Below are 56,222 nucleotides of genomic sequence, written 5' to 3'. Positions count from 1 at the left end.
GGAAGGCCAGCGAACTCGACCAGGTGGTGGACGCGATCAACGCGACGGGCTTCGGCCTGACGCTCGGCATCCACTCGCGCATCGACCAGACGGTCGAGCGCATCGTCGCGCGGGCGAAGGTCGGCAACATCTACGTCAACCGCAACCAGATCGGCGCGGTGGTCGGCGTGCAGCCCTTCGGCGGCCAGGGCCTGTCCGGCACCGGCCCCAAGGCCGGCGGCCCGCACTACCTGCCGCGCTTCGCCACCGAGAAGACGGTGACCATCAACACCACCGCCGCCGGCGGCAACGCTTCGCTGCTGACGCTGGGCGACTGAGCAGGCCGCCTTGGCCGCCCTGGCCGCACTGCAGTGCGAAGCTGCGGTGCCCGCCGCGGCTGCAGGGGGGATGACCAGCCGGAATTTGCGCTGTCCTGCTCCCAGTTCCGGCCGCCGGCCATCCATGGCCGGCTCTGGCCATCCCCCCTGCAGCCGCGGCGGGCCCGACTCCTGTCGCGATCCTGTTGCGGGACAAGCCAAAGCGGCGCGGCGAGCCGTTGCGTTTTCGTTGGTGAGGCCCCGGTCCGCTCCTGTTGATCCGGGCTGTTCCAGCCGTGACCGATTTTGCTATCGGGCCCGAAGCCGATAGAGGCCGGAGCCCGTCCCGCGCACAGGGGGTGTGCGGAGAGCCGGCCATGGATGGCCGGCGCCCGGCCGCTGGCAGCAGGACGCGGAGACGGCCGGCGGAGCACACCCCCTGTGCGCGGGACGGGCAGCGTGGACTTACCCAAAGCAAGCTTCTTCTCTTACGTCCGGGAATCACTTGAAAAATCCCTCCTCCAAGACTGAGAGCATCGTTTCGTCGTATCGAGGAACACTATCCGGCGGGACCCTTGGCGGTGCTGCGGCACGATGCCTGCTGCCGCTCATGTCCCCCGGCTCCGGCCTTGCGGCCGAAGCCTCCTCCTTGACTTCCCGTCAGCAGGCATCGCACCGCAGTCCGCAACTCTATCGGCCGCTGCAGGCAGAGCAGAGCAGAGCGGCAGTACACGGGCGCAGGCATGGCAAAGCGAAAGCCGGCGAGCAGCCGCCGTTGCCTATTGGCGCGCGCCGCGACTCTGCACCGCTTCGGCGCGTGGCCTGCTGACGGGAAGTCAAGGAGGAGATGCCGGCCCTGTGGGCCGGCATCGGGGGACATGAGCGGCAGCAGGCCATGCGTCGAAGCGCTGCGACCGAGCAACAACGCGCCGGCTTTCCCCCGCCAAGCAGCGCAACAACAAAAAAAGCCCCGCGAATGCGGGGCCTTTTGTTTCAACCCAGGCGGGCGGCCCACGAAGGGCCGCCCCGGGTTGGATCAGAAGCGGTACTGCGCCGACACGCCGAACAGGTTGGCGTCGCCGTCGTAGGGACCGGAGATGGTGCTGCCGCCGCTGGTGAAGTCGACCTCGGGATCCTTCGGCTTCAGGTGGGTGAAGGCCAGGTCCACCGAGAGCGCATCGCTGACCGCCCAGGTGGCGCCGATCGAGTACCACATGCGGTCGGCGTCGGGCAGGCGCGGCGTGCGGTGCTCGATGCTGGTCGGGGTCTCGTCGAGCGCGACACCGCCGCGCAGGGTCCACGCGTCGTTGAGCTTGTACTCGGCGCCGAGCGAAGCGAACTGCGTGTCCTCCCACTCGAAGGGCTCGACCGAGTCGGCGTCCGGGCCGTCGAACTCGACGCGCACTTCCTGCAGCGAGGACCAGCCGGTCTCGGCCCACTTGGCCATCATCGCGAAGCGTTCGGTGAAGTCGTAGCGGGCCGCGACCGAGAAGGTCGCAGGCGTGGTCAGCTTGGCGCCGGCACCACCGTCCTGGAACAGCTGGGCGGTGACCGGGCTGCTGTTGAACACCGTGCGTACGTCACCCGGAACGGTCCAGTCGGCCGTGCCGCGCAGCTCGTAGTCGATCTCGGACTGGTAGCTCACGCCCACCGAGAAGCGGTCGGTCGGGCGCACGCTGAAGCCGGCGACCCAGCCGAAGCCGGTGTCGTCGCCCTGGATTTCCGCGTGGCCGTCACGCGCCTGCGGCACGGCGAAGGGCAGCGGGCGGGTGGCCGGGTTGGAGTACAGCAGGGTGCCGAAATCGACGGCCTTGGACAGGGTCACGTCGGCCTTGGAGTAGATCGCGCCCAGGCCCACGGAGAAGCGGTCGGTGACGTCGAGGGCGGCCGAGAAGGTCAGGTTGATGATCTTCACGTCGGAGGTGTCGGCGAAGTAGCGGCCCTGCCAGTCGGGCTCGTACTCGGTCTTCAGGCCGAACGGCGCGCTGACCATGGCGCCGAGCGCCAGGCCGTTGTCGAGCTTGTGGATCACCGAGAACGCCGGGATCGGGGTCACGTCGCCGGCGTCGCCGCCGTTGCCGCCGGTGAGCGGACGGCGGAAGGCATCGGTGCCTTCGCCCTGGAACTCGTAGCTCAGGTCGATGACCGACAGGTCGGCCTGGACCGTCGTGCCTTCGAAGCGGGTCATCGCGGCCGGGTTGTTGAGCACGACCGAGGCGTCGCCTTCGTTGATGCCGGAACCGGCAAACGCGGCGCCGAGGCCCTTGACGCTGTTCTCCTTCAGCTGGAAGCCGGAGGCGTGGGCCGGGGCCAGGGCCAGCGCGCCGAGGATGCCGAGCGCGAGGGCCGAAGCCTGGAAGAGGGGGGAGATGCGCATTGCTTGAAAGCTCCTGACGTGGCGTGTTGGTTTGGAAGCGGCGGAAGACTATACCGTGGCGGATGGTGTTGCACAGGTGTCCCGCGTCACGCCTCCGGGCGGGTATCTTGGCCGGCCACGCCTGCCGACCGGCTTCCTTCCGCAGTCATGTTCGTCTCCATACCCACCCATGCGCGTCCGGCGTTCCGCTGGGCGACGCCGCTGCTGTGCGCGGCGCTGTGGTGCGTCTACCTGTGGGCGAGCACGCGTCCCGACAGCGTCGAGCAGGCGCTGATGGCGCGCTGGGGAGCCCTGACCGGCGGCCTGGCGCCCGACGCGCTGGCCGACTGGTGGGGCGACGGCGAGCGCGGACTGCGCCTGCTGACCGCGCTGTTCGTGCACGCCGACTGGGCGCACCTGCTCGGCAACCTGGTGTTCCTGCTGATCTTCGGCCTGCCCGCCGAGCGCATGCTCGGCTCGTGGCGGATCCTGGCACTGTTCCTGGCCGGCGGCGCGGTCGCCAACCTGGTCACCGTGCTGGTGGTCGACGCGCCCGACCGCTTCGTGATCGGTGCCAGCGGCGCGGTCTCGGCGCTGATCGGCACCTACCTCGCGCTGTTCCCGCGCGCCCACCTCGGCGTGGTGCTGCCGCTGGGGCTGTTCCTGGAGTTCGTGCGCGCGCCGGCGTCGCTGCTGATCGGCATCTGGGCCCTGCTGCAGGTGGTGTTCGCCTACATCGGGCCGGCCTTCGGCGCCGTGGCCTGGTCGGCGCATATCGCCGGCTTCGCCTTCGGCGTCGCGTTCGCGCTGTTCTCGCGCGGCGCGATCGCGCGTCGGCTGCGCCGCCAGAAGGGTTACTGAGCGGCGTTCGCGGCCGGGGCCGGCGGGGCCGCGGGCGGTTCGCAGGGTCCGCCCTGGGCCAGGCGACGCAGCGCACCGATGGCGGCCTTGACCGGCTCCTCGCCGTCCAGCACCTGCCCGGGGCGACGGTCCTCCTCGCCGTCGGCGGCGAGATGGCCCGGCAGCGTCGATTCGGCGTAGCCCGCGGTCGGCGCACCCTTGGCGTCGATCACCAGGTCGGGCTCGATCCCGAGCGCCTGGATCGAGGTGCCGCCCGGCGTGTAGTAGCGCGCGGTGGTGAGCTTGACCGCGTCGCCGTTGTCGAGCGGCAGCAGGGTCTGCACCGAGCCCTTGCCGAAGGTCCGGCTGCCGACGATGCACGCACGCGCGTTGTCGCGCAGCGCGCCGGCCACCACCTCGGACGCGCTGGCCGAACCGGCGTCGACCAGCACCACCACCGGCCGGCCGCGCATGCGGTCGCCGGGCGTCGCGTTGAACGCGGTGTCGCCGACCTGGATGCGCCCGCGGGTGCTGACGATCCCGCCGCTTTCCAGCAGGTCGTCGGCGATCTGCACCGCCGAGGTCAACAGGCCGCCGGGATTGCTGCGCAGGTCGACCACCAGGCCGCGCAGGCCCTCGCCGCCGGCTTCGCCGTTGAGCCGGTCGAGGGTTGCGGCGAAGTCGGTGGCGGTGTCGGCCTGGAAGCTGGCGATGCGCACGTAGCCGAAGCCGGGCTCGCGGATGCTGCCGCGCACGCTGGGCGTGCGGATGACCTCGCGCGCCACGCGCAGCTCGAGCGGCTCGGCCTCGCCTTCGCGCAGCACGGTCACGCCGACCTCGGTTCCGGGCGGTCCGCGCAGCGGACCGCGGCCCTCGTGGCTGGCGGGGGTCAGCGCCTGGCCGTCGACGGCGGTGATCACGTCGCCCGAGCGGATGCCGGCACGCTGCGCCGGGCTGCCATCCATCGGCGACACCACGCGCATGCTGCCGTCGGGCAGCTGCATCACTTCCACGCCGATGCCCTCGTAGGCACCGGTGGTGCCCTCCTCGAACGCCTCGGCGTCGCTGCGCTGCAGGTAGGCGCTGTGCGGGTCGAGGTCGAGCAGCAGCCCGCGGATCGCGGCCTGCATCAGGTCGCGGTCGCTGACCTCGTCGACGTGGCCGGCGCGCACGGCGTTGAAGACCAGGACGAAGCGGGTGATCTCGTCGAGCGGGATCGCGCTGTTGGCCTCGTCGGCGGCGGCAGCGGCGCCCTGCTCGCCGACGACGTCCGCCGCAGCAGGCTCGACATCCTGTCCCCGCGCCTCGTCTGCAGGGTCGAGCTGCTCCGGCGCCTCGTCCGCAGGGTCGACCTGCTCCGGCGCTTCCGGGGTCGGCGCCGCGGGCGGCGGCTCCTGGGCGGCAACGGGCAGGGCCAGCAGGCTGGCGAGGGCGAGCGTCAACAGGCTGGCACGCATTCGGGACTCCAGGGGTACGCAGGTGTGGGCCCTGCGCCAACGGGCGCGGGTTCCCCGATTATGCCGCCCCGGCGCAGCGCGGCCGCGTCGCGGTTCAGCGCTTCTGCAGCCAGGCGTTGGGATCGACCGGCTTGCCGTCGCGCCGCAGCTCGAAATACAGGGCCGCGGTGCCCTGTCCGCCCGAGGTGCCGACGGTCGACACCGCGTCGCCGCGGGCGACCCGGTCGCCGGGCCCCTTGAGCAGGCTGTCGTTGTGGGCGTACAGGCTCATGTAGCCGTTGCCGTGGTCGATGATCAGGATCAGGCCGTAGCCGGTCATCCACTCGGCGAACACCACCGTGCCCTCCGCCACCGCCCTGACCGGCGTGCCGGCGCTGGCGGCGACCAGCACGCCGGAACTGCTGCGGCCGTCGGGCATGCGCCCGCCGTAGCCCGCCAGCAGGCTGCCGGTCAGCGGCCAGGACAGGCCGCCCACCTGCACCGGGGCGCTGCGCGCCACCGCCACGCGCGGCGCGTCGGGCACCGGGCTGCGCCCGGTCCCGGTGGCGGCCGCGGGCGGCGCGCTGTCGCGGCGGGCCGCGGCGGCGCGGCGCGCGGCCTCGGCCTTGCGCTCCGCCTCGGCGCGGCGGGCGGCGGCGCGCAGCCGTGCAAGCAGGCCTTCCAGCGACTTTGCATCGGCACCCAGCGCCTTCTCGCGCGAACTGCGGTCGCGATAGCGGCCGTCGAGTTCGGCCACCGCCTTGGCCCGTTCGGCGCGCTCCCGCACCAGTGCCGCGGCCTGCGTGCGCTGGCGCTCGCTGGTGGCCGCCAGCGCCTCGCGCTCGGCGGCGATCCTGCGCTCCATGTCGTCCAGCCCGGACAGCTCCGCCGACAGCGCGGCGATGCGCGCGCTGCGGCTGCGCTGCAGGTAGCCGTGGTAGGCCAGGCTGCGGTTGGCGCCGGCGGCATCGTCCTGCGACAGCATGAGCTTCAACGGCGCCTGGCCGCCGACGGTGTAGGCCGCGCGCAGCAGCGCGGCAAGCTCGGCGCGCTGCGCCGACAGGCCCCGGGCGGCGGCATCGCGGCGCGCTTCGAGCTCCGACAGCGCCTGCTGCTGGCGCGCCAGCGCGGCCGCGGTGTCGGCCAGTTCGCGGGCATTGCGGTTGACCCGCTCGTCGGCCTCGCGCAGCTCCCGGCTGGCGGTGCCGCGCTGGCCTTCCAGCTGGCGGCGTTCGCGCCCGACCTCGTTGAGTTCGCGCTTCACGCGCTCGAGCCGGCGCTGCGCCTCGCGGCTGTCCTGTGCGGCGAGCGGCCCGGCGGGCAGCACCAGCGCCGCGACCAGCAGCGCCAGCGCCGCCGCGCCCGGAGCACGCACGGCGCGGCGCGGATGGGCCGCCGCGCCGGTCACGCCAGCAGGCTGCGGCCGGTCATCTCCGCCGGCTTCGGAACGCCCAGCAGGTCGAGCATGGTCGGCGCCAGGTCGCGCAGCGCGCCGCCGGTGCGCAGCGTGGCGCCTTCGCGGCTGCCGACGTAGATCAGGTCGACCGGGCCGACGGTGTGCGAGGTGTGCGGCTGGCCGGTCTCGGGGTCGCGCATCATCTCCACGTTGCCGTGGTCGGCGGTGACCAGCAGTTCGCCGCCCTTCGCGGCAACCGCCGCGGCCACCTCGCCCAGGGCGCGGTCCACCGCTTCCACGGCCTTGATCGCCGCCTGCAGGTCGCCGGTGTGGCCGACCATGTCCGGATTGGCGAAGTTGCAGACCACTGCGTCGAAGCGCTCCGACGCGATCGCCGCCACCAGCTTCGCGGTCACTTCCGGGCAGCTCATCTCCGGCTGCAGGTCGTAGGTCGCGACCTGCGGGCTGGGTACCAGGATGCGCTCCTCGCCGGGGAACGGCGCCTCGCGGCCGCCGTTGAAGAAGAAGGTGACGTGGGCGTACTTCTCGGTCTCGGCGATGCGCAGCTGGGTCATGCCGTTCGCGCCGAGCACTTCGCCCAGGGTGTTGCGCAGGTCGTCCGGCGCGAAGGCCAGCGGCGCCGGCAGCATGGCGTCGTATTCCGTGAGGCAGGTGAAGCGCGCCAGCACAGGGCGCCGCGCCTGGAAGCCGTCGAAGCCCGACGCGACGAAGGCCGCGGTGAGCTGGCGCGCGCGGTCGGCGCGGAAGTTCATGAACACCACCACGTCGGCATCGGCGATCGGTGTGGCGCCATCGATCACCGTGGGCGCGACGAATTCGTCGTTCTCGCCCCGGGCATAGGCGGCATCGAGGGCGGCCAGCGCGTCGTGCGCACGGTGCGGGGACTGCGCGTCGACGATCGCGTCCCAGGCACGGCGCACGCGGTCCCAGCGGCCGTCGCGGTCCATCGCGTAATAGCGGCCGCTGACGCTGGCGACGCGCGCGTTGCCGGCGGCGGCGCAGGCCTCCTGCAGCGCGCGCAGGCTCGGCGCCGCGGAGCGCGGCGGCATGTCGCGGCCGTCGGTGAAGGCGTGCACGGCGACGCGCGCCACGCCTTCGCGCCGCGCCAGCTGCAGCATCGCGAACAGGTGCGCCTCGTGGCTGTGCACGCCGCCCGGCGACAGCAGGCCCATCAGGTGCAGGGTGCCGCCGCTGGCGTTCGCGGTGCGGCAGGCCGCCAGCAGCTCGGCGTTGGCGAAGAAGCTGGCATCGGCGATCGCGGCGTCGATCCGGGTCAGGTCCTGGTAGACCACCCGTCCGGCGCCGATGTTCATGTGCCCGACCTCGGAATTGCCCATCTGTCCGTCGGGCAGCCCGACATGGGTACCTTCGGTGTGCACCAGGGTGGACGGACGGGCGGCGAACAGGCGGCGCCAGTTCGGGATGTCGGCCAGCGCCAGGGCGTTGTCGCGCGGATCGTCGCGGTGGCCCCAGCCGTCGAGGATCAGCAGCACCACCGGCTTCGGGCGGCGGACGGAAGCGGCTTCAGGCACGACGTTCGACCCTGTGACGTTGGACAGGTGCATTGTAGCGCCCGGCAGGCGCAGACTCCCCGCATGGCCGCCATCCACGCCACCCTGCTCTTCCTCCTCCTGGTCCTGGCCGCGCTGTTTCCCGCCAGTGCCCGCGCCTCCGAGGACATCGTCCGCACCAATGGTGCGGTCAACACCACCGCCGGCGCGGACTACGGCCGCCTGGCCACCACCAACGGCAGCGTGCGACTGGCCGACACGGTCACCGCGGGTCCGGCCTCGACCACCAACGGCAGCATCAGCGCCGGCGACGACGTCACCGCCGAGCGCCTGTCGACGGTCAACGGCAGCATCCGGGTGGGCGAACGCGTGAACGTCGCCGGCGACGTGCGCACCGTCAACGGCAGCATCCTCATCGAACGCGGCGGACGCGTCGGCGCGGTCGAGACCACCAACGGCGCCATCGGCCTGGTCGCGACCGAGGTCGCGGGCGACGTCCGCCTGGCCAACGGCGACCTCACCGTCGGGATCGGGTCGCACGTGCGCGGCGGCATCGAGGTCCGCAAGCCGGGCAGCAGCTGGATGCCGGTGCGCGTGGGTCCGCGCCTGCCGCGCGTGGTCATCGGCCCGGGGGCCGTGGTCGACGGCCCGCTGGTGTTCGAGCGCGAAGTGACCCTTTACGTGCACGACACCGCGCGCATCGGCCCGGTGACCGGCGCGCAGCCGGTGCGCTATTCCACGCCCACCGCCCCGCGCCGCGGCGAGGACTGACCCGGGCCCCTTCGCGGCGCCGACCGCATAGAATCGGGCCTTCCATCCACGCAGGACCCGACGAATGCGACCGACCCACCTCGTGCCCAGCCTCGCCGTTGCCATGGCGCTGGCCGCATGCAGCGGCGAGCCCGCCAGCGCCCCCGCCACCGCCGACACCGCGGCCGCGGCTCCCGCCACCGCCTCCGCCCACAGCTTCAGCCCGGAGCTGAGCAAGGACGACTTCGCCGAGATGGTGAAGACCCTGTCCTCCGACGAATTCGAGGGCCGCGCGCCCGGCGCACCCGGCGGCGAGAAGACCGTCGAGTACATCAAGGCCCAGTACGAGCGCATCGGCCTCGAGCCGGGCGGCGAGAACGGCACCTTCTTCCAGACCGTGCCCATGGTCGAGACCACCGCCGACGAATCCACCGTGCTGCGCCTGGACGTGGCCGGCAAGCAGAGCGAGCTGGCGTTCGGCACCGACATGGTGATCGGCACGCGCACCGGCGAGGCCGAGATCAAGGTCGCCGACAGCGACCTGGTGTTCGTCGGCTACGGCGTCGATGCGCCCGAGCTCGGCTGGAACGACTACGCCGGCCTCGACGTCAAGGGCAAGACCGTGGTCATGCTGGTCAACGACCCGGGCTTCCATGCCAAGGACGCCTCGCTGTTCGAGGGCGAGCGCATGACCTATTACGGCCGCTGGACCTACAAGTTCGAGGAAGCCGCGCGCAAGGGTGCCGCCGCCGCGCTGATCATCCACGACACCGCCGGTGCCGCCTATGGCTGGGACGTGGTGAAGAACTCCTGGTCGGGCCCGCAGTTCGACCTGCGCGCATCCGACGATCCGGAACCGCGCCTGCCCGCGCAGGGCTGGCTGACCGGCGAGGCCGCGAAGCAGCTGTTCGCCGACGCCGGACAGGATCTGGACGCGCTCTACGTCGCCGCCAACCAGCGCGGCTTCAAGGCCGTGCCGCTCGATGCGCGCGTGTCCTTCGACCTCGACAGCACCAGCCGCGAGAGCTCCTCGCGCAACGTGGTCGGCATCCTGCGCGGCAGCGAGGCGCCGGACGAGGCCGTGGTCTACATGGGCCACTGGGACCACCTCGGCAAGCACGAGGGCGAGGGCGACACGATCTACAACGGCGCGGTCGACAACGCCACCGGCATCGCCGGCATCATCGAGATCGCCGAGAAGTTCAAGGCCGACGGCCCGCCGAAGCGCTCGGTGGCCTTCATCGCCGTGACCCTGGAGGAGTCGGGCCTGCTTGGCTCGAAGTACCAGGTCGCGCACCCGGCCTTCCCGCTGGAGAAGACGGTGGGCGTGGTCAACCTGGATGCCATGAGCGTGGCCGGCCCGGCGCGCGACATGGTCGTGACCGGCCTGGGCAACTCCCAGCTGGAGGACATCCTCAAGACCTATACCGACGCCCAGGGCCGCACCCTGGTGATGGAAGGCAACCCGGCCGGCGGCTTCTACTTCCGCTCCGACCACTTCAACTACGCCAAGGCCGGCGTGCCCGCGCTGTACGCCAAGGGCGGCGACGACCTGGTGGAAGGCGGCAAGGAGGCGGGCGCGGCCTACGCCAAGCGCTATACCGACGTGGCGTACCACAAGCCGGCCGACGAGTTCGATCCGGCCTGGAACCTCGACGGCGTGATCCAGGACCTCGAGGCCCTGTACGGCGTCGGCCGCACCCTGGCCGACGACGGCGGCTGGCCGAACTGGTACGAAGGCAATGCCTTCAAGGCCGCGCGCGACGGGATGCGGGCCGCGAAGTAAGGCTGCGCCAGGGCGGCCGGCACTGGCCGCCAGGGTGGAACCGGACGGCGCCGAAAGGCGCCGTTCTTCATGCAGGAGCAGCCATGGCCCAACTGTAGGAGCGGCCATGGCCGCGATCGCCGGCCGCAGCCGCTGCAAGTCGTGCAAGCCGGCTGCAACGGCACCCCCGATCGCGGCCATGGCCGCTCCTACAGTTGGGGTCAGTGGGCGGGCGGGCAGTGGCGGGCGCGGCGGCAAACCTGATCTACTCCGGCCACTCCATCCGCGGCACTCCTCCATGACCCTTGCCACCGCCTACGGCTGCATCCTGATCGCCGCGCTGCTGCCCTACATCTGGGTGGCCGTCGCCAAGACCGGCGCACCCGGCTACAACAACCGCAACCCGCGCGCCTGGATCGCCAAGCAGGCCGGGAACTACCGGGTGCAGCGGGCGAACGCCGCGCACCTCAATGCCTTCGAGGCGTTCGCGCCGTTTGCCGCCGGCGTGCTGATGGCGCAGGCGGCCGGCGTCGACCACGCGCGCATCGCGATGCTGGCGGTCGCATTCGTGGTCGTGCGCGTGGCGCACGGCGCGCTCTACCTGGCCGACGTGCAGCTCGCGCGGAGCCTGGCGTGGATGGCGGGCTATGCCTGCGTGGTCGCGCTGATGGTGCTGGCGGCGCTCGCGGCCAGCTGAGGCTGGATCGCCGGGGTGAGCTCGCCCAGGCCGGCTCGCCGAGGCCCGGTCAGCCGGCGACCAGCCGCACGCGCGCGAAGTTGCGCTTGCCGACCTGCAGCACGCCCTCGAAGCCGGGCTGCAACAGCAGGCCGGCGTCCTCGACCACGGCACCATCGACCTTCACCGCGCGCTCCTTGAGCTTGCGGTTGGCCTCGGAGTTCGACGGGGTGATCCCGGCCGCGGTGAGCAGCGCAGCAATGCGCAGGCCTTCCGCCGGCACCGCCACGTCCTGCAGCGGCAGCAGCGAGGTGTCGCCCTGCCCGGTCACCGCCGCGTGCCAGCCGGCGATCGCGGTGTCGGCGGCGGCGGCGTCATGGAAGCGCGTGGCCAGCTCGCGCGCCAGGCGCAGCTTCACTTCGCGCGGGTTGAGCGTGCCCTCGGCGACTTCGGCCTTGAGCCCCGCCGCCTCCGCGATGCCGATCTCGAAGCTGAGCAGTTCGATCCAGTCCCACATCAGCGCGTCGCCGATCTTCATCGCCTTGTTGACGATGTCGATCGCCGGATCGGTCACCCCGATGTAGTTGCCCAGCGACTTCGACATCTTGTTGACGCCGTCCAGGCCCACCAGCAGCGGCATGGTCAGCACCACCTGCGGCTTCTGCCCGTGGTGCTCCTGCAGCCCACGCCCCATCAGCAGGTTGAATTTCTGGTCGGTGCCGCCGCATTCGACGTCGGCCTCGAGCGCGACCGAGTCGTAGCCCTGCACCAGCGGATACAGGAACTCGTGGATCGCGATCGACTGCTGCGCCGCGTAGCGCTTGGCGAAGTCGTCACGCTCGAGCATGCGCGCCACGGTGAGCTGGCCGGCCAGGCGGACCATGTCGGCCGCGCCCATCTTCCCGAACCATTCCGAGTTGAAGCGGACCTCGGTGCGCTCGCGGTCCAGCACCTTGAACACCTGGTCCTCGTAGGTCTTCGCGTTCGCGAGCACGTCGTCCCGGGTCAGCGGCTTGCGGGTGGCGCTCTTGCCCGAGGGGTCGCCGATCATCCCGGTGAAGTCGCCGATCAGGAACACCACCGTGTGACCCAGCTCCTGGAACTGCCGCAGCTTGTTGAGCAGCACCGTGTGCCCGAGATGCAGGTCCGGCGCGGTGGGATCGAAGCCGGCCTTGATCCGCAGCGGTCGGCCGGAGGCCAGGCGGGCCTCCAGTTCATCGGCCTTGAGGATCTCGTCGGTGCCGCGCGCGATCTGCTGGAAGGCCTGGTTGGGGGTGGTCTGGGACACTGGATTTCCTGGATTGGCGTCAAGGCGCCGTGAAAAATGTGACGCAGTTTATGTGGGGTGTTAACAGCAGGTTAAATTGTTGCCGCCCGGAAATGCCAACGGCATCAGGGGTTTGACGCGTGATCTTCGCGTGATTATGGTGGCCCGGTGACGCGCCCGTCACGCCAGGGCCACGAGTCCGACCCATATGACCACGCCCGAAACGTCCGGCCCGTCCGACGCGCACCGCAGCGCGCGCATCCGCCTCCGCAACCTCCGCGAGCTTGCCCGCCAGGCCGCATCCCGCCAGAAGGAACCTGCCACCGAACTCATCGGTGGTCGTCGCTGGGCGCGCAGGCAGTGGGGGCACGCCAGCCTGATGGCGACCGCAGGCGCGCTGCTGCTGGCCATCGTGCCCGGTTTCAATACGGCCGTCGACGTGCCGCAGAGCGCGCGCCTGACCACCCTGTCGCTGGCGCTGCCGGCGCCGGAGCTGCCCGCGCGCAGCGAGGCGCGGGGCGACGACTGGATGCTGGTCCAGGTCGAGAAGGGCCAGACCCTGGGCTCGATCTTCGACGAGCTGGGAGTCCCGGCGACGACCATGCATGCGCTGCTGGCGCAGCCCGGCGCGCGCCAGGCGCTCACCCGCCTGCGTCCCGGCACCGAAATCGGCTTCGCGTTCGGCGCACCGACCGCCGACGGCCGCCCCGCGGCACTGAAGGCGCTGCGCTATGACCGCGGCGAGACCGAGCGCGTGCTGCTGGCGCTCGCGGGCGACACGGTCACCGAGACCGTCGTCGAGCGCCCGCTCGAGGTCCGCACCACCGTGGTCAGCGGCCAGGTCGGCCGCTCGCTGTTCCACACCGCGCGCAAGCACGGCCTGTCGGGCTCGACCATCAACACGTTGACCGACGAGATCTTCAAGTACGACATCGACTTCAACACCGACGTCACCCAGAACGACCGCTTCAGCGTGGTCGTCGAGCAGGTGTACCGCGAAGGCGAACTGCTGCGCACCGGCGAGGTGCTGGCGGCGGTGTTCACCGCCAAGGGCAAGCCGTATGCCGCGTTCCGCTTCGAGCGCGACGGCAAGGCCGAGTACTTCAACGCCGACGGCCGGCCACTGAAGAAGAGCTTCATCCGCATGCCGATCCAGTACGCGCGGCTGAGCTCGAAGTTCGGCTCGCGCCGGCATCCGGTGCGCGGCACGATGCGCATGCACAAGGGCGTCGACTACGCCGCCGGCACCGGCACGCCGATCATGGCCGCCGGCGACGCGCGCGTGGCGTTCAAGGGCTGGAAGGGCGGCTACGGGAACACCGTGATCCTCGACCACGGCCGCGGCTACACCACCCTGTACGCGCACATGTCCGGCTTCGGCAACATCCGCCAGGGCCAGCGCATCGGCCAGGGCACGGTGATCGGCCGCGTCGGCAGCACGGGACTTTCCACCGGCCCGCACCTGCACTACGAATTCCGCATCAACGGCGTGCACCGCAATCCGCTGCAGCACACCATGCCCGAGCCGGAGCCGCTGAAGGGCACCGCGCTGGCCGCCTTCCGCGCCCAGACCGGGCCGGCGCTGGCGCGCATCCGCACGGTTGAAGACCTCATCTATGCCCAGGTGCCGGCCGAGCGCGGCGACGACACGCGCGTGGCCGACGTGCGCCGCGACGCCACCGCGGGCCGCGGCCGGGGCTGATCCCGGCACGACCCGGTGGCCACGCCGGAACACCACGCGCCGCCGCCCGCGCAGGCGGCCCGTCCACGCCGCTTCCTGGGGCTGATGTCGGGCACCAGCGCCGACGGCATCGACGCCGCCCTGGTCGACTTCGAACACCACGCCGCCGATGCGCGCCCGGTGCTGCGCTTCGCACGCACCTATGCCTGGGATCCGGCGCTGCGCGGGCGCCTGGTGGCGCTGGGCCAGCAGGACGCCACGCTGGCGCTGGACGAGGTCGGCCGGCTCGACGTCGCCATCGGGCGGGCCTTCGCCGATGCCGCGCTGCGCGCGCTGGACGACAGCGGCACCGCTGCCGGCGACGTCGTCGCCATCGGCTCGCACGGGCAGACCCTGCGCCACGATCCGCATGGCGCCCTGCCCTTCACCCTGCAGCTGGGCTGCGCCGCGACCATCGCCGAGCGCACCGGCATCACCACGGTGGCCGGGTTCCGCGCGCGCGACGTGGCCGCCGGCGGCCAGGGCGCGCCACTGGTCCCGGCGCTGCATGCAGCCCTCCTGCACGATGCGTCCGAGCCGCGCGCCGTGCTCAACCTGGGCGGCATCGCCAACCTGACCCTGCTGCCCGCCAGCGGGCCCGTGCGCGGCTTCGACACCGGGCCGGCCAACGGCCTGATGGATGCGTGGTGCCTGCAGCACCGCGGCGAGGCCTATGACCGCGGCGGTGCCTTCGCCGCCTCCGGCCGCGTGGACGCGCCGCTCTTGGCCCGGCTGCTGGCCGAACCCTGGTTCGCCGAGCCGCCGCCGAAGTCGACCGGCCGCGACCGCTTCCATCTCGACTGGGTCGCGTCACGCCTGGACGGGCACGAGGCTCCCGCCGACGTCCAGGCCACCCTCCTCGCGCTGACCGCGCGCAGCGTGGCCGACGCGCTGCGCGCCACCCAGCCCGACACCGCGCGGGTCATCGCCTGCGGCGGCGGCGTGCACAACCCGGCGCTGATGGCGGCGCTGGCCGTCGCGCTCCCGGGCGTGGTGGTGGAATCGACCTCGGCCCACGGCCTGGACCCCGACGCGATCGAGGCCATGGCCTTCGCCTGGCTGGCGCGCGAGACGCTGGCCGGCCGCCCCGGCAACCTCGCCGCGGTCACCGGCGCCGCCGGCCCGCGCATCCTCGGTGCCATCCACCAGGCCTGAGCTCCGCCTGGTTTTGTAGGAGCGGCTACAGCCGCGATTGCAGTTCCGGCAAGCCGATCGCGGCCATAGCCGCTCCTACAGCGGCTCGCCCTGGCGGGGTGTGGCATCGGGCACCTGCCCGATCAGCGAGAACACGTCGTCGGGCACACCCTCCAGCGCCGCGATCGCGGCCTGCAGGACATCGGCCTCGGAGGTGTCGAAGCCCATCGGGCCCTCGCCCTCCACCGCGTAGAGCCCCTGCTCCAGCAGATGGTGCAGCGCGTGCGCCAGCGTCCAGGCGCGCCGGTCGGCCACGCGCCGGATGCGGTCCAGCAGCAGCTCGTCGATGTCCCTGAGCACGATTTCGGTCATGGCCGGCGTTCCTTCGTCCTGATGTCCACGGCGGCGGTCGCGCCGTCCTCGCCACCCACCCGCACCCGCGGCTTGAGCCAGAAGAACAGCAGCACCGCCGGCACCGCGACCACCGCGGTGATCACGAAATAGGTCGCGTAGCCGCCCGGGCTCGATTCGACGATCGCCCCGGAGAAGAAGCCCAGCACCTTGCCCGGCAGCATGATCAGCGAGGAGAACAGCGCGTACTGGGTGGCCGTGTAGCGCTGGTTCACCAGCGCCGACAGGTAGGCCACCGCGGCCGTGCCGAGGAAGCCCTGGGCGAGGTTCTCGCCGGAGATCACCAGGGTCAGCAGGCCGATGTCGCCGTTGGCGCCGACCAGGACCAGGTACAGCAGGTTGCTGGCCGCGCCGAGGACGATCGCGATCAGCAGCGGCCAGTGGATGCCCCAGCGCGCCACCGCCACGCCGCCGAGGAAGGCCCCGGCGATGCCGACCCAGATGCCGTAGACCTTGGTCACGGCCGCGATCTGGGTCTTGCTGAAGCCCTGGTCGAGGTAGAAGGGTCCGATGATGCCGCCGACGATCGCCTGGTCGGAAATCTTGATCGACAGGATGAACAGCAGTACGACCAGGCCGATGCCGCTGCCGAAGCGGCGGAAGAAGTCGGCGAACGGCTCGACCACGCCTTCGCGCAGCCCCGCCGCGAAGCCTTCCGTGCGCACGCGGATGACCTCGGGCTCCTTCGCCAGCAGGCAGGCCACGATCGGCACCAGCATCAGGGCCGCCATCACCCGGTACACCACCGGCCAGGCGGCGTGGTCGGCCAGCACCAGCGCGAGCGCACCGGACGCGATCAGGGCGATGCGGTAGCCGAGCGAGTACGTCGCCACCAGTGCGCCCTGCTCGGAGGCCGGGGCGATCTCGACGCGGTACGCATCCACCGCGATGTCGAGCGTCGCACCGGCGAACGCCACGCACAGGGTCAGCGCGACGAAGGTGCCCAGGCGCTCGGGCGTCAGCGCCGCCATCGCCAGCAGGCCGAGCATCACCGCGCCCATCGCCAGCAGCAGCCAGCCACGGCGCTGGCCGAAGCGGCCCAGGAGCGGCAGGCGCCAGCGGTCGACCAGCGGCGCCCAGATGAACTTGAAGGAATACGCCATGCCCGCGCTGGCGATCATGGTGATCTCCTTCAGCTCGATGCCGCCCTCGCGCAGCCAGTAGGCGAGCGTTCCAGCCACCAGCAGGAAGGGCAGGCCCGAGGCGAAGCCGAAGAAGAACATCGTCCACGCCGACGGCTGGGCGAACGCGCGCCAGGCCGAGGGCTTCGCGCTCATTCGCGGTAATCCACGACCAGCGGCGCATGGTCGGAGAAGCGCGGCTCGCCGTGGACGGCGCAGGCCTCCACGCGGTCGGCCAGCCCAGGCGTCACGAACTGGTAGTCGATCCGCCATCCCACGTTGTTCGCGCGCGCGGCGCCGCGGTTGCTCCACCAGGTGTATTCGTCGGCGGCGTCGGCGCGCAGCACGCGCAGCGCGTCGCGCCAGCCGTGGGTCGGCGCCTCGCACAGGCCGTCGCCGCAGGCGTCGGCGATCATGCCGTTGAGCCAGGCGCGCTCGGGCGGCAGGCAGCCGGAGTTCTTCTGGTTGCCGGTCCAGTTGCGGATGTCGTTGCGCGACCGGACGATGTTCCAGTCGCCGCACAGCACGTAGTCGCGGCCGCTCGCCAGCCACTGGTCGAGGATCGGCTTCAGCCAGTCCATGACCTCGAACTTGAAGCCCTGGCGCAGCTCGCCCGACGAACCCGAGGGGATGTAGAACGAGACCACGCTCAGGTTGCCGAAGCGGGCCTCGATGTAGCGGCCCTCGTCGTCGAACGGCGCCCAGCCGAGCGCGGTGCGCACCTCGTCGGGCTCGCGGCGGCTGTAGATCGCCACGCCGCTGTAGCCCTTCTTCGTGATCGCATCCTTGAACCAGGCGCGGTAGCCGTCGGGCAGGTAGTCCGGATGCAGGCCGTCGCCGGACGCCGCGGCCAGCTGGTGTTCCTGGGCCTTGGTCTCCTGGACGCAGAGGATGTCGGCGTCCTGGGCCCGGAACCAGTCGAAGAAGCCCTTGCTGGCGGCCGAACGGATGCCGTTGGCGTTGAAACTGACGATGCGCATGGGGCGGAAGGTTAGCGCACCACCGCCGGCCATGCGCCGGCGGTGGTGGTCCGGCAGCGCGCTACTGCGCGGGCTTCGGGGTCGAGGCGGTACTCGGCGGCAGGATCGGGTACTCGACCGTCGGCTGGCGCCCGGTCAGGGTGCGCAGGAAGGCGGCGATCGCGCTGGCCTCGTCCCCGTCCAGCTCGCGGCCCAGCTGCGCCGTGCCCATGATCGCGACCGCCTGTTCGAGGTCCCAGACCTGGCCCGAATGGAAGTACGGCGCGGTCAGCTCGACGTTGCGCAGCGGCGCGGCGCGGAACACGTATTCGTCGCTGGCGGTCGCGGTGACCTCGAAGCGGCCCTTGTCGCCGGCCGGCAGGATGTCGGCGCCGGGTCGTTCGATCACGCCGAAGGGGAAATAGGTCTGGCCGCCGAAGTTGCGCCCGTTGTGGCACGAGGCGCAGCCGCTGGAGACGAACAGCTCCAGGCCACGGCGCTCGGTGTCGTCCATCGCGCTGTCGTCGCCCAGCACCCAGCGGTCGAAGCGCGAGTCCGGCGTCACCAGGGTGGCTTCGAAGGCTTCCAGCGCCAAGGCCATGTTGTCGAAGCTGACCGGCTTGGCCTGGCCGGGGAAGGCCGTGCCGAAGCGGTCGACGTAGCCGGGGATGCTCTCCAGCGTCCGCACCACCAGCTCCGGCGTGCTGTTCATCTCGACGCTGGCCTGCACCGGGCCCTTGGCCTGCTCGGCGAGGTCGGCGGCGCGGCCGTCCCAGAACTGCGCGGCGTTGAACACCGCGTTGAGCACCGTCGGCGAGTTGCGCGGGCCGCGCTGCCAGCCGTGGCCGATCGAGGCCGGCACGTTGTCCGCGCCGCCGGTGCCGATGCTGTGGCAGGTGTTGCAGGTGATCAGGTGGCTGCTGGAGAGCCTCGGATCGAAGAACAGCATGTGGCCGAGCTCGACCTGCGCCTCCGACAGCGCCTTGCCGCGCAGCTCCTCCACGCGGGCGGGAATGGTGCCGAACATCGCGGCGGCGGTCGTGCGCAGCGTGTCGCCGGCGCCCGCGGCGGCGGCATCGGCGGGATCGGCCGCCGCGGCGGTCGGCGCGGTGCCGGGCACGCCGTCCATCGTCACCGGGTCGCCCGCCGGCGGTGTCGCGGTCGCGGTCGCGTCGATGGCGGATGCGCCGTCGGCGGCCGGGGTGGCCACGTCGCCGTCGGTCTTCCCGCAGGCCACGGCCACCAGCAGCGTCGCTGCGATCGCCAGTCCAGGCCGGATCAGATTGCTCATGCCGCTCCTCCTCGTCGATTCCGTCCGGGCCACCATAGGCCAGCCGGCGGGGCCCGGGCGTTGATCCCGGTCAATGCCGCGCGGGTTGCTACCATGGCCACCCCGCGGCCGCCTGCCCCTGCCATGCCCGACCATCGCACCCGCTTCCTGCGCCTGGCCCTGCAGGCCGACGCCCTGGGCTTCGGCGAATTCACCCTGAAGTCGGGCCGCACCAGTCCGTATTTCTTCAATGCCGGGCGCTTCGACTCGGGCACGGCGCTGGCCGGCCTCGCGGCCTGCTATGCCGACGCCATCGACGCCGCCGGCCTCGGATTCGACCTGCTGTTCGGCCCGGCCTACAAGGGCATTCCGCTGGCGACCGCGCTGGCCTGCGAATACGCGCGCCGCGGCCGCGACCTGCCGCTGGCCTACAACCGCAAGGAAGCCAAGGCCCATGGCGAAGGCGGCACGCTGGTGGGCGCCGCGCTCGACGGAAAGCGCGTGCTGGTGGTCGACGACGTGCTGACCGCGGGCACCGCCGTGCGCGAGGCCCTCGACCTGATCCGCGCCGGCGGCGGCATCCCCGCGGGCGTGGCCATCGCCCTCGATCGCCAGGAAGTGCTGGACGAGGCGTCCGCTGACCGCCGCTCGGCGGCGGAGCGGGTGGCGGCGCAGGCGGGCGTGCCGGTGGTGGCGATCGCCAGCCTCGCCGACCTGCTTGCGTTCACCGGCGAAACCGCGACACTGTCGGGCGAACGCGAGCGCCTGCTTGCCTACCGCGTGCGTTACGGCAGCGCGGCCGCCTGATTCGGCCGACCGGGGGGACGGACACGATGAAGACCAGACACTGGATCACCGGCGCGCTGCTGGCCACGCTGCCGATGGCGATGTTGCCGCTGGCAGCCGCGGCGCAGGCGCCCAATGCCGACAAGAAGCTCTACTGCTGGGACGAGAACGGCGTGCAGGTCTGCGGCGACACGCTGCCGGCCAGCGCGCTGGACCGCGCCCGCACCGAGATCAACGCCGCCAGCGGCAACCGCACCGGCCAGGTGCCGCGCGCGCTGACCGGCGACGAGCGCGCCGCCGCGGCGGTCGCGGCCCGCGTGGCCGCCGAGGCCGAGCAGGCGGAGGCCGATCGCCATCGCCGCGACCTCGCGATGATCGAGTCCTACGCCACCGAGAACGACCTGCGCCGCGCCTACGGCGAGCGCATCACCCTGGTCGAGGAGTCGCTGAAGACCTCGGAGCTCAGCATCGCGAACCTGCGCCAGAGCCTGCTGTCGCTGCTGCGCCAGGCCGCCGAGCTCGAGCTGCTCGGGCAGCCGGTGGGCAAGGCGCTGGTCGACGGCATCCACGCCCAGCACGGCGACCTCGCCCGCCAGCAGGCGATCATGGAGCGCCAGCTGGCCGACCGCGCGTCGCTGGGCAGCGACCTGGATGGTGCCCTCGAGCGCTATCGGAGCATGAAGGGCGGCTAGGAGCCGGCCAGCCTGCACCTGTGGGAGCCGCTTCCGCGGTCCGCGCTAGAACGGCAGCGGCAGGTCCGGGTCCAGCGCCAGCAGCTGCGTGCGGAATTCGCCGCGGATGCGGTCCAGCGCCTCCTGGCTGTCGGCGTCGAAGCGCAGCACCAGCACCGGCGTGGTGTTGGAGGCGCGCACCAGTCCCCAGCCGTCCGGGAAGTCGACGCGCAGGCCGTCGATCGTCGACGGGCGCGCGCCGCCCTCGAACTTCGCCTGCGCGACGAAGCGCTCGACGAAGGCGTGCGGATTGCCGCCGGGTGCATCGACCTTGATCTCGGGCGTGGAGATGCCGGCCGGCAGCGCCGCCAGCACGTCCGAGGGCTCCTCCGGGCGCGAGGCCAGGATCTCCAGCAGGCGCGCGGCGGCGTAGATGCCGTCGTCGAAGCCGTACCAGCGCTCGCCGAAGAAGAAATGGCCGCTCATCTCGCCGGCGAGTTCCGCCTCGGTCTCGCGCATCTTGGCCTTGATCAGCGAATGCCCGGTCTTCCACATCAGCGGGCTGCCGCCATGGCGCAGGATGTGGCCCTGCAGGCGGCCGGTGCACTTCACGTCGTACACGATCACCGCGCCCGGGTTGCGCTCCAGCACGTCGGCGGCGAACAGCATCAGCAGGCGGTCGGGGAAGATGTTCTCGCCGGTCTTCGTCACCACGCCCAGGCGGTCGCCGTCGCCGTCGAAGGCGATGCCGAGGTCCGCGTCGAAGCGCTTCACCATCTCGACCAGGTCGGTGAGGTTGTGCGGCTCGCTCGGGTCCGGGTGGTGGTTGGGGAACGTGCCGTCGATCTCGCAGAACAGCGGCTCGACGTGGGCGCCGATCGCTTCCAGCACGCGCGGACCGATCTCGCCGGCCACGCCGTTGCCGGCATCGACCACCACCTTCAGCGGACGGTCGACCTGGACGTCGGAGGCGATGCGGTCGACGTAGTCCGACGCGATGTCGCGCTCGGTCACGCCGCCCGGCGACGGCGCGGTGTACAGCCGGTCCTCGGCGATGCGCGCGTAGAGGTCGGTGACCGCGTCGCCCGACAGCGTCTCGCCGCCGACCACGATCTTGAAGCCGTTGTAGTCCGGCGGGTTGTGGCTGCCGGTCACCGAGACGCAGCAGCCGGTGCGCAGCTGGTAGGCGCCGAAGTACACCACCGGCGTCGGCACCATGCCGATGTCGATCACGTCGCGGCCGGCCTTGCGCAGGCCCGCGGTGAGCCCGGCCACCATGTCGGGGCCGGAGAGGCGGCCGTCGCGGCCGACCACGATGTCCTTCAGGCCCTGCTCGTGCATCAGCGACCCGATCGCATGGCCGATCAGCTCGGCCACGCCGATGTCGAGCGACTGCCCGACGATGCCGCGGATGTCGTAGGCGCGGAAGATGCCGGGGTCGATCGCGACCGCGGCCGGGCGGGTTTCGCGCACGGGCGTGGCGCTTTGCTCAGTGTCCATCACGGGTTCCATTTCGAGGGCCTGCTCCAGGGTGGGGGCCGCGGCGGCCTCCTCGCTCTCCGGCCGGCCCACCAGGCTCGGCAGGCGCGACAGCACGTAGGCCAGCAGCAGCAGGATCGCCGCGACCACGATCGAAGGCAGCGCGGCCAGGCCGAACAGCGCGGCCGGCCGCGGCGGCAGGCCCGCGGCCACGCGCAGGCCGGTGCCGTCCACCGGCACGGCCATGCGTTCCGCGGATGCCGCGTAATCAGGGTCGCCGCGATCGGCCAGGGTGAAGCCGCCCTGGCGCAGCGCGAGATAGGTGGAGCCGGGCACGTCGACGGCATCGAGGCCGGCCACCGCGCGCGCCAGCGGCAGGCGCACGTAGGCCACGCCGACCAGGGTCTCGCCGACCCGCGCGGGCATCGCCAGCGCCAGGCGCGGCGCATCGCCGTCGCGGACCACCCACATCACCGGCCGGCCTTCGGTCATCGCGGCCTCGGCCACGGCGATGCGGCCGTAGCCCGCCTGCGCGGCCGTGGCATAGGCCTCGGCCAGCCCGGTGTCGTGGATCGTCGCGGACTCCAGGTTCGGCCAGTCGCGGCCGAGCGCGGCGGAGGCCGCGGCGAGGTCCCCGTCCGCGAGCGCGGCGCGCACCGGCGTCGAGGCCATGCGCTCCTCGAGCCGCGCGAGCTCGGCCTGCAGCGCGCGTCCGGTGGACTGCGCCAGCGCGTCGCGGGTGGTCGCCAGCTGGCTGCGGCGCGTGCCGTCCTGCATCTGCTGCCAGCCGGTCCAGGCCAGCCACGCCGCCAGCAGCACCAGCAGTGCCGCCAGCAGCTGCAGCGCCCGCCGCGACTGGACCACGGCCTGGCGCGTCTTGTTCGATAGCTTCACGTTCGATGCTCCCCGGGTCAGCGCACGCCGGTATGGCCGAAGCCACCCGCGCCCCGCGCGCTCTGGTCGAAAGTATCCACCACCCGCAGCCCTGCGCGCACGACCGGCACCAGCACCAGCTGGGCGATGCGGTCGCCGGGCTGTACGGTGTAGGCCTCGCGCGAGCGGTTCCACAGGCTGACCATCAGCGGTCCCTGGTAATCGGCGTCGATCAGGCCGGTGCCGTTGCCCAGCACCAGCCCGTGGCGATGTCCAAGGCCCGAGCGCGGCAGCACCATCGCGCACAGGCCGGGATCGGCGATGTGGATCGCGATGCCCGACGGCACCAGCGCGGTGTCGCCGCCGGCGAGCTCCAGCGGTGCGTCGATGGCCGCGCGCAGGTCGAGCCCTGCGCTGCCCGCGGTGGCGTGCTCCGGCAGCGGCCACTCGCCGCCGATGCGCGGGTCGAGGATCTTCAGGTCGAGCGTGTGCGGCATGGGGCGGGGCGGTCCTTGTCGGTCGGTCACGGCAGGCGCGCGGCCACGAGGTCGAGCAGCGCGTCGGCCAGCGCGGTCTTCGCCGCGGGGCCGAGCACGCGCACGCCCGTGGCATCGAAGACGTGCAGGGTGTTGTCGTCGGCCTCGAAGCCGCTGCCGGCCATGCCGACGAGGTTGCCGGCGATCATGTCCACGCGCTTGCAGCGCAGCTTGTCGCGGGCATTGTCGGCGAGGTCGCCGGTCTCGGCGGCGAAGCCGACCACCAGGCGCGGGCGCTGCGGGTGCGCGGCGACGTCGGCGAGGATGTCGGCGGTGCGCACCAGCTCCAGCACCAGGCCGTCCGTGCCGGGCTGCTTCTTGAGCTTGCCGCCTGCGACCGTGGCCGGGGTGAAGTCGGCGACGGCGGCGGCGCCGACGTAGACATCGGCCGGCAGCGCGGACAGCACCGCGTCGTGCATCTGCGCGGCCGAGCGCACGTCGCGGCGTTCGACGCCGGCCGGCGTGTCCAGCGCCACCGGTCCGGCGACCAGCACGGTGTCGGCGCCGCGCCGCGCGGCCGCGGCGGCGATGGCGAATCCGGTCTTGCCGCTGCTGCGGTTGCCGACGAAGCGCACCGGATCGATGTCCTCGAACGTCGGCCCGGCGCTGACCACCACGCGCAGGCCGGCGAGGTCTCCGACGGTCATGCCGCCGGGGCCGCCAGCGCGGCGACGATGTCCAGCGGTTCGGCCATGCGGCCCGGGCCCGACTCGCCCTCGGCCAGCGGCCCGTCCACCGGCCCGACCACCCGTGCGCCGCGTTCGCGCAGGCGCGCCATGTTGGCCTGCGTCGCCGGGTGCAGCCACATGCGGTGGTTCATCGCCGGGGCCAGCGCCAGCGGCGCCGTCGTGGCCAGGCACAGCGTGGTCACCAGGTTGTCGGCGAACCCGTTGGCGAGCTTGGCCAGCGTGTTGGCGGTGGCCGGCGCGACCAGCACCCGGGTCGCCCAGCGGGCCAGTTCGATGTGGCCCATCGCGGCCTCGGCCGCCGGATCCCACAGCGACGTGCGCACGGTTTCGCCCGACAGCGCCTGGAAGGTGGTGGCACCGACGAAATGCGTCGCGCCCTCGGTCATCGCGACGCGCACCTGCGCGCCGGCGTCGCGCAGCCGGCGCACGAGGTCGGCGGACTTGTATGCGGCGATGCCGCCGCACACGCAGAGGAGGATGCGTTCGCCATCGAGTGGGCTGTGGGCACTGGCCATGCGCGCTCGGAGTGTCCTGACCCGGGAAGGGTTCGACAGCTTACCCGAACGGCCTTGGCCGGCCGGCGGCGGCGCTGGCGCCAATCGCGTGCAATGGCGCCACGTCGGCTGCCGGCGCAGGCGCCCCCCGACACCTGCCACGCGGTGCCCTTCCCCTGCCGCGACGCGCCGGCGGCCGACGACCACTTTGGAGACCCCGTGATGCATATCCGCGACTGGCCCAGCGGCGAACGTCCGCGCGAGAAGCTGCTCGCCCGCGGTGCCGCGGTGCTGTCGGACGCCGAACTGCTGGCGTTGTTCCTCGGCTCGGGCGTGCGCGGGCTGGACGCGGTGGCCACCGCGCGCCGGCTGCTGGCCGACCATGGCCCGCTGCGGCGGCTGCTGGAGCTCCCGGCTGCCGACCTGCTCAAGCTGCCCGGGCTGGGGCCGGCGAGCGCCTGCCAGCTGGCCGCGGCGCTGGAGCTGGCCAGCCGCCACATGGCCTCGCGCCTGGAGCGCGGCGAGGCGCTGACCGATCCGCAGGCCGCGGGCCGCTATTTCGCCCAGCGCCTGCGCGGCCATCCCAGCGAGGTGTTCGCGGCTCTGTTCCTCGACACCCGCCACCGCGCGCTGGCCTTCGAGGAGCTGTTCCGCGGCACGGTGGACGGCGCCGAGGTGCACCCGCGCGAGGTCGTGCGGCGGGCCCTGGCGCACAACGCCGCCGCGGTCATCGTCGGCCACAACCATCCGAGCGGCAGCAGCGAACCCAGCGCCGCCGACCGCGCGGTGACCGCGCGGCTCAAGCAGGCCCTGCACCTGGTCGATGTCCGCCTGCTGGACCATTTCGTCATCGGCGACGGCGCGCCGGTCTCGCTGGCGGCGCGCGGCTGGGTCTAGGCGGGGATGCCGGGGCTGCGGTCGCGGCTGCGCCGGGCCGCCGTGGCCGCCTCGCGTACAATGTGCAGCCGTACGCCGCAGTCCCAGACCCAGTGAAATCAACGCTCAAGGCCCTGGTCGAACAGGGCATCGCCGCCCTCCGCGAACAGGGCACCCTGCCCCCCGACCTGGCCGCGCCCGATTTCGTCATCGAGCGTCCCAAGGACCGCGCGCACGGCGACTTTTCCAGCAACGCCGCGATGCTGCTGGCGAAGCCCGCGCGCAGCAACCCGCGCGCGATCGCCCAGGCGCTGGTGGACGCGATCCCGGCCGGCGGCGACATCGCCGCGGTGGAGATCGCCGGCCCCGGCTTCCTCAACTTCCGCCTTTCGGCCGACGCCTGGCAGCGCCAACTGCGCGACGTGCACGCGCAGGGCCCGGCCTACGGCCGCAATGCCAGCGGCGCGGGGCGCGTGGCCGGCGTCGAATACGTCTCGGCCAATCCCACCGGCCCGCTCCACGTCGGCCACGGCCGCGCGGCGGTGATCGGCGACTGCATCGCGCGCGTGCTCGATGCCAACGGCTGGGACGTGAAGCGCGAGTTCTACTACAACGACGCCGGCGTGCAGATCGAGAACCTGACCCGCTCGGTGCAGGCGCGCGCGCGCGGCATCCGCCCGGACGACGCCGGCTGGCCCGAGGACGGCTACCGTGGCGACTACATCGCCGACGTGGCCCGCGCCTTCCTCGATCGCGAGAGCGTCGAGGTCGAAGGCCAGGTCGTGCACGGCACCGGCGACGCCGACGACACCGACGCCGTCCGGCGCTTCGCCGTCGCCTGGCTGCGCAACGAGCAGAACGGCGACCTGGCGGCCTTCGGCGTGTCCTTCGACGTCTACTTCCTCGAGTCCTCGCTGTATGCCGGGGGCAAGGTCGAGGACACCGTGCGCCAGCTGGTCGAACGTGGCCATGCCTACGAAGAGGGCGGCGCGCTGTGGCTGCGCACGACCGCCTTCGGCGACGACAAGGACCGCGTGATGCGCAAGTCCGACGGCACCTACACCTATTTCGTGCCCGACGTCGCCTACCACCTGTCCAAGTGGCAGCGCGGCTACGAACGCGCGATCACCGAGCTCGGCGCCGACCACCATGGCTCGCTGGCGCGGGTGAAGGCCGGCCTGCAGGCGCTCGACGCCGGCATCCCGCAGGGCTATCCCGAATACGTGCTGCACCAGATGGTCACGGTGATGCGCGGCGGGGAGGAAGTGAAGCTCTCGAAGCGCGCGGGCAGCTACCTCACCCTGCGCGACCTGATCGACGAGGCCGGGCGCGACGCCACGCGCTGGTTCCTGGTCGCGCGCAAGCCCGACTCGCAGCTGGTGTTCGACATCGACCTGGCGCGCAGCCAGTCGCTCGACAACCCGGTCTACTACGTGCAGCTCTCGCACGCGCGCATCTGCGGCCTGATGCGCCAGGTGGACGAGCGCGGCCTGGCCTTCGACCTGGACAACGGCCTGGCGCAGGCGCTGGACCTGGACAGCGCCGCCACCCTGGAACTGGTGACCTCGATCAGCCGCTGGCCGGAGCTGCTCGCGGCCGCCGGACAGCTGCTCGAACCGCACCTGGTGGCGCAATACCTGCTGGAGCTGGCACAGGCCTTCCAGTCGTATTACAACGACCACCAGTTCCTGGTGGATGAGGCCGACGTCCGCGACGGACGCCTGGCCCTGGCCCTGGCCACCCGCCAGGTGCTCGCGAACGGATTGGGCGTGCTGGGCGTGCAGGCCCCGGAGGCGATGTAAGTGGCAGTCAAGCGTGGCAAGTCCCAGGCACGGCGCAACAGCGGCAGCAGCGCGTCGCTGCCGGGATGGGCCTGGATGATCATCGGCGTGCTGCTGACCATCGTGGTGGTGATGGCGGCGCCGAAGCTGCTGAAGTCCGGCAGCGACCAGGGCTTCTTCCGGCCGACGCCGAACCCGGACGCGACGCCTGCCGTCGCCAGCCCCGAGGCCGGCGAGAGCGTCGCCGATGACGCGCCGGCACCGACGCGCCCGTCGCAGTCGGGACGCCCGCAGGACGATGCCGCGGCCGGCACGCAGTACGACTTCTACACCCTGCTGCCGGGCCAGGAAGTGGCCATGACCGACGCCGAACTGGCCGCGAGCGCGCGCGCCGAGCAGGAGCGCCAGGCCGAGCTGCTGGCCCGCGAGCGCGCCGCGCAGCAGCGCGAGCTGGATGCCGATGCCGCGGAGCTGGCGGCGGATGCCCCGGCCCCTGCGGCGACGCCGACGCGGCCGGCCACGCCGGCACCGGCGGCCACCGCGACGCCCGCGGCGGCGCCCGCGGCCACCGCGTCGGCGCCGGCCGCCGACGGCGTGCGCTACATCCTCCAGGCCGGCTCGTTCGCCAGCAACACCGACGCCGAGGCGCTGAAGGCGCGCATCGCCATGCTCGGCCTGGTCGCCCGCGTCGAACAGGCCGACATCGACGGCCGCGCCATGTATCGGGTGCGGATGGGGCCCTATGGCACCGCCTCGGAGCTGGCCGAAGCCAAGCAGAAGCTCGGCAACGGCGGGCTCGAAGCGCTGGCGATCCGCGCCCGCTGACGGCATGAAGACCCTGCTCGTCACCGGCGCCACGGCCGGATTCGGCGCCGCGATCGTCGAGCGTTTCGTCTCCGGCGGCTGGCGCGCCATCGCCACCGGGCGCCGGCAGGACCGCTTGGATGCGCTCGCCGACCGCCTCGGCCGCGAGCGCGTGCACACCGCCTGCTTCGACATCCGCGACGCCGACGCCATGGGTGCCGCGATCGATGCGATTCCGGCACCGTTCCGCGACGTCGACCTGCTGGTCAACAACGCCGGACTGGCGCTGGGCACCGCGCCGGCACAGGCCTGCGACCTCGCCCAGTGGCGGCAGATGATCGACACCAACGTCACCGCGCTGGTCACGATGACACACCGGCTGCTGCCGGTGCTCATCGAACGCCGCGGCGCGATCGTCAACATCGGCTCGGTCGCGGGCGTCTATCCGTACCCCGGTGGCAACGTCTATGGCGCCACCAAGGCCTTCGTCGACCAGTTCTCGCTGAACCTGCGCTCGGACCTGCACGGCACCGGCGTGCGCGTGAGCGTGATCGAGCCCGGGCTGGCGGAAACCGAGTTCACCCTCGTGCGCACCGGCGGCGACCAGGGCGCTTCCGACGCGCTGTACGCGGGAACGCAGCCGATCACGGCCGCCGACGTGGCCGAATCCACCTGGTGGATCGCCACCCTGCCGCCGCACCTCAACATCAACCGCCTGGAAGTCATGCCGGTGAGCCAGTCGCTGGCCGGACTGCAGGTCCACCGGGCGCCGTGAATCCCTGGCTGGCGATGCTCGCGATCGTCGCCATCGGCGCGGTGCTGCCGCTGCAGGGGCTGGTCAATGCGCGCCTGGCGGGCGCGCTGCACGGGCCGGTGATGGCGGCCTTCGTCTCGTTCCTGGTCGGCAGCGTGGTGCTGGGCGCCTGGCTGCTGGCGATGCGCACGCCCTGGGGCGCGGCGCCCGACGCGCGCTTCCCGGCGTGGATCTGGATCGGCGGCGTGCTCGGCGCGGTCTATGTCGCGGTGTTCACCCTGCTGATCCCGCGCGTGGGCGCGGCTTCGGCGATCTGCCTGGCGGTGCTGGGCCAGGTGGTGGCGTCACTCGCGCTCGACCACTTCGGCGTCCTGCAGGCGCAGCGCCCCGCCGACTGGACGCGGATCGCGGGCGCGACCCTGGTGCTCCTCGGCGTCCTGCTCGTCGCCGCGCCCTGGCGCGCCACGCCGCCGCCACCCCTGTAGGAGCGGCTACAGCCGCGATCAGATCCAGCACGCAGGCCCGATCAGCCCCGCGCACTGTAGGAGCGGCTACAGCCGCGATCAGCCGTGACGCCGAAGCGATCGCGGCTGTAGCCGCTCCTACAGTGCATGCGTGGGCGTTCAGTCGAGGGGTGTGTCGTCCAGGTAGGTATAGCCGGTGAGGCCGGCTTCCAGCGCGGCGCGCAGGTTGGTCGCCTCGTCGGCGGGCAGCGCGGCGGCGGCGACCTTGGCGTCGTACTCGGCGCGCAGGTCGTCCAGCGCGTAGCCGACGTAGTCGAGCATCACGTCGGTGGTGTCGCCGCGGCGCTGCTGGGCGATGGCATAGCCCTCGCCATCCACCTTCACTGCGATCACGTCGGTGTCGCCGAACAGGTTGTGGATGTCGCCCAGGATTTCCTGGTAGGCACCCACCAGGAAGAAGCCCAGGCGGTAGCTTTCACCGGCGCGCAGTTCGTGCAGCGGCAGCGAGCTGTCCAGGTCCTCGTTCTCGACGTAGGTGTCGATCTTGCCGTCGGAGTCGCAGGTCAGGTCGGCGATGGTGCCGCGACGCGTGGGCGCCTCGTCCAGGCGCTCGATCGGCACGATCGGGAACACCTGGTCGATCGCCCAGACGTCGGGCATCGATTCGAACACGCTGAAGTTGACGAAGTACTTGTCGACCAGGCGCTCGTTGAGCTCGTCGAGCACGGCACGGTGGCTCTTCTCGTCGTAGGTCAGCCGCGCCTTCACGGCGTGGGCGATGGCATAGAACAGGTCGTCGATGCGCGCGCGGTGCACCAGGTCGAGCTGGCCGAGCGCGTACAGGCTCAGGCCCTCGGCGTGGTGGTGCTGGGCTTCCTGGAACAGCTCGACCGCCGGACGCTCCTCCAGCTCCGAGTGGATGTCGCGCAGGTGGCGGATCACCGCCGGCTCGTCGTCGTGCGCGTCCGGCACGCGGCCCTCGGGCGCGGCTTCGACCTCGGACACGTTGGCCACCAGCACCGCGTGGTGCGCGGTCATCGCGCGCCCGCACTCCGTCACCAGCCGCGGCTGGCGCAGGCCGGCCTCGGCGCAGGCGTCGGCCAGCGGCTGCACGATATTGGACGCGTACTGCGCCATGCCGTAGTTGACCGAGTTGTAGCTGCGCGAGCGCGTGCCCTCGTAGTCGATACCGAGGCCGCCGCCGACGTCGACGTAATCGATCGACGCGCCGAGCTGCGACAGTTCGACGAAATAGCGCGTCGCCTCGCGCATGCCGCGCGCGATATCGCGCACGTTGGAGATCTGCGAACCCATGTGGAAATGCAGCAGCTTCAGCGCGTCGCCCATGCCGGCATCGCGCAGCGACTTCCACAGGTCCAGCAGCTGACGCGGGCTGAGGCCGAATTTGGCCTTGTCGCCGCCGGAGTTCTGCCACTTGCCCGCGCCCAGCGAGGCCAGGCGCATGCGAACGCCAAGCACCGGCGCCACGCCCAGCGCCTTCGACTCCTCCATGACCAACTTCAGCTCGGAGGGCTTCTCCACCACGATGAAGACGTTCATGCCCAGCTTGCGGCCGATCAGCGCCAGGCGGATGTACTCGCGGTCCTTGTAGCCGTTGCAGATCACCAGGCCGCCCGGGCGCGAGAGCGCCAGCACTGCCATCAGCTCCGGCTTGCTGCCCGCTTCCAGTCCGAAGCCTTCGCCGGCGTGCGAGGCCAGCGTTCCGGCCACGCCGCGATGCTGGTTGACCTTGATCGGATAGACCGCCGTGTAGCCGCCGGTGTAGTCCCAGTCGGCCTGCGCCTGCGCGAATGCCGACTGCAGCGCGCCCAGGCGGTCGCCCAGCACGTCGGGGAAGCGCACCAGCATCGGCAGGTTCGCGCCCTGGTCCAGCGCACGATCCACGACCTCGGGCAGCGGGATCGACGGTCCGCCCGCGCCGCGCGGCCGGACCACCACGCGGCCGGCGCCGTCGACGTCGAAATAACCCGAGGACCAGTGCGGGATCGAATAGGTCTTGCGGGCTTGGTCGATGGACCAGGCGGTCATGGGCGGAGATCCGGGGCACGTGAAGGGATCCGCATTCTAGCCTTCGGGGCGGCAACTCCCCGTGCAAACGTCGCCAGCGAACGCCGTTCCGCCGCTGGCCGCTCGCGCCAGCCACGCGGTCCCTGTCGGGGAAGCGCAACGACATGCAGGACCGTTGCGATTCCCGCTGTGCAAGGCGTGGCGACATGCCCGACCGGGGCCGTCCGCTACAATCCGCGGCCTTCGCTCCCGCTTCCGGACGCCCGCAATGACCGCCCCGACCTGGCTTTACGAGAACTTCGATCCCGCCGGCTCCGCCATCGGCTACCGCGTCACGCGCAAGCTCGACGAGGTGCAGTCGCCGTTCCAGAAGATCGAGATCTTCGAATCGACCGACTGGGGCAACGTCATGCTCATCGACGGCGCGATGATGGTCACCACGCGCGACAACTTCCTCTACCACGAGATGATGACGCACCCGGCATTGTTTACCCATGCCGACCCGAAGCAGGTGGTGATCATCGGCGGCGGCGACTGCGGCACGCTGCGCGAGGTGCTGAAGCATCCGGGCGTCGAGAAGGCCGTGCAGTGCGACATCGACGAGCAGGTCACGCGCATGGCGGAGAAGTATTTCCCCGAGCTGTGCGAATCCAACACTGATCCGCGCGCCGACGTGATGTTCGACGACGGCATCGCCTACATGGCGAACTGCGCGCCGGGAAGCCTGGACGTGGTGATCGTGGATTCGACCGACCCGGTGGGCCCGGCCGAAGGACTGTTCAACAAGAGCTTCTTCGAGAGCTGCTTCCGCGCGCTCAAGGACGACGGCATCCTGGTGCAGCAGTCGGAGTCGCCGCTGGTGCTGCTGGAGCTGATCCAGGCCATGCGCGCCGAGATGGGCAAGGCCGGCTTCGACAGCTTCCAGACGCTGCCCTTCCCGCAGCCCTGCTACCCCACCGGCTGGTGGAGCTGCACGCTGGCGCGCAAGGGCGGTCGTGGGTTCGGCTTCCGCGAGGACGACGCGCGCGAGAAGGACTTCGACACGAAGTACTACAGCGCCGACATCCACAAGGCCGCACAGGTGCTGCCGCCGTTCGTGGCCGAAGCGCTGGGCTGAAGCGCGCGCGCCGCGCCCTGCAGGAGCGGCTACAGCCGCGATCCCGGCCTGCCGGGACCGCCGCCGCCAGGACCGAACGCCGATCGCGGCTGTAGCCGCTCCTACAGACGCTCTTACAGGCGCTCCTACAGGGCGTCGGAGTCCAGCTCGCCGGTGCGGATGCGCACCACGCGCTCGAGTTCGTACACGAAGACCTTGCCGTCGCCGATCTTGCCGGTCGAGGCCGCCTTGAGGATGGCCTCGGTGACCAGCTCGGCCTGGTCGTCGGTGACCGCGACCTCGAGCTTGATCTTGGGCAGGAAATCGATCACGTACTCGGCGCCGCGGTAGAGCTCGGTGTGGCCCTTCTGCCGGCCGAAGCCCTTGACCTCGGTGACGGTGATCCCGGCCACGCCGGCTTCCGACAGCGCCTCGCGCACGTCGTCGAGCTTGAACGGCTTGATGATCGCCATGATCATCTTCATCACGCGGTCTCCGCTTTCGGTGCGCGCAGGATACCGCGGCCCGGGCGGCGGACGGGCCTTTTCCCACATCCCCGCGCGCCTGCACCCGATGGCGCGCGACCCCCGCCGCGGCCAGGCTGCAGGCAACACCGGAGGACACCCCACATGATCGACCTCGGACACATCGACGACCTTGCCCGCCGCCTCAGTGGCCTGGTTCCCCCGGGCCTGCGCGAGAGCCGCGAAGAGCTGCAGGAGAACTTCAAGTCGGTCCTGCAGGCCGGCCTGGCGCGGCTCGACCTGGTGACGCGCGAGGAATTCGACGTGCAGCAGGCGGTGCTCCTGCGCACCCGCGAGAAGCTCGAGGCCCTGCAGGCGCAGGTCTCGCAGCTCGAATCCCAGCTCGGCGCAGGCGGCAGCGCCGCGCCGATGGCGCCGCCGCCGCAGTCCCAGCAACCCCACTGAGGCCACCGCCATGGCGGGGCTCGCGATCGTGCACGGCCGTGCACGCGCCGGCGTGCGCGCGCCGGAAGTGACGGTCGAGGTCTACATGAGCGGCGGACTGCCGCGCATGTCGATGGTCGGGCTGCCGCAGGCCGCGGTGCGCGAGTCCAAGGACCGGGTGCGCGCCGCGATCCGCTGCGCCCAGTACGAATTCCCGCCGCGCGTGACCACGGTGAACCTGGCGCCGGCCGACCTGCCCAAGGGCGGCGGCCGTTTCGACCTGCCGATCGCGCTGGGCATCCTCGCGGCCAGTGACCAGCTGCCGCAGGCGGCGCTTGCCGGCCACGAGTTCATGGGCGAGCTCGGCCTGGCCGGGGAGCTGCGCGCGGTCGACGGTGTGCTGCCGGCTGCGCTGGCCTGCGGCGAGGCCGGTCGCGTACTGGTGGTGCCTGTCGGCAACGGGGCCGAGGCGGCACTGGCACGCGGCGTCGACGTGCGCGTGGCCCGTACGCTGTCGGAGGTGTGCGCGCATCTCACCGGACAGCGCGTCCTGCCGCGGGCCGCGGCCGATCCGGGAGGCAGGACGGGCGCGACCGGCAGCCCGGACCTCGCCGACGTGCGCGGCCAGCTGCGCGCGCGACGGGCACTGGAGATCGCCGCCAGCGGCGGACACCACCTGCTGCTGAGCGGCAGCCCGGGCTGCGGCAAGACCCTGCTGGCCTCGCGCCTGCCCGGGATCCTGCCCGAGGCCAGCGAGGCCGAAGCACTGGAGACCGCCGCGATCGCCTCGATCAGCGGCCGCGGCATCGACCCGGCTCGCTGGCGGCAGCGGCCGTTCCGCGCCCCGCACCACACGGCCAGCGCCATCGCCCTGGTGGGCGGCAGCGGCGAGCCGCGTCCGGGCGAGATCTCGCTGGCGCACAACGGCGTGCTGTTCCTCGACGAGCTGCCCGAGTGGAGCAGGAGCGTCCTCGAAGTGCTGCGCGAGCCGCTGGAGTCGGGCACGGTCACGGTCTCGCGCGCCGCGCGGCAGAGCGAGTTCCCGGCGCGCTTCCAGCTCGTCGCGGCGATGAATCCGTGTCCCTGCGGCTGGGCGGGCGATCCCTCGGGCCGCTGCCAATGCAGCCTCGACGCCGTGCAGCGCTACCGCATGCGCGTGTCCGGCCCGCTGCTCGACCGCATCGACCTGCACGTCGACGTTCCGCGCATGTCGCCCGCGGAGCTGCGGCCGGATGCGCCGGCCGGCGAGGCCAGCGCGGCCGTGCGGGCCCGAGTCGAGGCCGCGCGCGGACGACAGCTCGCGCGTGCAGGCGTGCTCAATGCGCACCTCGACCAGGCCGGTACCGCCGCGCATTGCCGCCTGGCGGACGGCGACCAGGCGTTGCTGGAGCGCGCGATCGACAGCCTGCAGCTGTCGGCCCGCGCCATGCATCGGATCCTGCGCGTCGCGCGCACGATCGCCGACCTCGATGGCCGCGACGCCATCGGCAGCGCGCACCTGGCCGAGGCCCTCGGCTATCGCGGCTTCGTCGCGCAGTAGCGCCGGCCGGCCCCGCGGATCGGGAGCCGCCGGCGGCCCGCAGCGCGATCAGGCGACCGCGGCCTGGAACTGCTCTTCCTCGGTCGAACCGGCGAGCGCCGTGGTCGACGACTGCCCCTGCTGGATCGCCTGGGTCACCGCGTCGAAATAGCCGGTGCCGACCTCGCGCTGGTGCTTGACCGCGGTGAAGCCCTTGTCGGCCGCCGCGAACTCCGACTCCTGCAGCTCCACGAAGGCGCTCATCTGGCGGCGCGCATAGCCGTGCGCGAGGTTGAACATCGAGTAGTTCAGCGCATGGAAGCCGGCGAGCGTGATGAACTGGAACTTGTAGCCGTAGGTCGCGATCTCGTCCTGGAATCGGGCGATCGTGGCGTCGTCCAGGTTCTTCTTCCAGTTGAAGCTCGGCGAGCAGTTGTAGGCCAGCATCTTGCCCGGGTACTTCTCGTGGATGGCCTCGGCGAAGGCGCGGGCGAAGCCGAGGTCGGGCTTGCCGGTCTCGCACCACACCAGGTCCGCGTAGGGCGCATAGGCCAGGCCGCGACTGATCGCCTGGTCGAGGCCGTTGCGGGTCTTGTAGAAGCCCTCGACGGTGCGCTCGCCGGTGGTGAACGGGCGATCGTTGTCGTCGACGTCGCTGGTCAGCAGATCCGCCGCCTCGGCGTCGGTACGCGCGACCAGCATCGTCGGCACGCCGCAGACATCGGCCGCCAGGCGTGCGGCATTGAGCTTCTCCACGGCCTCGCGCGTGGGCACCAGCACCTTGCCGCCCATGTGGCCGCACTTCTTGACGCTGGCCAGCTGGTCCTCGAAGTGCACGCCGGCCGCACCCGCCTCGATCATCGCCTTCATCAGCTCGAAGGCGTTGAGCACGCCGCCGAAGCCGGCCTCGGCGTCGGCCACGATCGGCTGCAGGAAGTCGATCGAGTCGTCGCCCTCGGCGTGGTGCAGCTGGTCGGCGCGCAGCAGCGCGTTGTTGATGCGCTTGACCACCGCCGGCACCGAGTCGGCGGGATACAGCGACTGGTCGGGATACATCTGGCCCGCGAGGTTGGCGTCGGCCGCCACCTGCCAGCCGGACAGGTAGATCGCCTTCAGCCCGGCCTTGACCTGCTGCATGGCCTGGTTGCCGGTCAGCGCGCCCAGCGCGTTGACGTAGGGGCGCTGGTGCAGCGAACCCCAGAGCTTCTCCGCGCCCAGGCGCGCCAGCGAATGTTCGACGTGCACGGTGCCACGCAGGCGCACCACGTCGTCCGCGGAGTAGTTGCGGGTGATCCCGGCCCAGCGCGGGTTGGTGGTCCAGTCGGTGCGGATGGCGTCGGCGTTGGGAAGCTTCGTGCTCATGTCGGGATCTCCAGTGGGTTCAGCTGCCCGCTCCCGCAGGAGCGGCTTTGTTGTAGGAGCGGCCATGGCCGCGATCCGCGGGAAGGGCGCATGCGGGTGCGGATTCTTATGAAAACGGGGTCTTGCAGGAGCGGCTGCAGCCGCGATTCGGGTTTGCGGGGATCGCGGCTGTAGCCGCTCCTACAGGAGGAGGAGGGGGCAGAGGCCGCGGGGCACGGGGTCATGAGCGCTCAAGCCAGTCGTTCGTAGGCCGGCAGGGTCAGGAACTCCTCCAGCGTCGTGCTGCGGGTCAGTTCTTCCAGCATCCCGATGGCTTCGGCAACGCGTCCCGCGCCCGGGATCGGCCCCTGCGCGGCCAGGCGCGAAGGCAGGTTCAGCAGCGCCTGTTCGAAGAGGACCTCGTCGATCACGCTGCCGTCGGCGAGATGCAGCGGCGCGTGGCCGCCATCCGCGGCGTGCAGCCACTGCCACAGCTGGGTGCGGGCGATCTCGGCGGTGGCGGCATCCTCCATCAGCCAGTGGATCGGCACGCAGCCGCTGCCGTCGAGCCAGGCGGCCAGGTAACGCACGCAGACCTCGACGTTGCCCTCGAAGCCGGCGCGGGTGATCGTGCCCAGCGGCGGCGCGATCAGCGCTTCACGGTCGACGTCGACGTCCTCGCGCGCGACCGCGTGCTGGTGGGGGCCGGGCATCGCGGCATCGAAGATCTCCCGTGCCACCGGCACCAGCGCCGGGTGCGCGACCCAGGTTCCGTCATGGCCGGCGCGTGCTTCGCGCTTCTTGTCGGCGCGCACCCGCGCCAGCGCGGCTTCGTTCGCGTCCGGGTCGCCCGAAATCGGGATCTGCGCCGCCATGCCGCCCATCGCGTGCGCGCCACGGCGGTGGCAGGTGCGCACCAGCAGCTCCGAATAGGCCTTGAGGAACGGCTGGGTCATCGTCACCTGGCCGCGCTCGGGCAGCACGCGGTCGCGATGCGCGCGGAAGGTCTTGATGTAGGAAAAGATGTAGTCCCAGCGCCCGCAGTTGAGCCCCGCGATCCGGCCGCGCAGCGCGTGCAGGATCTCGTCCATCTCGAACACCGCGGGCAGCGTCTCGACCAGCACGGTGACCTTGATGCAGTCCGCGGGCAGGCCCAGCGCCTGCTCGAGGTGCGCCAGCACGTCGTTCCAGAGCGCGGCCTCCTCCATCGACTGCAGTTTGGGCAGGTAGAGGTAGGGGCCGCGGTCCCGGGCCGCGAGCGCGGCGCCGTTGAGGACGCAGAACAGGCCGGCATCGAACAGGCTGGCCGAGATCCGCGCGCCGTCGACAAGCAGGTGCTTCTCGTCGAGGTGCCAGCCGCGCGGACGCACGATCAGCACGGCGCGTTCGGCCTCGGGCTTGAGCCGGTAGGCCTTGCCGGTGTCGCCGTCGAAGGCCAGGGTGCCGGCCACCGCCTCCCGCAGCGCGCGATGGCCGGTCAGCAGCGCGTCCCAGGTCGGTGCGGTCGAATCCTCGAAGTCGGCCATGTAGCAGCTGGCGCCGGAGTTCAGCGCGTTGATGACCATCTTCGGATCGACCGGGCCGGTGATCTCGACCCGGCGGTCGAGCAGCGCCTGCGGAAGCGCCGCCACGCGCCAGTCGCCGTCGCGGATCGCACGGGTGTCGGCGCGGAAGTCGGGAAGCTCCCCGCGGTCGAAGGCCGCCTGGCGGTCGCGGCGCGCAGCGAGCAGGGCCTGGCGTCGCGACTCGAAGCGCTGCTGCAGGCCGCCGAGGACGGCCAGGGCCGCCGCGTCCAGCAGGTCCGGGGCGGCCGTGCACCCGGCCACAATGCGGACATCGCTGACGGCATGTTGGGGCGCTGCAGACATTCCGGACTCCGGCGTGGCGTGGTTGGCCACCATCCCTGCGCCGGCTTTATTTGACAAAACAGATATAACAATGCGATTGATAAGTTGTACTTATACCTGAGGCAGGTCGCGGTCTTGAGCCCCGAACGCACGCCCCGATTCGCCTACAAGGGGGACCGCCTGAAGCCGCTGCGCGCCTTCTGCCAGGTGGCCCGGCTGGGCTCGGTCTCGCGCGCCGCCGAGGCGCTGTACGTCAGCCAGCCGGCGGTGAGCCAGCAGCTGCAGGCCCTCGAGCGCGAGCTGGGTGCGCGGCTGTTCGAGCGCAACGGCCGTCGCCTTCTGCCCACCCGCGAAGGCGAGGCCCTGTATGAACTTGCCCGCCCCCTGGTCGAGGGCATCGACGCCCTCCCGGCGGCCTTCCGACGCCAGCTGGCCGGCATGGACGCGGGCGAACTGGAGATCGCCGCCAACAGTTCGACCATCCTGTACCTGCTGCCGCGCATCGTCGGCGCCTTCCGCGAGCAGCACCCCGAGGTGCGCCTGCGCCTGCACAACACCATCAGCGCCGACGGCACCGACCTGCTGCGCGCGGACACCGTGGAGCTGGTGGTCGGCTCGATGCTCGACGTGCCCGCCGACCTCAGCTACGTGCCGGTGTATTCGTTCCAGCCCATGCTGATCACCCCGCTCGACCATCCGCTGGCGACCACGCCGCGGCTGACGCTGCAGGACATCTCCAGGCACGGGCTGATCCTGCCGCCGCAGCGACAGGTGACCTGGCGCCTGGTCGACCTGGTGTTCCAGCAGGCGCGCGTGCCCTACACGGTCTCGCTGGAGGTCGGCGGCTGGGAGGTGATCAAGCAGTACGTGGCGATGGGTCTGGGCATTTCGATCGTGAGTTCAATCTGCCTGGACGACACCGACAGCGAACGCCTCGCCATCCGCCCGCTCGACGCCTGGTTCCCGGCGCGCAGCTACGGCGTGGTGGTGCGCAAGGGCAAGGTGCTGTCACCGCAGGCGCGGGCTTTCATCGACCTGATCAAGCCCGACCTGTTCGTGCGCCGCGGCCACGAGGACAGCGGGCACTCGGAGCGCTAGCGCGCCGGGCGGGCTGTTCTTTGTGGGAGCGGCCATGGCCGCGATTGCCGCCCGCCTGGATCGCGGCCATGGCCGCTCCCACAGAAAACCTCAGTACTGCGGCAGCGGCAGCGCTTCACCCGAGAACACCGCCACGTGCGGCACGCCGTCGGCGCCGATCCAGCCGCGGTACATGCCCTCGGTGTTGAAGGGGAAGGCGACGTTGCCGTCGGCGTCCAGGGCGATCGCGCCGCCATCCCCGCCGGCACGCACGACCTCGCCGTTGATCACCGCCCCGGCCGCGACCGCGACAGGCTCGCCGCGATGGTGGACCCGCGCGCAGATCTCGTGCGCCGCCGCGGTGCGGATGTAGAACTCGCCCCAGCCCGTGCCCGAGACCGCACAGCCGGCATCGGCCCAGGTCCCGGCGCCGATGATCGGCGCGTCGCCGATCCGGCCCCCAGCGCTTGTTGGTCATGCCGCCGGTCGAGGTTCCGGCCGCGAGATGGCCGGCGGCATCGAGGGCCACCGCACCGACGGTGCCGAAGTACGCCGGCTCGTCGCCCGACGCCTCCTGCGCTCCGGCTTCGGCGCCTTCCGCCGCCTCCCTGCGCAGCGCGCGCTGCAGCTGCTCCCAGCGCCGCTCGGTCCTAAAGTACGCGGGGTCCACGCGCTCGATCCCCTGCGCCTCGGCAAAGGCCTCCGCGCCCGCGCCGGCCAGCATCACGTGCGGCGAGTGCTCCATCACCGCGCGCGCCAGCAGGATCGGGTTGCGCACGCGCTGCACCCCGGCGACCGCGCCGGCGCGACCGTCCCGCCCGTCCATCAGCGAGGCGTCGAGCTCGTTGCGTCCATCGTGGGTGAACACCGCGCCGCGACCCGCGTTGAAGGCCGGATCGTCCTCGAGCACGGTGATCGCCGCGGTCACCGCATCGAGTGCCGGCGCGCCATCGGCCAGCCGTGCGTGGCCGGCACGCAGCGCGCGTTCGAGCGCCGCGCGTGCCGCGGCCTGGTCGGCTTCGCCCAGGCCCGCGCGCACCACCCCGGCACCGCCGTGGATGGCGAGCACCGGCCGGACCGCAGCAGCGGTCGAGGCGCCGCTGGCGTCCGCGCCCTCGCCCGGCCTTGACGGGGCACCGGCGCCCGTTGCGCAGCCACCGAGCCCCAATCCGAACAGGGCGGCGATAAGCCCACCCGCAAGCCTTCGCATGTCCATTCCCTCTCCTCCCGCATCGCCGCCGCGCGGCGCCTGCGTGCATGGTCCATCAGTCGACGCCGTGGTTGCGTCCGCGCCACGGCCGGTACCACGCGCGGATGCGGCGCATGTCGGCCCCGGTGTCGTCACCGACGTGGAACAGCGGGCCGATCCCGATGACCCGGCCGGGATAGTGGAAGTACACCGGCAGCACCGGCACGTCGGCCGCGCGCGCGATCTTGAGGAAGCCGCTCTTCCAGTGTTCCACCGGCTTGCGCGTGCCCTCGGGCGCCAGCCCGAACCAGAGGCGCTCGCGGCCGCGGATCATCTCCGCCACCTGTTCCACCACGCCGGCCGAGCGGCTGCGGTCGACCGCGATCACCCCCAGCGCATGCAGCAGCCGCGACAGCGGCCACCAGAACAGTTCGCGCTTGCCCAGGATCCTGATGTCGAGGCCCAGGCCCAGCTTCACCGCAAGGCCCCAGACGCCGTCCCAGTTCGACGAATGCGGCGCCGCGATCAGCACCACGCGCGGCACGTCGGGGAATTCACCGACCACGCGCCAGCCTCCGAGAAGGAGGATCCCGCGGCCGAACCAGCGCGCGAACCGGTTTGGCCGCAGGCGCGGCACGTTCGGCGGCAGCACCGGAAGGATGTCATCGCCGGGTTCCCTCATGTGTCCTGCCGTCTCAGTCCCAGTCGCGCACGTTGCGCCCGCGCTTGATCGTACTGCGCTCGCGCTTGGCATCCATGCGCCGGGCCTTGGCGGCGCGACTGGGCCTGGTCGCCACGCGCTTCTTCGGCGCCGTGCGGCCGGACTCGATGAAGGCCGCCAGCCGCTCGCGCGCATCCTGGCGGTTGCGGTCCTGGGTGCGGAAGCGCTGCGCGTTCAGCACCAGCACACCGTCGTCGGTGAGGCGACGATCGCGTTTGGCGAGCAGGCGCTCACGCACCGCCTCGGGCAGCGAGGGCGAGTTGGCGATGTCGAAGCGCAGCTCGACCGCGGTCGCGACCTTGTTGACGTTCTGCCCGCCCGGTCCCGACGCGCGCACGAAGCGCTCGACGAGTTCGTCCTCGGGAATGGCGATGGCAGGCGGCGTGGTGGTCATGGCGTTCGGGTGTGGCAGCCGTCAGGCGTCCTGCTTAGGCGCGAAGAATGCCAGCGCACGCGCGAATTCCGCGTCGGGCGGCGCGGTGACGTGCACGCGGCGCGCCGGGTCCTGCGGATGCGGAAACGCCAGTTGCTCCGCATGCAGCAGCATGCGGTGGATGCCGAGCATGCGGAAGCTGCGGTTGTGGCGGCCGTCGCCGTGGCTGGTGTCGCCGACCAGGTGGTGCGACAGGTGCTTGAGGTGGCGGCGGATCTGGCGGAAGCGTCCGGTCTGCGGCCAGGCGCGCAGCAGCGCGTAACGCGAGGTCTCGAAGCCGGCCGAGGGGATCGGCAGCTCGGCGGTCGCCAGGCGCTCGAAGCGGGTGACCGCGGGCTTCTTCTGCGGCTTGCCCGGGCCACCGTCGAGCGGATGGTCGACGGTGAACGCCGCCTCCGCCGGCCAGCCGCGGCAGATCGCGAGATAGGCCTTGTCGACCTCGCCCGCCATCAGCGACTTGCCCAGCGTCGACGCCGTCTCGCGGTCGAAGGCCAGCAGCAGGCAGCCGCTGGTGGCGCGGTCCAGGCGGTGCACGAGGTGGATCGGGCGGCCGAACTGCGCGCGCAGGCGGTCGGCGGCGAAGTCGTCCTCGCCGCGCGCGAGCTTGCTGTCGTGGACCATGAGGCGGGCGGGCTTGTTGACCACCGCGAAACCGCCTTCGAGGTGGAGGACCGGAAGAGCCGCCGCCTCTGTAGGAGCGGCTACAGCCGCGATCGCACCAGCCGGCGGCTCGCCATCGCGGCTGTAGCCGCTCCTACAGACGGGCGACTCGGCATCGCGGCTGTTGTCGCTGTTGCAGGCCGGGGTGCTCATCGCCGGGGGAGGGCGGCGAGGACCGCCCAGAGGCCGCCGGCGGCGGCGACCCAGGCGGCCACGGGCACCGACCACAGGCGCGGGCCGCCGGCATCAAGTCCATGCAGCACGGCCGCAACCACCAAGAGCCCCACGCCCAGGATCGCCGACACCGTGCGGCGCTGCATGGCGCGCATCACCTCCACCAGTTCGCCAAGCTCCGGGGAACGCATGCCGAGCTGGTGCCGGCCCTGGACCTGCTGGGTCAGCCAGGCGTGCAGCAGCCCGGGCATCTCCGGCGCGCGCGTGGCCAGCTCGGGCAGGCGGCGGCGGAACTCGCCGGCCAGCCGCTTGGGGCTGTAACGCTCGGCCAGGATGCGTTCGAGCACCGGCCGCGCCACCGCCCAGATGTCGATCTGCGGATCCAGGTGCCGGCTGACGCCCTCGACGTTGAGCAGGGTCTTCTGCAGCAGGATCAGCTGCGGCTGCAGCGTCAGCTGGTAGCGCTGCGCGGTGCGGAACAGCTTCAGCAGCACCTCGCCCAGCGAGAACTCGGCCAGCGGCCGGGTGAAATACGGCTCACACACGCCGCGCACTGCCGCTTCCAGTTCATCCAGGCGCACGTGCGAGGGCATCCAGCCGGCCTGCACGTGCAGCTCGGCGATGCGCCGGTAGTCCTTGTTGAAGATCGCCATGAAGTTTTCGGCGAGGTAGTACTGGTCGTCGCCGGAGAGCTGGCCGACGATGCCGAAATCGAGCGCGATGAAGCGCGGGTTCATCCGCCGCGCCGGATCGTCGTCCACCCAGATGTTGCCGGCGTGGGCATCGGCGTGGAAGAAGTTGTCGCGGAAGACCTGGGTGTAGAACACCCGCACAGCCTTGGCGGCCAGCAGCTTGCGGTCCAGGCCCGCGGCCTCGATCGCCGCCAGGTCGTCGCTCGGGAAACCGCTGACGCGCTCCAGCGTGAGGATGCGCTCGGTGCTGTGCGACCACACCGGCGCCGGCACGTAGAGGTCGGTCGAGCCCTCCCAGTTGCGGCGCAGCACCGAGGCGTTGGCGCCCTCGCGCTGCAGGTCGAGTTCGGCGGCGAGCGTGGTCGCCACCTCGTCCACCACTTCGCGCGGCCGGATCCTGTCGGCGTTGGGATGCGTGCGCTCGACGAACGCGGCGATGCTGGTCAGCAGCCGGATGTCGGAGGCGATGCGCCCGGCAATGCCGGGACGCAGCACCTTCACCACCACCGCGCGCGCTGCGCCGCCGGTCGCGTCGGGCAGCAGGGCGGCATGCACCTGGGCCACCGACGCCGAGGCCAGCGGCACGGTGTCGAAGCCGGCAAAGGCCTCGGTCACGGGGCGGCCCAGCTCACGCTCGACGATGGCGCGCGCGACCTCGCCGTCGAACGGCGCGACCTGGTCCTGCAGCCGCACCAGCTCGTCGGCGATGTCCGGCGGCACCAGGTCGCGGCGCGTCGACAGCACCTGGCCGAACTTGACGAAGATCGGACCCAGCTCCTGCAGGGCGAGGCGCACGCGCGCCCCGCGCGGCAGGTCCGTCACCTCGGGCGTGGCGCGCGGCACGAACGGCCTCAGCAGCCACAGCCAGCGGCCCGCCGGCGTGCCTTCGGCGAGGGTGTGCAGGCGGTAGCGGAGGAGGACGCGCCCGATCTTCAGGGCATGCAGTCCCGACCTCACCGCGCGCCCCCGGCGACTGCGGCCAGCCGCGCGACGCGCGCGGCCATGCGTTCGACGTCGTCGCGCAACACGTCGACGTCGTCGTGGAAGGCCTCGAGCTCGAGGCGCCCGACCACGTCACGCGACTCCTCCACCACGTATTCGGCGGCGGTGGCGGCCAGTCCGCTGCCCGCGCGCCGCGCACCCTTCAGCGCGGAGGCCAGGGCGCTGGCGACCTGCACGCCCACGATGTCGCCGAAGGCGGCGACGAATGGCCGCTGCCAGTCGGGATCGAAGCGCTGCGCCAGGCGCTGCAGCGCGCGCGCGAGCTCCGCGTCGCCTTCGATGCGCAGGCGTCCGCTGGGCGTCGCGTGCGAGTCGTCGCCGGCCGCGAGCATCCCGCGCAGCTGGCCCAGCAGGCCGCCCAGCGTGGTGCGCACCGACAGGTCGGGCTCGGCGGCATCGTCGGCCGGTCCGACGCGGAGGGCCTCGCCGTCCACGCGGATCGACATCGCCAGCGGCGGCGCGGCCAGGTGCAGCGCGACACGCCGTCCGTCCAGCCGCGACAGCGCCTGGCGGGTGTCGTCATCCAGGGCGAGCGCGCGGTTGAGCGCCATCTCCAGCGCGCGGCCGGCCAGCGGCTTCAAGCCGGACAGGGGAAAGGGGGAAGAGGCCATGGCCGCATTGTAGCGGCCCGCCCGGGGCGCCCAGCGCGATGGCTGTCTGGTCCTCAGGCCGTGCCGGCACCGGCCCGTGACGCCGCCAGGCGCTGCAACCCCTCGGCGATCGACACCCGCGGCACATAGCCGAAATCGCGCGTCGCCGGCCCCATGTCGTACCAGTGCGTGGTGCTGAGCTGTTCGGCCAGGAAGCGGGTCAGCGGCGGCTCCGAGCGCAGCCGCAGCAGCGGCCAGGCCGTCTCGCAGGCCGCGCCGATCGCATAGGCCACCGGGAACGGCACCGTGGCGGTGACCTCGGGCGCACCCACCGCCCGCAGCAGGCCGTTGACGATGTCGCGAACCGCCATCGGCTCGCCGTTGCTGATGAAGTAGGCGCGGCCGGCGCAGGCGGCGCCGATGTCCAGATGTTGCAGCGCATCGAAGTGCGCCTGCGCCGCGTTGTCGATGTAGGTGGTGTCGATGCGGTTGAGCCCGTCGCCGACGAAGCGCAGGCGCCCGGCACGCGCGCGCTCGGCCAGGCGCGGCACCAGCTGGTTGTCGCCCGGTCCCCAGATCAGCCGCGGGCGCAGGGCGATCGTCGCCAGGGTGGCGTCGTTGGCCGCCAGCACGATCTTCTCGGCGATCAGCTTGGTCGCCGCGTACGGCGCCTTGAGATCCTCGCCGTAGGGCACGGCGTCGGCCGTGCCGCCCTCGACCGGATGGGTGGCGCGATGCGTCACGCTGGGCGTGGAGGTGTACACCAGCTTCGGCACGAAGTGCTCGCGGCAGCCGGCCAGCACGTTGCCGGTGCCCATGACGTTGGCGCGGTGGTAGCTGTCGTAGCTGCCCCAGGCGCCGGCCTTGGCGGCGTTGTGCAGCACCGCGTCCATGCCGGCGCAGGCGGCGATCACCGCGTCGCGGTCGGCCAGGTCGCCGCGCAGCTGGCGCACGCCGATCGCGTCGAGCTGCGGATAGTGCCCACGGTTGAAGCTCGAGACCGCGTGGCCGCGTTCGACCAGGCCGCGGCACAGCGCCTGCCCCAGGAACCCGCCGCCACCGGTGACCAGTACCCGCACTTCGCCCCTCGCTGCGTCAGACCGGCACCCGGGCCGGTTCGAATGCCCTGCCGGCGCGCCGTTCGCGCGCGGCCCAGACGGCCAGCTTCTCGCGGCCGATCTTCGCATTGTGGCGGATGTCGACCGGAAACGCGGGATGGAAGGCGAAGCTGTCGACGGCTGCGGTATGCACGAAGCCTTCGCCGATGTGGCGCAGTTCGTCGGCGATCCGCGCCCGTTCGGCCTTGGCGATCCCGGGCTTCAGCTCGACGCAGAGCAATGGCCGTTGCGCGCCACGCTCGCCGATGCCGACCAGGGCGGTGCGGCGGACGTCGGGGTGGGTGTCGAACACCGGCTCCACCTGCTCGGTGCACAGCGTGCCCGCCGCGGTCACCACGCGGTGCGACTTGCGGCCGCAGAACCACAGCCGGCCTTCCGCGTCGAACCAGCCGAGGTCGCCCATGCGGTGGACGATGCGCTCGCCCGCACCACTCCCGCCACCCGGATCCACCGCGACCCGCTCGCGGATCTTGGCCAGCCGCGTCTGCGCGTCGCGGCGGAAGTAGCTGTCGGTCGCGCTGGGACCGGCCACGGTGATCTCGCCCACCTGCCCCGGCTTCACCAGGAGCGCGTCCAACCACTCCGTGATCGCCTCGTCGGTGATGCGGATGATCCGGACCTCGTTGGGCGGCACCGGCCGGCCGACGCAGGTGCCGGCCCCGGCTTCGGTGCGCGCGCGCAGGGTGACCAGCTCGCGGCCTTCGATCACCGCCACCGGCAGGCATTCGGTGGCGCCATACGGCGTCCAGAGCTGCGCGTCGTCGGGCAGCAGCGTGCGCATCTTCGCGACCACCGCGGCGGGCACCGGTGCACCGGCCGAGGTCACGCGCGTCACCGTCGGCAGCGGCTGCCCGTGGTCGGCCAGCACGCGCATCAGCGCCGGCGAGCCGAACAGCTGGGTCACGCCGAAGCGCTCGATCGCGGCGTGCAGCTTCCGCGGATCGGCCTGTGCCGGACGCGTGGGGTCCATGTCCGGGATGATCGAGGTCAGGCCAAGCGCCGGATCGAACAGCGCGAACGGCGGGAAGGTCGGCAGGTCGACGCCGCCGGCGGCGATGCCGAAGGCCGCGCGCAGCATGTCCACCTGGGCGACGAAATGGCGATGGCGATAGACCACGCCCTTGGGTACGCCGGTGGAGCCGCTGGTGAACAGGATCCCGGCGACGTCGTCGGCCGCGGTCGCGGTGAGCTGCGGCCCGGCGCCGTGGCCCGCGCGTTCCACCTGCTCCAGCGTGCCGTCGGCGAACAGCGCGCGGCGCCCGGTGGTGATGCGCAGCCTGGCCGCCTTCGCCCAACCCAGCAGCGTGCGCGCGAACATCGCCAGCGGCACGCCGATGAAGGCCTGGGGCTCGGCCTCGTCCAGGCATTGCTTCAGCGCGCGCCGGTCGATGCCCGGATCGACCAGCACCGGCACCGCGCCGGCCTTGAACAGCGCGAACATCAGCAGGAAGAACGCCGGCGTCGGCCGCACCATCACCACCACGCGGCTGCCGCGCGCGATGCCGCGACCGGCCAGGCCGGCGGCGATGGCATCGCTGCGGCGGTCGAGTTCGCCATAGCTCAGCGCCACGTCGTAGCGTCCGTCGCGCCCGGGGCAGCGCATGGCGATCCGGTCGGGCGCCTCGGCGGCCATGCGCGGCAGGGCCGCGGCGATGTTGCAGGCATCGGTCATGCCGGGATTATCGCCGCTGGGCGTCGCGGGTTCATGCGCCTGCCGTGGCGCCTGCCGTGGCCCCGGCCGCCGCGATGGCCGACAATCCCCGGCCCCTGCGGCGCCGCCGCGTCCACCGAGTGCCGCCATGTCGCTGTTCGAGCGCCTGAAATCCGCCGCCGCCGACGACTGGAACGCCTACGTCGACCACGCCTTCGTCCGCGGCCTGGGCGACGGCCGCCTGCCGCAGGCGGCGTTCCGCAACTACCTGGTGCAGGACTACCTGTTCCTGATCCAGTTCGCGCGTGCGCATGCGCTGGCCGCGTACAAGAGCCGCACCCTGGCCGACATGCAGGCCGCCCGCGGCGGGCTGGCGGCGATCCTCGACGAGATGGGCCTGCACCTGCGCGTATGCGAACGCTGGGGCCTGTCGGCCGCCGACGTCGAGGCGACCGCGGAGCAGCAGGCCACGGTGGCCTACACCCGCTACGTGCTGGACGTGGGCATGTCGGGCGACCTGCTCGACCTGCAGGTGGCGCTGATCCCCTGCACCCTGGGCTATGCCGAGATCGGCCGCCGGCTGGTGCCCGACGGCATCGAGGCGATCCCGGCCGACCATCCCTACCGCGACTGGATCGCCGAATACGCGGGCGACGCCTTCCAGCAGGCCGGCGCGGCCGGCCAGGCCTGGCTGGACGACCTGGCCCGCCGCTATGCCAGCGAAGCGCGCTTCCCGGAGCTGGTCGGCATCTTCCGCACGGCGTCGCGGCTGGAGGCGGACTTCTGGCAGCAGGGGCTGGACGCCGCGGGCTGACAGCGCCGCACCCCTTGCGCGCGGGGGCCGCTGGCGGAAAACTTCCGCCCTGTTCCCACCGGCCCCGCCGATGCCCCACCCCTGCCTGAGCTGCGGTGCCTGCTGCGCCCACTTCCGCGTGAGCTTCCACTGGTCCGAGGCCGATCCTGCGCTGGGCGGGCAGGTGCCGCCGGCGCTGACCGTTCCGCTGCGCAGCCACGAGATCGCCATGCGCGGCACCGCGGGCGGCTCGAGCCCGCGCTGCGTCGCGCTGGATGCCGACATCGGCCGCCGCTCCCGCTGCAGCATCCACCCGGTGCGCCCGCAGGCCTGCCGCGACGTGCCGGCCTCGTGGGAGTTCGGCGCGCCGAGCCGCCAGTGCGACACCGCCCGCGCGGCCCACGGCCTGCCGGCGCTGGGCCCGGCGGACTGGATCTGGCGCGACGCCGCGGCCAACGACCGCGACGGCCACAGCGCCCCGAACGACGACGACACCCCACCCATTGCCGCCTAGCGGCCGGCCGGAACCTGTAGGAGCCGCTGCAGCTGCGATCCGCGGCACGCCACCCTGTAGGAGCAGCTACAGCTGCGATCCGCGGCGTCTCAATCGCAGCTATAGCTGCTCCTGCAGGGGCGGGAGCGGATGGCGGTCCAGGAACGCGCGGATCGCCGGCACCAGCACCTCGTGTTTGTCTTCGAGCACGTAGTGCCCGGCGTCGTCGAAGGCCATTACCTCCGCGCGCGGCAGCTCCGCCTGGAAGCGTTCCAGGAAATGGCGGTCGAAGACGAAATCCTTCAGCCCCCAGCCGATGAACACCGGCAGGCCGGCGTACTCGTGCAGCCGCCGGCCGGATTCCTCCAGCAGCGGCCAGGCGCGGTCCCTGGGCGACAGCGGGATGTCCTGCATGAAGCGGATGGTCGAGATGCGGTTCTTCCAGCTGTCGTAGGGCGCGACGTAGGCGCGGCGCACTTCTGCCGGCATCCGTCGCTGTACGCCCAGCCACGAGGCGCCGGACGAGAAGGCGTTGAAACCGCGGATCACCAGCTCGCCCACGGTGTAGTCGCGGCCCAGCGCGATCTGCCAGGGCATGTCCTTGGCCCCGGGCATCGGGAAGGCGGCGGTGTTGAGGATCACCAGCCGCTGCACCTGCGTCTGGTGCGACAGCGCCCAGCCAAAGCCGATCATTCCGCCCCAGTCGTGCACGGCCAAGGTGACCGGGCCGTCGATGCCGAGGTGTTCCAGCAGCGCCGAGAGATCCTCGACCCGCGACTGCAGGGTGTAGTCGTAGCGCGGGAGTGCATCGGCGCCGTCATCCGGCTTGTCCGACAGCCCCATGCCGACGTGGTCGGGCACGATGCAGCGGTAGCCCTTGCCGGATGCCGGATCCGACAGCCCCGCGACCAGGGTGCGCCAGTAATAGCTCCACGACGGGTTGCCGTGGAGCATCACCACGACCTCGCCGTCGCGCGGGCCCTCGTCGAGGTAGCTCATCGAGATGCCGGGGCGGACCTGGAAACGCTGGGGATTGGCGGGATAGCCCGGAAACTGCATCACGGAGGCCTGGCGGACGGACGGCCGCCATTGTAGGCCGCCCGCCCGCGCGAACCCGCCACGCCCCGGCGCCGCGCCGCGCGACTACCATGCACCCACCTCCCCCCGCCCCCGCAGGACCCATGTCCCGACAGCCCGCCCCGCCCTACCTCGACGAAGCCGACATCGAACGCCTGGCCGACCTGCTCGACCGCCGCGCGGTGCCGTTCAAGGGCTTCAACCTGGAGGCGCTGGACGGCTTCCTGACCGCGCTGGCGGTTTCGCCGTCGCCCGTGCCGCCCGAGGAGTGGCAGCCGGTGGTCTGGGGCGGCAAGCCGCCGCGCTGGGACGGCGCGGACGAGGCCGGTGACGTCGAGCGCCTGCTGCAGGGTCACCTGAACATGTGCACCGCGCGCGTGCGCCACGACGACAGCGACCTGCCGGACCACCTCGCGCCACTGATGTGGCTGCCGGAAGATCCCGAGCTGACCGGCGAGGAGGCGCTGCACGAGGACGAGCTCGACGTCGGCGCGGACTGGGCCCAGGGCTTCTTCTCCGCGGTGATGCTGCGCGAGGCCGAGTGGGATGCGTGGCTGGACGCGCACGACTGGATCGAGGAGATCTTCGACGCCCTCGACCGGCTCGCCAGCGGCGAGGTGATCGACCCCGAGGACCCCACCGCCGAAGCGGCCCCGGTCGATTACCGCGAGCGGCTGGGCATCGTGATCGGGATCCCCGCAATGATGGCCGACCTCAACCACCACCGCGTGGAGGCGCTGACCCCGCGCACGCCGATCCGCCGCGACGCGTCGCCGGCGCGCAACGACGCATGTCCCTGCGGCAGCGGGAAGAAATACAAGAAGTGCTGCGGATTGAACTGAGCGCACGCGGCGACCACCAGCAGGAGCACACCATGCACACGCGCATCCGCGTCGGCATCATCGGCCTCAACCCCGGCATCCACTGGGCGGCGATGGCCCACATGCCGGCCCTGGCGGCGCTGGCCGACGACTACGAGGTGATCGGCGTCGCCAACACCAGCCTTGCCAGCGCGCAACGTGCCGCGGAAGCGTTTGGCCTGCCGCATGCCTTCGAGAACGCGCAGGCGCTGGTGGACTCGCCCGAGGTCGACCTGGTGGTCGTCACCGTCAAGGTGCCGCACCACCACGCCCTGGTCACCGCGGCCTTGAACGCCGGCAAGCACGTCTACTGCGAATGGCCGCTGGGCAATGGGCTGGCAGAGGCGCGCGAACTGGCCGCGCTGGCCGAGGCGCGCGGCGTCGTCGCCGCGGTCGGCACCCAGATGCGCGTCGCACCCGAGATCGAGCACCTGCGCCGGCTGATCGCCGACGGCTACGTCGGCGAGGTGCTGTCGACAACACTGGTCGGCAGCGGCGGCCAGTGGGGCGGACAGACCGATGCCGCGCACGCCTATCTCGACGACGTGCGCAACGGCGCGACCCTGCTCAGCATTCCGCTCGGCCATACGCTGGCCGGTTTCTTCGACGTGCTGGGTGGCTTCGCGAGCCTGTCGGCGCGGCTGATCAACCGTCGCACCCGGACGCACATCACCGATACCGGCGAGACCATCAACAGGACCACGCCCGACCAGGTGCTCGTGCACGGCGCGCTGGAGAGCGGCGCCGCGTTCTCGATCCATTACCGCGGCGGCATGTCGCGCGCCGCCGACACCAACCTGCTGTGGGAGATCAACGGCACGGAAGGCGACATCCAGGTGACCGGTGCGTCCGGGCATGCACAGCTGGTGCAGCTGGCGATCCGCGGCGGCCGGGGTGATTCGACGGAATTCGGCGAACTCATGCCGCCCGCAGAGGCCTACGCAGACTGGCCGGACGCGCCGATGGCGCGCAACGTCGCACGCATGTATGCCCTGGTGGCGCGCGACATCCGGGAGGGCACGCGCCTTGCGCCGGGGTTCGGCGATGCGGTCGGTCTGCATGAAGTGCTGGAGGCGATCGAGCGCTCGGCCGCGTCTTGTCCGCGAGACCCGCAGTGAAGCGGCGCGTCCGCATCACCGCCGGCGCTGGTGCCCGTCCTCGAGCTGGCCGTGCCCGTGCGTCCCGGTTGGGCTGTGCTGCCATCCTGTTCGCCGGCCTGCTCGGCATGGCCGGCATGGCGGCCGCATCGGAGGACGGTGGCGTCGTCTACGGCCCGCGACTCGAAGGCTTCGAGTATCCGCACCCGATCCGCACGCACGCGTTCGATTCGCAGCGCCGGCAGGTCGAGATGAGCTACCTCGATGTGCCGGCAACCGGCGTGGCGAACGGCCGTACAGCGCTGCTGCTGCACGGCAAGAACTTCTGTGCCGCCACATGGGAGCGCACCATCACCGCGCTTTCCGACGCCGGCTACCGCGTGATCGCGCCCGACCAGGTGGGCTTCTGCAAGTCCAGCAAGCCCGAGGGCTACCAGTACGCGCTCGCCGGCCTTGCACACAACACGCACGGCCTACTGGCCTCCCTCGGGATCGAGCGCAGCGTCGTTGTCGGACATTCCATGGGCGGGATGTTGGCGATGCGCTACGCGCTGATGTATCCGGAAGCCGTCGAGCACCTTGCCCTCGTGGGCCCCATCGGGCTGGAAGACTGGAAGGCAAAGGGCGTGCCCTACCAGCCAGTGGAACAGGTCTACGCATCGGAACTCCGCACCACCTACGACAGCATTCGCGACTACCAGGTCGCCGTGTACTACGCAGGACAGTGGCGTCCGGAGTTCGAGCGCTGGGCGAGGATGCAGGCCGGCATGTATGCGGGCCCGGGCCGCGAGGTCGTGGCGTGGCACCAGGCGCTGACCTTCGACATGCTGATGTGGCAACCGGTGGTGTACGAACTGCCCCTGCTGCGTGTTCCGACCACGTTGTTCATCGGTGTCCACGACCGGACTGCGCTCGGCAAGGGAGCGGCACCGCCGGAGGTGCAGGCCAGGCTTGGCGACTATCGGGCGCTGGGGCGCCGGACGGCCGAGGCGATTCCGGGAGCCGTGCTGGTCGAATACGAAGACCTCGGGCATTCGCCGCATATCCAGGACCCCGGGCGGTTCCACCAGGACCTGCTGCGGGAGCTTTCTCGCTGAGGCACCAAGCGAGAAAGGCACCGGTACTGAAGGTCGGTAGGACAGCTATCGACCCGAAGCGGACTTCCTGACACTTCGTCCACCGCATGCCTCTCCGCCTCGATCTGCGGGTGTCAACGCTGCGACAATAGCCGCCGCCGGCGTTTCGCTGGCAGCGCGCGGCACGGGGAGAAACGTGTCAATGAAGATCGCCATCAATGGAGCCGGCATTGCAGGCACGGCGCTCGCCTACTGGCTGGGCAAGCTGGGCCACGACGTGTTGTTGGTGGAGCGTGCGCCCCAACTGCGCACCGGCGGATTCGTGATCAACCTCTGGGGCATTGGCTACGACGCACTTGAAAGGATGGGCCTGCTCCCGAGGCTGCTGGAGCTGCAGTACCACTCCGACGAACTGCGCATGGTGGACCGGGCGGGGCGAACCCGGGGCGGGTACCCTTCCAGCGTGCTGTTGAAGCTCGCCAACGGGCGCATGGCCACGCTGGCGCGATCCGACATCGCGGCGGCGATCCATGCGTCGCTGGATGCCCGGGTGGAAACACTGTTCGGCGACAGCATCGCCGCGATCGACGATGGCGGGACGCAGGTACGGGTCGAGTTCGAGCACTCGATGCCGCGGGAGTTCGACCTTGTGATCGGTGCCGACGGGCTGCACGCCCGCGTTCGCCAGCTCGTCTTCGGACCCGATGCGGACTTCGAGTATCCGATGGGCTGCCATGTCGCTTCGTTTGAAGTCGCCGGCTATCGACCTCGCAACGCCAATACCTACGTGGCGCACACGGCGCCGGGCCGGTACGTGGCCCGCTTCCCGATGCGCGACGACCGGATGCTCTTCTTCGTGCTGCTGCGGGACGAGCACCTCAAGGGACGGATTCCCGCCAGCCATGCAGAGCGCAAGGCTGCGCTGCGCGATGCGCTGGCCGGCATCGGCTGGGAGGCCGCCGGCATCCTGTCGGCACTCGAGCAGGTGGACGATATCTACTTCGACAGCATCAGCCAGATCCGCATGGACGCATGGGCCAAGGGGCGGGTCGCTTTGATCGGCGACGCGGCGGCCTGTCCTTCCCTCATCGCCGGTGAAGGAGCGGGCTTCGCGCTGGCGCAGGCCTACATCCTGGCAGGCGAGTTGCACCGGCATGAAGGGGACATCGCCGCAGCGACCACCCGGTATCAGAGGCGTCTGCAGGCAGCCGTTGCCCGCAAGCAGAAGCACGCGGAAAGCCTCGCGGCCTCATTCGTGCCGAGAACGGAACACGGCGTGCGCATTCGCGACTACGCCACCCTGCTGATGCGCCTTCCGGTATTCCCGAGAATTCTGATGGGCCGCTACTTCCGTGATGAGGTGGCATTGCCGGAGTATGGGATTTGAGGTTCCGCGTCAGCGAAATGGCAATGGCCTCTCCTGGCCGTTGGCAGTCAGAGGCTGACCCGTGCCGCCCGGTCGGCAAGTTGGCATTCCACGATCGGACGTACAGGCGGCCCATGCGCTCGGCAGCCTGCACGTTGACCGGGTCTTCTTCCTTGTACGTGCGCGTCTGGTAGCCGCTGATGAAGCCGAAGCGGCCGATCTCCCGGTGCAGGTCGGCCAGCGGGAACTCCACGTGCGGCTCCCGGCCGTCGAGGTCATGCAGGCGGAAGCGCTGGAAATCGCTGACCAGGATGTACTGCGGCTTCTCGGATTCGCGCAGGCCGGCGAAGTAGTCGGTGGCCTGGTCGAAGGCGGCGTCCAGGTCCACGCCGGCGCTCTTGTGCTCGGCCAGCATCACGCCGGGCCAGAACAGGTCGATGCGTCCCTTGGCGGTGCCGGTGAAACGCTTCGCCTTCTGCTCGTACACGGCCACGCTGCGGCGCTTCTTGCCGAACACTTGGAAGAAGTCGTTCCAGAAGCTCTGCGCCTCGGCGCGCTCGGAGGTTTCACCGTCCCATTTCGCGGGCAAAGGCACGCGCGCGGTCGCGGATCTCGTTGAGGCTCAGCGGCATGCGCGCGCGCTCCGGAAGCTGATGGGCAAGGTCACGCGCCGGGCCCCGGCGCGCTGTCGCGGCCGAGCAGGGCGAACAGCGGCCGGTTCACGTAGTAGTTGTTGCGGCCCACGCGGATCTTGTCGAGCACGCCATCGCGCGCCAGCTGGTCCAGGTACTTCGTGGCCGTGGCGCGGGCGATGCCGAGCTCGCGCTGCAGGAACTCCACGCGGGTGTAGGGATGGTTGAACAGGTTGTTGAGCAGGTCCTGGCTGTAGAACCGGTATTCGCTGCGGAGGTGCTGCTTGGTGTCCTGCAGCAGGACCTTGATCGCCTGCACGGTGCCGATGGTCTCGGCGGCGGTCACCGAGACCGCCTCCAGCATGTAGAGCACCCAGTCTTCCCAGGCATCGTCGTCGCGCACCGACTGCAGCAGGCGGTAGTAGTCAGGCTTGGTTCGCACGATGTGCCGGCTCAGGTACAGCACCGGGATCTCGAGCAATCCTTCCTTCACCAGGTACAGCACGTTGACGATGCGCCCGGTGCGTCCGTTGCCGTCGTAGAACGGGTGGATGCTTTCGAACTGGTGGTGGATCAGCGCCATCTTCACCAGCGGGTCGACGGCGAAGGGCGGCTCGTCGTGCATGAAGCGTTCAAGCTCCCCCATCAGGCGGCGGACGTCGTTGGCATCCTGCGGTGGCTCGTAGACAAGCTGTCCGGCGCCGTCGCGCAGGCCCGTCCCCGGCAGCTTGCGCAGGCCGGCACGGTTGCACTCGAGCTGTTCCTGCACATCGAGGATGGTGTTGAGCGCAAGCAGGCCGGTCGCCTTCACGCGTTCGTGGCCGGCGCGCAGCGCCTGGCGATAGCGCAGGACCTCCTTGACCGCCGTGCCGACGGCGTCGCTGGCCTCTTCGTCGCGGTACAGGTCATCCTGCGTGGTGACGATGTTCTCGATGGCGGAGCTGTCCCGGGCCTCCTGCAAGGTCAGGGTATTGATGAGGATGTTCTGGTTGGGAATGCTGGCAGCGACGCCCTTGAGTTCGGCCAGCCGACGGTTCGCCTCGACCAGCAGGCGGAAGATCGGGATGGTCTCGAATCGGTTCGGGTCCAGGGCGGACAGCGGAAGGAGCGGCATCCCAGAAGCACCCTATGAACACGAATTCGCGAATTTTATACACGTCGCCGGCGACATGTACAAATTATTCGACTTTCTATGCACGTCCGACGTGTGCGCCTCAGAACATCACGTCTTCGATCCACGCCACCAGCGGATTCCCCGGCTCCATCAGGAGCTTCGCTGTCAGCGCCAGCGACATCACCACCAGCAGGGGCCGGATCAGCCGCGCGCCTCCCTTTCCAAGGGCCAGGTGGGCACCGAGCTGGCCGCCGGCGATGCTGGCCACCGCCATCACCAGCCCCACCACCCACAGCACCTTGCCGCCGATGACCAGGGTGACCAGGGCGGCGACGTTGCTGGCAAGGTTGAGCAGCTTGGTATGCGCGGTGGCCGAGACCAGGCCCATGCCGAACAGCGCCACCAGCACCGTGGCCATGAACGAGCCGGTACCGGGGCCGAAGAAGCCGTCGTAGAAGCCCAGCGCGAACATCACCGTGACCAGGGCCGCATGGCCGAGGCGCGCGTGGCGCTCGGCTTCGCTGGCCTTGGG

Annotated in this window: 50 protein-coding genes and 2 pseudogenes (2 of these 52 cut by a window edge); 25 read left to right on the top strand and 27 right to left on the bottom strand. The window is 71.4% G+C overall.

What is annotated here, in order from left to right:
• A protein-coding gene (gene putA / locus JGR68_RS01060; protein WP_234446545.1) for a bifunctional proline dehydrogenase/L-glutamate gamma-semialdehyde dehydrogenase PutA crosses the window boundary here: on the top strand, positions 1-317 show its 3' end. Its footprint begins 2,836 nt before the window's first position; 317 of the gene's 3,153 nt are visible here — the last part of the coding sequence; its start codon lies beyond the left edge, outside the window; the stop codon is at positions 315-317.
• Positions 318-1,332: 1,015 nt separating this feature from the next.
• On the opposite strand, the gene JGR68_RS01055 is transcribed toward putA, so the two are convergent.
• On the bottom strand, positions 1,333-2,673 hold the full coding sequence (locus JGR68_RS01055) for a porin (RefSeq protein WP_199363393.1): 1,341 nt from the start codon (positions 2,671-2,673) through the stop codon (positions 1,333-1,335).
• A gap of 147 nt (positions 2,674-2,820) precedes the next feature.
• Between JGR68_RS01055 and JGR68_RS01050 the strand changes: the two genes are divergently transcribed.
• Complete coding sequence (locus JGR68_RS01050) at positions 2,821-3,513, top strand: rhomboid family intramembrane serine protease (RefSeq protein ID WP_199363394.1); 693 nt, start codon at positions 2,821-2,823, stop codon at positions 3,511-3,513.
• On the opposite strand, the gene JGR68_RS01045 is transcribed toward JGR68_RS01050, so the two are convergent.
• The 3 genes from JGR68_RS01045 to gpmI form a co-directional block, all read right to left on the bottom strand.
• Positions 3,507-4,949 (bottom strand): S41 family peptidase, encoded by a 1,443-nt coding sequence (locus tag JGR68_RS01045; protein ID WP_199363395.1) that lies wholly within the window; start codon positions 4,947-4,949, stop codon positions 3,507-3,509. The genes JGR68_RS01050 and JGR68_RS01045 overlap by 7 nt on opposite strands.
• Before the next feature lie 94 nt (positions 4,950-5,043).
• A complete protein-coding gene (locus JGR68_RS01040) occupies positions 5,044-6,336 on the bottom strand; it encodes a peptidoglycan DD-metalloendopeptidase family protein (protein WP_234446544.1) in 1,293 nt (430 codons plus the stop codon).
• Positions 6,333-7,877, bottom strand: coding sequence for a 2,3-bisphosphoglycerate-independent phosphoglycerate mutase (gene gpmI / locus JGR68_RS01035; RefSeq protein WP_234446543.1), 1,545 nt, complete (start codon positions 7,875-7,877; stop codon positions 6,333-6,335). Before gpmI ends, JGR68_RS01040 begins: the two co-directional genes overlap by 4 nt.
• Before the next feature lie 63 nt (positions 7,878-7,940).
• Here gpmI and JGR68_RS01030 point away from each other — a divergent pair, with 63 nt between their 5' ends.
• The 3 genes from JGR68_RS01030 to JGR68_RS01020 all read left to right on the top strand — a co-directional run bounded on the left by JGR68_RS01030 (position 7,941) and on the right by JGR68_RS01020 (position 11,068).
• On the top strand, positions 7,941-8,627 hold the full coding sequence (locus JGR68_RS01030; protein ID WP_199363357.1) for a hypothetical protein: 687 nt from the start codon (positions 7,941-7,943) through the stop codon (positions 8,625-8,627).
• A gap of 64 nt (positions 8,628-8,691) precedes the next feature.
• Positions 8,692-10,392, top strand: coding sequence for a M28 family metallopeptidase (locus tag JGR68_RS01025; protein ID WP_199363359.1), 1,701 nt, complete (start codon positions 8,692-8,694; stop codon positions 10,390-10,392).
• A 277-nt stretch (positions 10,393-10,669) separates the two neighbouring features.
• On the top strand, positions 10,670-11,068 hold the full coding sequence (locus JGR68_RS01020) for an MAPEG family protein (RefSeq protein ID WP_199363361.1): 399 nt from the start codon (positions 10,670-10,672) through the stop codon (positions 11,066-11,068).
• A gap of 49 nt (positions 11,069-11,117) precedes the next feature.
• Here JGR68_RS01020 and tyrS read toward each other — a convergent pair whose 3' ends face one another.
• Complete coding sequence (tyrS, locus tag JGR68_RS01015) at positions 11,118-12,335, bottom strand: tyrosine--tRNA ligase (protein ID WP_199363364.1); 1,218 nt, start codon at positions 12,333-12,335, stop codon at positions 11,118-11,120.
• A 358-nt stretch (positions 12,336-12,693) separates the two neighbouring features.
• Between tyrS and JGR68_RS01010 the strand changes: the two genes are divergently transcribed.
• Positions 12,694-14,016, top strand: coding sequence for a M23 family metallopeptidase (locus JGR68_RS01010; RefSeq protein ID WP_234446669.1), 1,323 nt, complete (start codon positions 12,694-12,696; stop codon positions 14,014-14,016).
• A gap of 15 nt (positions 14,017-14,031) precedes the next feature.
• Entirely contained in the window at positions 14,032-15,189 is a 1,158-nt protein-coding gene (locus JGR68_RS01005; RefSeq protein ID WP_255531872.1) for an anhydro-N-acetylmuramic acid kinase, read from the top strand.
• A gap of 75 nt (positions 15,190-15,264) precedes the next feature.
• On the opposite strand, the gene JGR68_RS01000 is transcribed toward JGR68_RS01005, so the two are convergent.
• The 4 genes from JGR68_RS01000 to JGR68_RS00985 all read right to left on the bottom strand — a co-directional run bounded on the left by JGR68_RS01000 (position 15,265) and on the right by JGR68_RS00985 (position 18,950).
• Positions 15,265-15,540 (bottom strand): hypothetical protein, encoded by a 276-nt coding sequence (locus tag JGR68_RS01000; protein WP_234446542.1) that lies wholly within the window; start codon positions 15,538-15,540, stop codon positions 15,265-15,267.
• Entirely contained in the window at positions 15,537-16,856 is a 1,320-nt protein-coding gene (locus JGR68_RS00995) for an MFS transporter (RefSeq protein WP_234446541.1), read from the bottom strand. Before JGR68_RS00995 ends, JGR68_RS01000 begins: the two co-directional genes overlap by 4 nt.
• The gene (locus JGR68_RS00990; RefSeq protein ID WP_199363368.1) at positions 16,853-17,680 is read right to left on the bottom strand and encodes an exodeoxyribonuclease III; all 828 of its coding nucleotides are present in this window, start codon (positions 17,678-17,680) and stop codon (positions 16,853-16,855) included. The genes JGR68_RS00995 and JGR68_RS00990 overlap by 4 nt, the downstream gene beginning before the upstream one ends.
• A gap of 61 nt (positions 17,681-17,741) precedes the next feature.
• Positions 17,742-18,950 (bottom strand): cytochrome-c peroxidase, encoded by a 1,209-nt coding sequence (locus JGR68_RS00985; protein ID WP_305067869.1) that lies wholly within the window; start codon positions 18,948-18,950, stop codon positions 17,742-17,744.
• Positions 18,951-19,073: 123 nt separating this feature from the next.
• Here JGR68_RS00985 and pyrE point away from each other — a divergent pair, with 123 nt between their 5' ends.
• On the top strand, positions 19,074-19,736 hold the full coding sequence (gene pyrE / locus JGR68_RS00980) for an orotate phosphoribosyltransferase (RefSeq protein WP_199363370.1): 663 nt from the start codon (positions 19,074-19,076) through the stop codon (positions 19,734-19,736).
• A gap of 26 nt (positions 19,737-19,762) precedes the next feature.
• Entirely contained in the window at positions 19,763-20,407 is a 645-nt protein-coding gene (locus JGR68_RS00975) for a hypothetical protein (protein ID WP_199363371.1), read from the top strand.
• A 45-nt stretch (positions 20,408-20,452) separates the two neighbouring features.
• Here JGR68_RS00975 and JGR68_RS00970 read toward each other — a convergent pair whose 3' ends face one another.
• The 3 genes and pseudogenes from JGR68_RS00970 to coaBC form a co-directional block, all read right to left on the bottom strand.
• Positions 20,453-22,759 (bottom strand): phosphomannomutase/phosphoglucomutase, encoded by a 2,307-nt coding sequence (locus JGR68_RS00970; protein WP_199363372.1) that lies wholly within the window; start codon positions 22,757-22,759, stop codon positions 20,453-20,455.
• 17 nt (positions 22,760-22,776) lie between these two features.
• A complete protein-coding gene (dut, locus tag JGR68_RS00965; RefSeq protein ID WP_199363373.1) occupies positions 22,777-23,235 on the bottom strand; it encodes a dUTP diphosphatase in 459 nt (152 codons plus the stop codon).
• Positions 23,236-23,261: 26 nt separating this feature from the next.
• A pseudogene (gene coaBC / locus JGR68_RS00960) lies at positions 23,262-24,478 on the bottom strand (bifunctional phosphopantothenoylcysteine decarboxylase/phosphopantothenate--cysteine ligase CoaBC).
• A 201-nt stretch (positions 24,479-24,679) separates the two neighbouring features.
• Between coaBC and radC the strand changes: the two are divergent.
• From radC to JGR68_RS00935, 5 genes are all read left to right on the top strand, one after another.
• Positions 24,680-25,354, top strand: a complete 675-nt coding sequence (gene radC / locus JGR68_RS00955) for a DNA repair protein RadC (protein WP_199363381.1) — start codon at positions 24,680-24,682, stop codon at positions 25,352-25,354.
• A gap of 92 nt (positions 25,355-25,446) precedes the next feature.
• On the top strand, positions 25,447-27,135 hold the full coding sequence (argS, locus tag JGR68_RS00950; RefSeq protein WP_199363374.1) for an arginine--tRNA ligase: 1,689 nt from the start codon (positions 25,447-25,449) through the stop codon (positions 27,133-27,135).
• Complete coding sequence (locus tag JGR68_RS00945; protein WP_199363375.1) at positions 27,136-27,939, top strand: SPOR domain-containing protein; 804 nt, start codon at positions 27,136-27,138, stop codon at positions 27,937-27,939.
• A 4-nt stretch (positions 27,940-27,943) separates the two neighbouring features.
• Positions 27,944-28,693 carry an SDR family NAD(P)-dependent oxidoreductase gene (locus tag JGR68_RS00940; protein ID WP_199363376.1) on the top strand — a complete coding sequence of 250 codons (750 nt, stop codon included), beginning with the start codon at positions 27,944-27,946 and terminating at the stop codon, positions 28,691-28,693.
• Positions 28,690-29,157 (top strand): DMT family transporter, encoded by a 468-nt coding sequence (locus JGR68_RS00935; protein WP_199363377.1) that lies wholly within the window; start codon positions 28,690-28,692, stop codon positions 29,155-29,157. The genes JGR68_RS00940 and JGR68_RS00935 overlap by 4 nt, the downstream gene beginning before the upstream one ends.
• Positions 29,158-29,295: 138 nt before the next feature.
• Here JGR68_RS00935 and speA read toward each other — a convergent pair whose 3' ends face one another.
• On the bottom strand, positions 29,296-31,185 hold the full coding sequence (gene speA, locus JGR68_RS00930) for an arginine decarboxylase (RefSeq protein WP_199362954.1): 1,890 nt from the start codon (positions 31,183-31,185) through the stop codon (positions 29,296-29,298).
• 247 nt (positions 31,186-31,432) lie between these two features.
• Between speA and speE the strand changes: the two genes are divergently transcribed.
• The gene (gene speE / locus JGR68_RS00925; RefSeq protein ID WP_199362955.1) at positions 31,433-32,281 is read left to right on the top strand and encodes a polyamine aminopropyltransferase; all 849 of its coding nucleotides are present in this window, start codon (positions 31,433-31,435) and stop codon (positions 32,279-32,281) included.
• Between the two features lie 125 nt (positions 32,282-32,406).
• Here the strand turns inward: speE and JGR68_RS00920 are convergent, their stop codons facing one another.
• Positions 32,407-32,745 (bottom strand): P-II family nitrogen regulator, encoded by a 339-nt coding sequence (locus JGR68_RS00920; RefSeq protein WP_199362956.1) that lies wholly within the window; start codon positions 32,743-32,745, stop codon positions 32,407-32,409.
• 144 nt (positions 32,746-32,889) lie between these two features.
• On the opposite strand from JGR68_RS00920, the gene JGR68_RS00915 reads away from it, so the two are divergent.
• Both JGR68_RS00915 and JGR68_RS00910 read left to right on the top strand, forming a co-directional pair.
• Entirely contained in the window at positions 32,890-33,189 is a 300-nt protein-coding gene (locus JGR68_RS00915; protein ID WP_199362957.1) for an accessory factor UbiK family protein, read from the top strand.
• Positions 33,190-33,199: 10 nt separating this feature from the next.
• Positions 33,200-34,708 carry a YifB family Mg chelatase-like AAA ATPase gene (locus JGR68_RS00910; protein ID WP_199362958.1) on the top strand — a complete coding sequence of 503 codons (1,509 nt, stop codon included), beginning with the start codon at positions 33,200-33,202 and terminating at the stop codon, positions 34,706-34,708.
• A 48-nt stretch (positions 34,709-34,756) separates the two neighbouring features.
• On the opposite strand, the gene aceA is transcribed toward JGR68_RS00910, so the two are convergent.
• Both aceA and aceB read right to left on the bottom strand, forming a co-directional pair.
• Complete coding sequence (aceA, locus tag JGR68_RS00905; RefSeq protein WP_199362959.1) at positions 34,757-36,049, bottom strand: isocitrate lyase; 1,293 nt, start codon at positions 36,047-36,049, stop codon at positions 34,757-34,759.
• Positions 36,050-36,279: 230 nt separating this feature from the next.
• The gene (gene aceB, locus JGR68_RS00900; RefSeq protein ID WP_199362960.1) at positions 36,280-37,896 is read right to left on the bottom strand and encodes a malate synthase A; all 1,617 of its coding nucleotides are present in this window, start codon (positions 37,894-37,896) and stop codon (positions 36,280-36,282) included.
• Between the two features lie 114 nt (positions 37,897-38,010).
• Here aceB and JGR68_RS00895 point away from each other — a divergent pair, with 114 nt between their 5' ends.
• A complete protein-coding gene (locus JGR68_RS00895) occupies positions 38,011-38,973 on the top strand; it encodes a LysR family transcriptional regulator (protein WP_199362961.1) in 963 nt (320 codons plus the stop codon).
• Positions 38,974-39,063: 90 nt separating this feature from the next.
• On the opposite strand, the pseudogene JGR68_RS00890 reads toward JGR68_RS00895, so the two are convergent.
• The 8 genes and pseudogenes from JGR68_RS00890 to oleC all read right to left on the bottom strand — a co-directional run bounded on the left by JGR68_RS00890 (position 39,064) and on the right by oleC (position 47,203).
• A pseudogene (locus JGR68_RS00890) lies at positions 39,064-40,021 on the bottom strand (isoaspartyl peptidase/L-asparaginase).
• Between the two features lie 196 nt (positions 40,022-40,217).
• Positions 40,218-40,823 (bottom strand): lysophospholipid acyltransferase family protein, encoded by a 606-nt coding sequence (locus JGR68_RS00885; protein ID WP_199362962.1) that lies wholly within the window; start codon positions 40,821-40,823, stop codon positions 40,218-40,220.
• A 13-nt stretch (positions 40,824-40,836) separates the two neighbouring features.
• The gene (arfB, locus tag JGR68_RS00880) at positions 40,837-41,256 is read right to left on the bottom strand and encodes an alternative ribosome rescue aminoacyl-tRNA hydrolase ArfB (RefSeq protein WP_199362963.1); all 420 of its coding nucleotides are present in this window, start codon (positions 41,254-41,256) and stop codon (positions 40,837-40,839) included.
• Between the two features lie 21 nt (positions 41,257-41,277).
• Entirely contained in the window at positions 41,278-42,009 is a 732-nt protein-coding gene (locus JGR68_RS00875; protein WP_343225132.1) for a pseudouridine synthase, read from the bottom strand.
• 95 nt (positions 42,010-42,104) lie between these two features.
• Entirely contained in the window at positions 42,105-43,778 is a 1,674-nt protein-coding gene (gene ubiB, locus JGR68_RS00870; RefSeq protein WP_199362965.1) for a ubiquinone biosynthesis regulatory protein kinase UbiB, read from the bottom strand.
• Positions 43,775-44,434: an SCP2 sterol-binding domain-containing protein gene (locus JGR68_RS00865; RefSeq protein WP_199362966.1), complete on the bottom strand. Its 660-nt coding sequence runs from the start codon at positions 44,432-44,434 to the stop codon at positions 43,775-43,777. The genes ubiB and JGR68_RS00865 overlap by 4 nt, the downstream gene beginning before the upstream one ends.
• 53 nt (positions 44,435-44,487) lie before the next feature.
• The gene (gene oleD / locus JGR68_RS00860) at positions 44,488-45,492 is read right to left on the bottom strand and encodes a 2-alkyl-3-oxoalkanoate reductase (protein WP_199362967.1); all 1,005 of its coding nucleotides are present in this window, start codon (positions 45,490-45,492) and stop codon (positions 44,488-44,490) included.
• A 16-nt stretch (positions 45,493-45,508) separates the two neighbouring features.
• Positions 45,509-47,203, bottom strand: coding sequence for an olefin beta-lactone synthetase (gene oleC / locus JGR68_RS00855; protein ID WP_199362968.1), 1,695 nt, complete (start codon positions 47,201-47,203; stop codon positions 45,509-45,511).
• A 127-nt stretch (positions 47,204-47,330) separates the two neighbouring features.
• On the opposite strand from oleC, the gene JGR68_RS00850 reads away from it, so the two are divergent.
• Both JGR68_RS00850 and JGR68_RS00845 read left to right on the top strand, forming a co-directional pair.
• Positions 47,331-47,996 carry a TenA family protein gene (locus JGR68_RS00850; RefSeq protein WP_199362969.1) on the top strand — a complete coding sequence of 222 codons (666 nt, stop codon included), beginning with the start codon at positions 47,331-47,333 and terminating at the stop codon, positions 47,994-47,996.
• A 70-nt stretch (positions 47,997-48,066) separates the two neighbouring features.
• Entirely contained in the window at positions 48,067-48,489 is a 423-nt protein-coding gene (locus tag JGR68_RS00845) for a YkgJ family cysteine cluster protein (protein ID WP_199362970.1), read from the top strand.
• Between the two features lie 99 nt (positions 48,490-48,588).
• On the opposite strand, the gene JGR68_RS00840 is transcribed toward JGR68_RS00845, so the two are convergent.
• Positions 48,589-49,527, bottom strand: coding sequence for an alpha/beta fold hydrolase (locus JGR68_RS00840; protein ID WP_199363120.1), 939 nt, complete (start codon positions 49,525-49,527; stop codon positions 48,589-48,591).
• Positions 49,528-49,649: 122 nt separating this feature from the next.
• Between JGR68_RS00840 and JGR68_RS00835 the strand changes: the two genes are divergently transcribed.
• The 5 genes from JGR68_RS00835 to JGR68_RS00815 all read left to right on the top strand — a co-directional run bounded on the left by JGR68_RS00835 (position 49,650) and on the right by JGR68_RS00815 (position 54,563).
• The gene (locus tag JGR68_RS00835; protein WP_199362971.1) at positions 49,650-50,387 is read left to right on the top strand and encodes a UPF0149 family protein; all 738 of its coding nucleotides are present in this window, start codon (positions 49,650-49,652) and stop codon (positions 50,385-50,387) included.
• A 32-nt stretch (positions 50,388-50,419) separates the two neighbouring features.
• Positions 50,420-51,523, top strand: coding sequence for a Gfo/Idh/MocA family oxidoreductase (locus tag JGR68_RS00830; RefSeq protein ID WP_199362972.1), 1,104 nt, complete (start codon positions 50,420-50,422; stop codon positions 51,521-51,523).
• Positions 51,524-51,630: 107 nt separating this feature from the next.
• Entirely contained in the window at positions 51,631-52,599 is a 969-nt protein-coding gene (locus JGR68_RS00825) for an alpha/beta hydrolase (protein ID WP_199363121.1), read from the top strand.
• 181 nt (positions 52,600-52,780) lie between these two features.
• Positions 52,781-53,965 (top strand): FAD-binding domain, encoded by a 1,185-nt coding sequence (locus JGR68_RS00820; protein ID WP_199362973.1) that lies wholly within the window; start codon positions 52,781-52,783, stop codon positions 53,963-53,965.
• A gap of 61 nt (positions 53,966-54,026) precedes the next feature.
• Complete coding sequence (locus JGR68_RS00815) at positions 54,027-54,563, top strand: hypothetical protein (protein WP_199362974.1); 537 nt, start codon at positions 54,027-54,029, stop codon at positions 54,561-54,563.
• A gap of 44 nt (positions 54,564-54,607) precedes the next feature.
• Here the strand turns inward: JGR68_RS00815 and JGR68_RS00810 are convergent, their stop codons facing one another.
• Both JGR68_RS00810 and JGR68_RS00805 read right to left on the bottom strand, forming a co-directional pair.
• Positions 54,608-55,690 (bottom strand): Fic family protein, encoded by a 1,083-nt coding sequence (locus JGR68_RS00810; RefSeq protein ID WP_199362975.1) that lies wholly within the window; start codon positions 55,688-55,690, stop codon positions 54,608-54,610.
• 100 nt (positions 55,691-55,790) lie between these two features.
• Positions 55,791-56,222, bottom strand: partial view of a TSUP family transporter gene (locus JGR68_RS00805; RefSeq protein WP_199362976.1) — the 3' portion only. Its footprint extends 360 nt past the window's final position; only the last 432 of its 792 coding nucleotides appear in the window; its start codon lies off the right edge, out of view — the gene reads right to left on this strand; it ends in the stop codon at positions 55,791-55,793.

This window comes from Luteimonas sp. MC1750, assembly GCF_016615955.1.
GTDB lineage: Bacteria > Pseudomonadota > Gammaproteobacteria > Xanthomonadales > Xanthomonadaceae > Luteimonas.
Note: the sequence above shows the minus strand (reverse complement) of the source record. Positions and strands in the feature narration are given on the sequence as shown.

Excerpts from the sequence above, each read along its gene's own strand:
- JGR68_RS00995 (WP_234446541.1), bottom strand. The coding sequence starts at position 16,856 with ATGAGCGCGAAGCCCTCGGCCTGGCGCGCGTTCGCCCAGCCGTCGGCG.
- JGR68_RS00820 (WP_199362973.1), top strand. The coding sequence starts at position 52,781 with ATGAAGATCGCCATCAATGGAGCCGGCATTGCAGGCACGGCGCTCGCC.
- JGR68_RS00830 (WP_199362972.1), top strand. The coding sequence starts at position 50,420 with ATGCACACGCGCATCCGCGTCGGCATCATCGGCCTCAACCCCGGCATC.
- JGR68_RS00920 (WP_199362956.1), bottom strand. The coding sequence starts at position 32,745 with ATGAAGATGATCATGGCGATCATCAAGCCGTTCAAGCTCGACGACGTG.
- arfB (WP_199362963.1), bottom strand. The coding sequence starts at position 41,256 with ATGACCACCACGCCGCCTGCCATCGCCATTCCCGAGGACGAACTCGTC.
- oleC (WP_199362968.1), bottom strand. The coding sequence starts at position 47,203 with ATGACCGATGCCTGCAACATCGCCGCGGCCCTGCCGCGCATGGCCGCC.
- JGR68_RS00940 (WP_199363376.1), top strand. The coding sequence starts at position 27,944 with ATGAAGACCCTGCTCGTCACCGGCGCCACGGCCGGATTCGGCGCCGCG.
- JGR68_RS00840 (WP_199363120.1), bottom strand. The coding sequence starts at position 49,527 with ATGCAGTTTCCGGGCTATCCCGCCAATCCCCAGCGTTTCCAGGTCCGC.
- aceA (WP_199362959.1), bottom strand. The coding sequence starts at position 36,049 with ATGAGCACGAAGCTTCCCAACGCCGACGCCATCCGCACCGACTGGACC.
- JGR68_RS00825 (WP_199363121.1), top strand. The coding sequence starts at position 51,631 with ATGGCCGGCATGGCGGCCGCATCGGAGGACGGTGGCGTCGTCTACGGC.
- JGR68_RS00835 (WP_199362971.1), top strand. The coding sequence starts at position 49,650 with ATGTCCCGACAGCCCGCCCCGCCCTACCTCGACGAAGCCGACATCGAA.
- radC (WP_199363381.1), top strand. The coding sequence starts at position 24,680 with ATGCATATCCGCGACTGGCCCAGCGGCGAACGTCCGCGCGAGAAGCTG.
- speE (WP_199362955.1), top strand. The coding sequence starts at position 31,433 with ATGACCGCCCCGACCTGGCTTTACGAGAACTTCGATCCCGCCGGCTCC.
- JGR68_RS01030 (WP_199363357.1), top strand. The coding sequence starts at position 7,941 with ATGGCCGCCATCCACGCCACCCTGCTCTTCCTCCTCCTGGTCCTGGCC.
- JGR68_RS00810 (WP_199362975.1), bottom strand. The coding sequence starts at position 55,690 with ATGCCGCTCCTTCCGCTGTCCGCCCTGGACCCGAACCGATTCGAGACC.
- JGR68_RS01055 (WP_199363393.1), bottom strand. The coding sequence starts at position 2,673 with ATGCGCATCTCCCCCCTCTTCCAGGCTTCGGCCCTCGCGCTCGGCATC.
- pyrE (WP_199363370.1), top strand. The coding sequence starts at position 19,074 with ATGCCCGACCATCGCACCCGCTTCCTGCGCCTGGCCCTGCAGGCCGAC.
- JGR68_RS00915 (WP_199362957.1), top strand. The coding sequence starts at position 32,890 with ATGATCGACCTCGGACACATCGACGACCTTGCCCGCCGCCTCAGTGGC.
- JGR68_RS00990 (WP_199363368.1), bottom strand. The coding sequence starts at position 17,680 with ATGCGCATCGTCAGTTTCAACGCCAACGGCATCCGTTCGGCCGCCAGC.
- JGR68_RS00845 (WP_199362970.1), top strand. The coding sequence starts at position 48,067 with ATGCCCCACCCCTGCCTGAGCTGCGGTGCCTGCTGCGCCCACTTCCGC.
- JGR68_RS01025 (WP_199363359.1), top strand. The coding sequence starts at position 8,692 with ATGCGACCGACCCACCTCGTGCCCAGCCTCGCCGTTGCCATGGCGCTG.
- JGR68_RS01010 (WP_234446669.1), top strand. The coding sequence starts at position 12,694 with ATGGCGACCGCAGGCGCGCTGCTGCTGGCCATCGTGCCCGGTTTCAAT.
- JGR68_RS00865 (WP_199362966.1), bottom strand. The coding sequence starts at position 44,434 with ATGGCCTCTTCCCCCTTTCCCCTGTCCGGCTTGAAGCCGCTGGCCGGC.
- JGR68_RS00985 (WP_305067869.1), bottom strand. The coding sequence starts at position 18,950 with ATGAGCAATCTGATCCGGCCTGGACTGGCGATCGCAGCGACGCTGCTG.
- JGR68_RS01050 (WP_199363394.1), top strand. The coding sequence starts at position 2,821 with ATGTTCGTCTCCATACCCACCCATGCGCGTCCGGCGTTCCGCTGGGCG.
- JGR68_RS01000 (WP_234446542.1), bottom strand. The coding sequence starts at position 15,540 with ATGACCGAAATCGTGCTCAGGGACATCGACGAGCTGCTGCTGGACCGC.
- JGR68_RS01045 (WP_199363395.1), bottom strand. The coding sequence starts at position 4,949 with ATGCGTGCCAGCCTGTTGACGCTCGCCCTCGCCAGCCTGCTGGCCCTG.
- JGR68_RS00910 (WP_199362958.1), top strand. The coding sequence starts at position 33,200 with ATGGCGGGGCTCGCGATCGTGCACGGCCGTGCACGCGCCGGCGTGCGC.
- speA (WP_199362954.1), bottom strand. The coding sequence starts at position 31,185 with ATGACCGCCTGGTCCATCGACCAAGCCCGCAAGACCTATTCGATCCCG.
- dut (WP_199363373.1), bottom strand. The coding sequence starts at position 23,235 with ATGCCGCACACGCTCGACCTGAAGATCCTCGACCCGCGCATCGGCGGC.
- JGR68_RS00885 (WP_199362962.1), bottom strand. The coding sequence starts at position 40,823 with ATGAGGGAACCCGGCGATGACATCCTTCCGGTGCTGCCGCCGAACGTG.
- JGR68_RS00975 (WP_199363371.1), top strand. The coding sequence starts at position 19,763 with ATGAAGACCAGACACTGGATCACCGGCGCGCTGCTGGCCACGCTGCCG.
- aceB (WP_199362960.1), bottom strand. The coding sequence starts at position 37,896 with ATGTCTGCAGCGCCCCAACATGCCGTCAGCGATGTCCGCATTGTGGCC.
- JGR68_RS01020 (WP_199363361.1), top strand. The coding sequence starts at position 10,670 with ATGACCCTTGCCACCGCCTACGGCTGCATCCTGATCGCCGCGCTGCTG.
- JGR68_RS00850 (WP_199362969.1), top strand. The coding sequence starts at position 47,331 with ATGTCGCTGTTCGAGCGCCTGAAATCCGCCGCCGCCGACGACTGGAAC.